The organism is Flavobacterium anseongense, assembly GCF_021608185.1.
Taxonomy (GTDB): Bacteria; Bacteroidota; Bacteroidia; order Flavobacteriales; family Flavobacteriaceae; genus Flavobacterium; species Flavobacterium anseongense.
Map to the genome: position 1 here is coordinate 344,323 of NZ_JAKIHN010000003.1, position 57,671 is coordinate 401,993.

At 36.6% G+C, this 57,671-nt stretch carries 49 protein-coding genes (1 of these 49 running past the window's edge); 28 read left to right on the forward strand and 21 right to left on the reverse strand.

Going from position 1 to position 57,671, the window contains the following annotated elements:
• Positions 1–832 carry the beginning of a RemA C-terminal-like gliding motility protein gene (locus tag L1S35_RS06635; protein ID WP_236398192.1) on the reverse strand. 4,541 nt of this gene lie to the left of the window's left edge, so only the first 832 of its 5,373 coding nucleotides appear in the window; the start codon lies at positions 830–832; its stop codon lies beyond the left edge, outside the window.
• A gap of 91 nt (positions 833–923) precedes the next feature.
• On the reverse strand, positions 924–5,774 hold the full coding sequence (locus tag L1S35_RS06640) for a RemA C-terminal-like gliding motility protein (protein WP_236398195.1): 4,851 nt from the start codon (positions 5,772–5,774) through the stop codon (positions 924–926).
• Between the two features lie 332 nt (positions 5,775–6,106).
• Between L1S35_RS06640 and L1S35_RS06645 the strand changes: the two genes are divergently transcribed.
• Positions 6,107–6,574 (forward strand): regulatory protein RecX, encoded by a 468-nt coding sequence (locus L1S35_RS06645; RefSeq protein WP_236398198.1) that lies wholly within the window; start codon positions 6,107–6,109, stop codon positions 6,572–6,574.
• Positions 6,575–6,663: 89 nt separating this feature from the next.
• Here L1S35_RS06645 and L1S35_RS06650 read toward each other — a convergent pair whose 3' ends face one another.
• The 13 genes from L1S35_RS06650 to L1S35_RS06710 all read right to left on the reverse strand — a co-directional run bounded on the left by L1S35_RS06650 (position 6,664) and on the right by L1S35_RS06710 (position 23,551).
• Positions 6,664–7,818 carry a beta-ketoacyl synthase N-terminal-like domain-containing protein gene (locus L1S35_RS06650; RefSeq protein ID WP_236398202.1) on the reverse strand — a complete coding sequence of 385 codons (1,155 nt, stop codon included), beginning with the start codon at positions 7,816–7,818 and terminating at the stop codon, positions 6,664–6,666.
• Positions 7,819–7,851: 33 nt separating this feature from the next.
• On the reverse strand, positions 7,852–9,123 hold the full coding sequence (gene bioA, locus L1S35_RS06655; protein WP_236398205.1) for an adenosylmethionine--8-amino-7-oxononanoate transaminase: 1,272 nt from the start codon (positions 9,121–9,123) through the stop codon (positions 7,852–7,854).
• Positions 9,124–9,128: 5 nt separating this feature from the next.
• Complete coding sequence (gene bioD / locus L1S35_RS06660; protein ID WP_236398208.1) at positions 9,129–9,746, reverse strand: dethiobiotin synthase; 618 nt, start codon at positions 9,744–9,746, stop codon at positions 9,129–9,131.
• Complete coding sequence (locus L1S35_RS06665; RefSeq protein WP_236398210.1) at positions 9,743–10,633, reverse strand: tetratricopeptide repeat protein; 891 nt, start codon at positions 10,631–10,633, stop codon at positions 9,743–9,745. The genes bioD and L1S35_RS06665 overlap by 4 nt, the downstream gene beginning before the upstream one ends.
• A gap of 14 nt (positions 10,634–10,647) precedes the next feature.
• A complete protein-coding gene (locus L1S35_RS06670; protein ID WP_236398213.1) occupies positions 10,648–11,052 on the reverse strand; it encodes a putative signal transducing protein in 405 nt (134 codons plus the stop codon).
• Between the two features lie 3 nt (positions 11,053–11,055).
• Positions 11,056–12,213, reverse strand: coding sequence for an aminotransferase class I/II-fold pyridoxal phosphate-dependent enzyme (locus L1S35_RS06675; protein WP_236398354.1), 1,158 nt, complete (start codon positions 12,211–12,213; stop codon positions 11,056–11,058).
• Between the two features lie 212 nt (positions 12,214–12,425).
• Positions 12,426–12,707 carry a F0F1 ATP synthase subunit delta/epsilon gene (locus L1S35_RS06680; RefSeq protein WP_236398216.1) on the reverse strand — a complete coding sequence of 94 codons (282 nt, stop codon included), beginning with the start codon at positions 12,705–12,707 and terminating at the stop codon, positions 12,426–12,428.
• A gap of 78 nt (positions 12,708–12,785) precedes the next feature.
• On the reverse strand, positions 12,786–14,297 hold the full coding sequence (gene atpD, locus L1S35_RS06685; protein ID WP_236398219.1) for a F0F1 ATP synthase subunit beta: 1,512 nt from the start codon (positions 14,295–14,297) through the stop codon (positions 12,786–12,788).
• A 190-nt stretch (positions 14,298–14,487) separates the two neighbouring features.
• On the reverse strand, positions 14,488–15,927 hold the full coding sequence (locus L1S35_RS06690; protein WP_236398222.1) for an SGNH/GDSL hydrolase family protein: 1,440 nt from the start codon (positions 15,925–15,927) through the stop codon (positions 14,488–14,490).
• 30 nt (positions 15,928–15,957) lie between these two features.
• Positions 15,958–18,768 carry a TonB-dependent receptor gene (locus L1S35_RS06695; protein ID WP_236398225.1) on the reverse strand — a complete coding sequence of 937 codons (2,811 nt, stop codon included), beginning with the start codon at positions 18,766–18,768 and terminating at the stop codon, positions 15,958–15,960.
• A gap of 278 nt (positions 18,769–19,046) precedes the next feature.
• Positions 19,047–20,897, reverse strand: a complete 1,851-nt coding sequence (glmS, locus tag L1S35_RS06700) for a glutamine--fructose-6-phosphate transaminase (isomerizing) (protein ID WP_236398228.1) — start codon at positions 20,895–20,897, stop codon at positions 19,047–19,049.
• An 11-nt stretch (positions 20,898–20,908) separates the two neighbouring features.
• Positions 20,909–22,726, reverse strand: coding sequence for a BamH family beta-barrel-assembly machinery protein (bamH, locus tag L1S35_RS06705; RefSeq protein ID WP_236398230.1), 1,818 nt, complete (start codon positions 22,724–22,726; stop codon positions 20,909–20,911).
• Between the two features lie 18 nt (positions 22,727–22,744).
• Positions 22,745–23,551: a glycogen/starch synthase gene (locus tag L1S35_RS06710; protein WP_236398233.1), complete on the reverse strand. Its 807-nt coding sequence runs from the start codon at positions 23,549–23,551 to the stop codon at positions 22,745–22,747.
• A gap of 106 nt (positions 23,552–23,657) precedes the next feature.
• On the opposite strand from L1S35_RS06710, the gene panC reads away from it, so the two are divergent.
• From panC to L1S35_RS06750, 8 genes are all read left to right on the forward strand, one after another.
• Positions 23,658–24,506, forward strand: a complete 849-nt coding sequence (gene panC / locus L1S35_RS06715) for a pantoate--beta-alanine ligase (protein ID WP_236398357.1) — start codon at positions 23,658–23,660, stop codon at positions 24,504–24,506.
• Positions 24,507–24,520: 14 nt separating this feature from the next.
• The gene (gene panD / locus L1S35_RS06720) at positions 24,521–24,871 is read left to right on the forward strand and encodes an aspartate 1-decarboxylase (protein WP_236398236.1); all 351 of its coding nucleotides are present in this window, start codon (positions 24,521–24,523) and stop codon (positions 24,869–24,871) included.
• 6 nt (positions 24,872–24,877) lie between these two features.
• A complete protein-coding gene (locus tag L1S35_RS06725; RefSeq protein ID WP_236398239.1) occupies positions 24,878–25,843 on the forward strand; it encodes a lysylphosphatidylglycerol synthase transmembrane domain-containing protein in 966 nt (321 codons plus the stop codon).
• 95 nt (positions 25,844–25,938) lie between these two features.
• Positions 25,939–27,231 carry an alpha/beta hydrolase gene (locus tag L1S35_RS06730; RefSeq protein ID WP_236398243.1) on the forward strand — a complete coding sequence of 431 codons (1,293 nt, stop codon included), beginning with the start codon at positions 25,939–25,941 and terminating at the stop codon, positions 27,229–27,231.
• Positions 27,231–28,592, forward strand: a complete 1,362-nt coding sequence (radA, locus tag L1S35_RS06735) for a DNA repair protein RadA (protein WP_236398246.1) — start codon at positions 27,231–27,233, stop codon at positions 28,590–28,592. Before L1S35_RS06730 ends, radA begins: the two co-directional genes overlap by 1 nt.
• A gap of 60 nt (positions 28,593–28,652) precedes the next feature.
• On the forward strand, positions 28,653–29,147 hold the full coding sequence (locus L1S35_RS06740) for a gliding motility lipoprotein GldH family protein (protein ID WP_236398249.1): 495 nt from the start codon (positions 28,653–28,655) through the stop codon (positions 29,145–29,147).
• On the forward strand, positions 29,144–31,093 hold the full coding sequence (locus L1S35_RS06745; protein ID WP_236398252.1) for a transglycosylase domain-containing protein: 1,950 nt from the start codon (positions 29,144–29,146) through the stop codon (positions 31,091–31,093). Before L1S35_RS06740 ends, L1S35_RS06745 begins: the two co-directional genes overlap by 4 nt.
• A gap of 108 nt (positions 31,094–31,201) precedes the next feature.
• The gene (locus L1S35_RS06750) at positions 31,202–32,593 is read left to right on the forward strand and encodes a PQQ-dependent sugar dehydrogenase (protein WP_236398255.1); all 1,392 of its coding nucleotides are present in this window, start codon (positions 31,202–31,204) and stop codon (positions 32,591–32,593) included.
• Here L1S35_RS06750 and L1S35_RS06755 read toward each other — a convergent pair whose 3' ends face one another.
• The 3 genes from L1S35_RS06755 to L1S35_RS06765 form a co-directional block, all read right to left on the reverse strand.
• Positions 32,594–33,628, reverse strand: coding sequence for an NADP(H)-dependent aldo-keto reductase (locus L1S35_RS06755; RefSeq protein WP_236398258.1), 1,035 nt, complete (start codon positions 33,626–33,628; stop codon positions 32,594–32,596).
• A 145-nt stretch (positions 33,629–33,773) separates the two neighbouring features.
• Positions 33,774–34,739, reverse strand: a complete 966-nt coding sequence (locus tag L1S35_RS06760; protein WP_236398261.1) for an OmpA family protein — start codon at positions 34,737–34,739, stop codon at positions 33,774–33,776.
• Between the two features lie 35 nt (positions 34,740–34,774).
• Positions 34,775–35,536 carry an exodeoxyribonuclease III gene (locus L1S35_RS06765; RefSeq protein ID WP_236398264.1) on the reverse strand — a complete coding sequence of 254 codons (762 nt, stop codon included), beginning with the start codon at positions 35,534–35,536 and terminating at the stop codon, positions 34,775–34,777.
• A gap of 180 nt (positions 35,537–35,716) precedes the next feature.
• Here L1S35_RS06765 and L1S35_RS06770 point away from each other — a divergent pair, with 180 nt between their 5' ends.
• Positions 35,717–37,528: a GNAT family N-acyltransferase gene (locus tag L1S35_RS06770; protein WP_236398267.1), complete on the forward strand. Its 1,812-nt coding sequence runs from the start codon at positions 35,717–35,719 to the stop codon at positions 37,526–37,528.
• 37 nt (positions 37,529–37,565) lie between these two features.
• On the opposite strand, the gene L1S35_RS06775 is transcribed toward L1S35_RS06770, so the two are convergent.
• Positions 37,566–38,558: a TlpA family protein disulfide reductase gene (locus L1S35_RS06775; protein WP_236398270.1), complete on the reverse strand. Its 993-nt coding sequence runs from the start codon at positions 38,556–38,558 to the stop codon at positions 37,566–37,568.
• A gap of 171 nt (positions 38,559–38,729) precedes the next feature.
• Here L1S35_RS06775 and aspS point away from each other — a divergent pair, with 171 nt between their 5' ends.
• The 16 genes from aspS to L1S35_RS06855 all read left to right on the forward strand — a co-directional run bounded on the left by aspS (position 38,730) and on the right by L1S35_RS06855 (position 53,993).
• On the forward strand, positions 38,730–40,478 hold the full coding sequence (aspS, locus tag L1S35_RS06780; protein ID WP_236398272.1) for an aspartate--tRNA ligase: 1,749 nt from the start codon (positions 38,730–38,732) through the stop codon (positions 40,476–40,478).
• Between the two features lie 223 nt (positions 40,479–40,701).
• Complete coding sequence (locus L1S35_RS06785) at positions 40,702–40,902, forward strand: cold-shock protein (protein ID WP_236398276.1); 201 nt, start codon at positions 40,702–40,704, stop codon at positions 40,900–40,902.
• 207 nt (positions 40,903–41,109) lie between these two features.
• Positions 41,110–41,475: an NADH-quinone oxidoreductase subunit A gene (locus L1S35_RS06790; RefSeq protein ID WP_236398279.1), complete on the forward strand. Its 366-nt coding sequence runs from the start codon at positions 41,110–41,112 to the stop codon at positions 41,473–41,475.
• A gap of 13 nt (positions 41,476–41,488) precedes the next feature.
• Positions 41,489–42,034: an NADH-quinone oxidoreductase subunit B gene (locus L1S35_RS06795; RefSeq protein ID WP_236398282.1), complete on the forward strand. Its 546-nt coding sequence runs from the start codon at positions 41,489–41,491 to the stop codon at positions 42,032–42,034.
• 1 nt (position 42,035) lies between these two features.
• Positions 42,036–42,554 (forward strand): NADH-quinone oxidoreductase subunit C, encoded by a 519-nt coding sequence (locus L1S35_RS06800; RefSeq protein WP_236398287.1) that lies wholly within the window; start codon positions 42,036–42,038, stop codon positions 42,552–42,554.
• A gap of 23 nt (positions 42,555–42,577) precedes the next feature.
• Positions 42,578–43,813, forward strand: a complete 1,236-nt coding sequence (locus tag L1S35_RS06805; protein ID WP_236398290.1) for an NADH-quinone oxidoreductase subunit D — start codon at positions 42,578–42,580, stop codon at positions 43,811–43,813.
• 5 nt (positions 43,814–43,818) lie between these two features.
• Positions 43,819–44,349 carry a complex I 24 kDa subunit family protein gene (locus L1S35_RS06810; RefSeq protein ID WP_136151248.1) on the forward strand — a complete coding sequence of 177 codons (531 nt, stop codon included), beginning with the start codon at positions 43,819–43,821 and terminating at the stop codon, positions 44,347–44,349.
• A gap of 4 nt (positions 44,350–44,353) precedes the next feature.
• Positions 44,354–45,721: an NADH-quinone oxidoreductase subunit NuoF gene (gene nuoF / locus L1S35_RS06815; protein ID WP_236398293.1), complete on the forward strand. Its 1,368-nt coding sequence runs from the start codon at positions 44,354–44,356 to the stop codon at positions 45,719–45,721.
• Between the two features lie 78 nt (positions 45,722–45,799).
• The gene (locus L1S35_RS06820; RefSeq protein ID WP_236398296.1) at positions 45,800–46,849 is read left to right on the forward strand and encodes an NADH-quinone oxidoreductase subunit G; all 1,050 of its coding nucleotides are present in this window, start codon (positions 45,800–45,802) and stop codon (positions 46,847–46,849) included.
• On the forward strand, positions 46,842–47,873 hold the full coding sequence (nuoH, locus tag L1S35_RS06825; RefSeq protein WP_236398298.1) for an NADH-quinone oxidoreductase subunit NuoH: 1,032 nt from the start codon (positions 46,842–46,844) through the stop codon (positions 47,871–47,873). The genes L1S35_RS06820 and nuoH overlap by 8 nt, the downstream gene beginning before the upstream one ends.
• A 10-nt stretch (positions 47,874–47,883) precedes the next feature.
• Entirely contained in the window at positions 47,884–48,435 is a 552-nt protein-coding gene (locus L1S35_RS06830) for a NuoI/complex I 23 kDa subunit family protein (RefSeq protein ID WP_236398301.1), read from the forward strand.
• Positions 48,435–48,947, forward strand: coding sequence for an NADH-quinone oxidoreductase subunit J family protein (locus L1S35_RS06835; RefSeq protein ID WP_236398304.1), 513 nt, complete (start codon positions 48,435–48,437; stop codon positions 48,945–48,947). The genes L1S35_RS06830 and L1S35_RS06835 overlap by 1 nt, the downstream gene beginning before the upstream one ends.
• Position 48,948: 1 nt before the next feature.
• Complete coding sequence (gene nuoK, locus L1S35_RS06840) at positions 48,949–49,269, forward strand: NADH-quinone oxidoreductase subunit NuoK (RefSeq protein ID WP_136151242.1); 321 nt, start codon at positions 48,949–48,951, stop codon at positions 49,267–49,269.
• 6 nt (positions 49,270–49,275) lie between these two features.
• Positions 49,276–51,153, forward strand: coding sequence for an NADH-quinone oxidoreductase subunit L (gene nuoL / locus L1S35_RS06845; RefSeq protein WP_236398307.1), 1,878 nt, complete (start codon positions 49,276–49,278; stop codon positions 51,151–51,153).
• 10 nt (positions 51,154–51,163) lie between these two features.
• Complete coding sequence (locus tag L1S35_RS06850) at positions 51,164–52,600, forward strand: complex I subunit 4 family protein (RefSeq protein WP_236398311.1); 1,437 nt, start codon at positions 51,164–51,166, stop codon at positions 52,598–52,600.
• Positions 52,601–52,610: 10 nt separating this feature from the next.
• Positions 52,611–53,993, forward strand: a complete 1,383-nt coding sequence (locus L1S35_RS06855; RefSeq protein ID WP_236398314.1) for an NADH-quinone oxidoreductase subunit N — start codon at positions 52,611–52,613, stop codon at positions 53,991–53,993.
• Positions 53,994–54,124: 131 nt separating this feature from the next.
• On the opposite strand, the gene L1S35_RS06860 is transcribed toward L1S35_RS06855, so the two are convergent.
• Together L1S35_RS06860 and L1S35_RS06865 are read right to left on the reverse strand one after the other, a co-directional pair.
• Positions 54,125–54,415, reverse strand: a complete 291-nt coding sequence (locus tag L1S35_RS06860) for a YtxH domain-containing protein (protein ID WP_236398317.1) — start codon at positions 54,413–54,415, stop codon at positions 54,125–54,127.
• 180 nt (positions 54,416–54,595) lie between these two features.
• Positions 54,596–55,144, reverse strand: coding sequence for a YciE/YciF ferroxidase family protein (locus L1S35_RS06865; RefSeq protein ID WP_236398320.1), 549 nt, complete (start codon positions 55,142–55,144; stop codon positions 54,596–54,598).
• A gap of 490 nt (positions 55,145–55,634) precedes the next feature.
• On the opposite strand from L1S35_RS06865, the gene L1S35_RS06870 reads away from it, so the two are divergent.
• Positions 55,635–56,909: a Y-family DNA polymerase gene (locus L1S35_RS06870; RefSeq protein ID WP_236398322.1), complete on the forward strand. Its 1,275-nt coding sequence runs from the start codon at positions 55,635–55,637 to the stop codon at positions 56,907–56,909.
• Positions 56,900–57,331, forward strand: coding sequence for a LexA family protein (locus L1S35_RS06875; protein ID WP_236398324.1), 432 nt, complete (start codon positions 56,900–56,902; stop codon positions 57,329–57,331). The genes L1S35_RS06870 and L1S35_RS06875 overlap by 10 nt, the downstream gene beginning before the upstream one ends.
• Positions 57,332–57,671: the final 340 nt, after the last annotated feature.

The window sequence follows — 57,671 nt, forward strand, 5'->3', positions numbered from 1 at the left end:
CCGGACTAAAACTCAATCCGTCATTTATTAAACTTACCTGCACTGTTTTGGCCGTTGATAAACAAGCCGCAAACTTATCTAATACCACATAAACTCGTAAGCCGCCTGCAGGAATGGCAATATTTAAAGCATCATGCCCGTATAAATTATTATTGGTTGGATTACTGTTATAGTCACCATAAATTGTGGCGTTGCTTTCGGTTCCGTTAAAAGTTTCAGAGCCTGTTGCCGGTTCGTAATAGATTTTAAAACCATCATTAGCAATCTCACTGTTTTCAGCTAATGTCCCTGTGTTTTGTATCCAAAATCGTTGCAATACTCTTGATGAAACGGAGCCAAAGTCTATCTTTACAGACATCACCACATTATAAGGAGATGTTATAGCTCCGGGATTTAACTGAATAACGCTCGATGTTACATCAGAAGGTCTGTCAGATATATCAAAAATATAGTGCTGTCTTTCATTGTATCCTGTTTGGTTGGGATTACCACCATAAGAATTACTTCCGCCACAATAATCAGCATGAACAGAAGTGTAAGCAATTAAACCTGCTATAGCATTGGCGCCAAAATTATAATTGTTGAGGTTTTGATCTAAATTTGTTGCAGCAGTACAGTCATTTAATGCAAATCCGTAGGTAAACAGATTGTTCCCGTTTAACCAAGTTCGGGCAAAAAGTTGGTAGATGTTGCTGTGTGTATTAGAATTGGGCAACATAGTTGTTGTAACATCTTTTTCAAGATACCCATATTGACCAATACCGCTGTTTGTTTTGAAGTATGGGTTTTGTGCAAAAGCAATACTGCCATTGACTAAAAATAGCAATGGCATTATTTTAAAAAGTGATAAACAATATTTATTCAATAGTTTCATTTTCACTCTGCTTTTAATCTATAGTTAACTAACTATAAACTGTTCTTTTCTAAAGAATAATTTTTCTTGAAATGGTCACTCCATTTTCCAATTTAATTTTGACAATCAATGTTTGATGACTCATTGAAATATTTGAAGTCGCAAAGCTTGTATTGTTTATTGCTTTTGCAAAATACAATTGTCTTCCTAACACATCATACACTGTTACTTCTTTTATGTTTTCAATATAAGACTTAATGCTCATTTCACCATGATTGGAAGCTACAATAACATTGTTATCAATAGTTCCAAAATCAGGATTGCCAAGCGCTGCGTTGGTGTATCGCAATACAAATCGATTATTGAAAGCTCCTGCATTAGCAGCAAAAGTATAAGGTGCTGCTCTTAAATCATGAATTATATTAAGTTCTCTGTCTTCTAAATAGATTGGTTGTCCTTCCTGAAACAATCCGTCAACAGCTGCAATGGCTATCTTGTAATTTCCTGCCGAAGAAACTTTTATTCCTAAAGTAACGGTATCCGAATCTACGAAAGGCATAGCTCTTCCCTGTATACAATATGCCTGAAGCAAATCATTATCGACGTATGAATAGATATCCAAACTATTTGGCTTGGTTACCGCATCATACAACCTATCTTTTTGATTCGTTGCTGATTCAACATAGGCAACTAATGTTCTTTTTACTGTATTTTGAGGCGATATAATATCTAACCAGATACGACTTTTCTCTTCTTCACCGACAACCGTATTTTCAACTGTTGCATTCTTGTAAAATTGTGTATTACTATAAGAAGCATTAGTAGACGTATTTCTTCTCATGCTATTGTTAAAGTTAACTACACTGCTTCCCGCTGCGCCATCTTTCATCAATACAAAAAATCCTTGTCCGGAAGCAATCTTACCATTAAATCCTGATGGACCACTGATAGTACCTGAACCATTGTAAACGATATAATCAGCAGTGGTATAATTACTGTAAAAATCATTATAAAACGGATCTATTGTAGCTGTACTTGGTGCTGTATTGTGTGACCATAGATAGACAAAACCCTCAATATCGGGATTGTTGGCCGCAGATAAAAACGTTAAGGAATTGATAGCTGAAGGATATGGATTCCCTACTAAATTCCAGTTATCATCCCAGCGCGTTACTGTAGCCGGCGTTGGTGTTGTTGGAACCGTATAGTCTAGTCCTGTCGTAATACCATCACCATAATAATTCCCTCTCGAAATTGGGATTGTTATAGCTCCATTATTTGGCTGACCGGTAAAAGAAAAAGAATTTGTAACCAAAGTACTCGAACCGTTAAAAGTTCGGGCTATATATCCTTTCCCGGCTGTCATATTTGTGGTAGAAGGCGTTCTCCATGTCCCGGTAGTTCCATTTAAATTACTGTAAACCGGATTCCATTCATATCGATATCCGTTTGGTATATTGGCAACGGCAAACAACTTGGTTGGTGCACTCCAATATACATAATCAATATCTCTGGCGGTGTAATTTCTTTTTACGGTAAACTTTGTCCCCGAATAATCACCATCATTGGTATCAGTATCATTCACCTGTATCAACTGTCCACCGTTTTCAATTGTAACATCTCCATTGCTGGTTAGTTTGTTATGAACTCTGATATAATCATCAGGATATGCAGCAGAACCTATCGTAACATATTTATTTACTTTAACTTCAAGGTTTCCTGTGGCAATAAGATTGTTGCTTATTGTAGTATTGAAATCATTATCTAAAATAACATTATAAAAATCTTCTGGATTGGTGTGCACGTTACTGTTAATAATTTGGGGTGAACTTCCAACAAAAGAAACGGTTCCGTTTCCTTCTAAAAAGCTAGCCGTTGTTAAACTGTTGGTGAAATTTTTATACAAATACAAATTACCATCAGCAGTACCGCTATTACTGTCATCCATATCAAGTACTCCGGTAGTGTTTATCAACAAATCTCCATAAACTTCGAGCTTGTTGCTGGCACTTGCTTCTAACTGTACTTTCCTTCCCGAAATGGTTAAGTTTTTACATTTGGCAACATCCGAAAATTGATCCGAATAAGCTGCAGTATAATCGATAACAGCATCTCTGGCCGCACTAGAAAATAATACTACATCGGTTAGTTCATCAGGAACGGTTAATTGTGCCCAATTGTTACAATCAAACCAATTGGTACTCAAAGCTCCTATCCATCTGTTAAAAGCATCTGAAGCATTGATAACAAAAGGAGAAGTTGCCGGACAAGAACCAAAACTGGAAATCCAGTTAGTACTATAGCTTAATATTTGTCCCAATAAATAGGGTTTAGTTCCTGTAGTATTCCCGGGTGTAACGGAAACATCGTAACTAACTTCATAAGAAGCCGGTGAAGAATTTGCCTGTATGGAAGCACACAATAAATCAGGATGCTTTCTGGATCTTCTTAAATTGTCCCCGGATACAGCCGACAAATCATCTGATAAATCATACCAAAGTCCACCATCCTGAACACCCGAAAGTACTGTTCCGACAAAAGTAGAACCTGCTGCATCATAAACAAAACTTCCTTGTAACAGGAACATCGAATCCGGTTGGGAAGTAGAAACATTAACAATACCATGGCCTAAACCTGTTGAGCCATCTGCACTTTTACAGACTATAGTAAAAGATGTATTAGGGAAAACAGTTCCCGAAGGAGATACTGCTGTTACCGTTGATGTTGTGCCAGTGCCCGAAACCGTTTCAATACAAAATGTTGATGCTGCCGGAATAACCGAAGAACCATTATAAGTAAATTCTAAATAAGGAATATTTCCTGTTGGTGATGGCGTTACACATTCGAACCATTTGTCTGTTCTAACATTACTTGCCGGTAATCCTCCTGTCTCATAAGTTCCATTCGTCCACAGGAACTTGGTTCCCGGATTAATATCAACAAAAGTCAACAGCCTGATAGCATCATTGGCGCTACCGTAAGCATTATCATAAGCAATCAAAATCAATTCTCCGGTCTTTAATACGGTTGGATTAACATTAGTCGGTGTTACCGATACTTCGACTCCACTGCTCCACTCGCTGCCATTTCTAACAAATATTTCTAAGTAATACGTTGTCCCATTGGTCAATCCTGTAATGCTTACTGTGTTACCACTTGAATAATAAACCGCTTGGTTAAAGGCGGCAAATACCGTATTGGCCGTATATGCAGTACCTGTACTTCCTGTTGGGGCAAAGGTAATTCCCGATGCTGCTGTTACTACTACCAACACCTGGTCAAAACATGCCGCTGTTGGATTAGCCCAAGTTAGCGATGCTGATGTATTTCCTGCTGTTGCTGTAGCACTGGTCACATTTGGAAGACCAATGGTTTGCGTTGTAGTAGTTGCCGTAGCCGAATACAAAGTAGAAGCTCCATTATTTTTATAAGCATACACGGCAAAAGTATAGGATAAACCAGCGGTAAGCCCTGTCACGGTTACACTAACTGTTGCAGCAGCGGTTGTTTTATATAAAACTCTCGATGTTGTTGCATTGTAAGTTGGCGCTAAGCTGTAATCTAAATTTGTAGTTTGCGACGGAACGTAAATGGTGGTAACCGCATTAGGCACTCCGCCTTGTCTGACTACTAATAGATAACCATCATAAGTACCCGTTGCCGGTGCAGACCAGTTTAAAACCTGAGTGGTATTCGTCGTACAACCCTTGGTTATGCTTCCCGGCACAGCTGGCGCGGTTAACGTAATGGTTTGTGTTCCTCCTGCCGTTGCGCTGCCCGATTTGGTACCCGAACTAAAGGTTAAATTTGTAGTAGCAATAGCATTCAGACTTATGGTTCTGCCTGTTGTTGCTGCAGCATCTATAGAAGCCGTTACCCAAAAATACCTAGTGCCGACAGTAACACTTTGAGACAATGACGAAAAAGTTATGGTTTCGCCGGTACCGGTTGCTGTTGCAGTAAAACCGGAACCTAGTTGTGTAGCGGTAGCAAAATCATTTGCCGTGTTGTACCATAGTTTTAAACCACTTGCCACAATATCTGACGCCTGATACGTGCCGCTTGTTGCAAATGATGCCGCAGTTAAGGTTGCATTTGAATTGGCAACTGTAGTTTGAAACGTTGAAAGAATATGATTAGTTGTCCCTTGAGCAACATTGGCCGCCGCTATTTGTGTACCGTTATCGGCTATCGTTACTGCGGGTGGAGTTGATGAATTTGCCGTTATGGAAACATTGTCAAAACCAAGAGCTTGCGCATTTGATGTGGTAGTTCCCGAAGTTACCGAATAACGCCAAGCAAAATAAAACTTATCATTTAAAGCAAGACTGGCTGCCGGTGTATAAGTTCCTGTAACTGCTGTTGTTGTCCCCGGAGCTGTTGTATAACCCGTATTATCAGCATCTGCAGCAATACTTGTTGTTAGTGTTCCTCCACAAACTGTCCAGGTTGTTCCATCAGTAGAATATAATAAATCGACTGTAAAACCTGCTGCGTTAGAACCCTTTCTATACTTTTCGACATCATACGATATTGTAAAACTGCTAATAGCTGTGGCGGCATTATTATTAAAATACGACATGAATGCAACTGTCTTACTTGCTGATGAAGATGACAATCCTCCAACGGCGCTTTCAGTTGTAACATTGTTTGCATTATATCTGTAAATTCCATTCCCTGCAGTTGTTGACATACTGTTTCCGCCTGCCAACTCAACCGCTGTAACTGCTGTTGAATACGTTAGTGCTGCATCTCGAACATTAGTTGTCTTTTGTGCTTTCCAATTCGTAGGCAATGTTGCCGTAGAACTGGCACCTAAACCATTGAAATTTTCTGTGAAAGTTCCTCCAGCCGCTAAGTTGGTTTGCCCCCAGGAAAAAGCACTAACAAAAAGCGCAATAAAAAGTATTTTTAGTTTCATTTAAAATGAATTATAGTATTAATTTCCAAAGTGATAGCGTCTCTTTTGTACACACAAAAAAGGGCTAAGTTTTAGCTAGTAGAAAATGGGACAACAAAACTACATCTAAATTACTAAAATACAAGCAGTTTGAGTTACTAAATTATCAATAAAATGCTATGTTTATGAACATTCTCTGTTAATTACTTAAAAAATAGTGTTTTTATGTGTGTTTTCAGGGGTAATTGGAGTTTTTCTCTGTCTGTTTTCGTGCGTTTAATCTTAAAGACTATTTTGGTTTGAAAGTATTCAGGTCAATTGCCTAACTTTGTTTTTGAAATTGGTATCCAAAAATGAACGAAGCACTGACGTTAAAAGAAGCACAACTCAAGTTAGAATATTATTGTTCTTACCAGGAGCGATGCCATCAGGAAGTGGTTCAGAAAGCCCATGATTTGGGAATGAAATCCCATGAAACGGATGCTATTGTTGTTCACTTAATCCAACATAATTTTCTAAACGAAGAACGCTTCGCCCGAAGTTTTGCCCGGGGGAAACACCGCATCAAAGGGTGGGGTAAAAACCGCATTGTCAACGAACTCAAACAGCGACAAATTTCGGCACCTAATATCAAATGCGCTTTAACCGAAATCACTGAAGAAGAATACATAGAAACACTCGACAAATTAGCTGAAAGACATTGGGAAACCATCAGAGAAACCAATGTTCAGAAAAAGAAAAAGAAGTTTTGCGATTACTTATTGCGCAAAGGCTGGGAAAGTAATTTGGTTTATGAGAAGTTGAAGGAGTTTGAGAAATAATTATGAGTTATAAGTTATGAATTATGAGTTAAAAGCCTTATAAAATCATATCTCCATTTATTAAGTTGTAGTTTTCGATAAAACCCAACTCATAACTTACTTAGCAAAATACTCACCGCATTACCTCCAAATCCAACTGCATTTATCAATACATTCCGAATCGCTTTTCGCGGATTTTGTTCGGTGACAAATGGCACTCCTATGAACTGTTGGTGTTGCATCATCAAAAGCGCCATTTCGAGATTAAGCATACCCGAAGCACCAAATGTGTGACCAACTTTCCATTTATTAGTCGTAAGCATTGGAAGGTTTTTGCCGAATACTTTTTGTATTGCTTTATATTCTGTTTTATCCCCTTTTATAGTTCCAGGCGCGTGCATTACAATCACATCGACTTCATCCAAAGACACATTTTGCAGGGCCATTTTCATCGATTTCTGGAAACATTCTGCTTCATCGGTGATGGAAATACTGTGTTGCAAATCGTCTGTGGCATAACCAAATCCGGTAACGTAACCCAAGGCATTTTTTTGCTTACCAATTTCCAGACACGCCATCGCTGCGCCTTCGCCTAATACCATTGAATTTTTGGTTTTATCTAAATCCAATGCGCGGCAAGGAAAGGCTTCATTCGATTTAGAATATATCTTCAATGCCTGCATTTGAGCAATCGTAAACGGTGTTAACGGTGCTTCACTTCCACCAACTAAAAACTTATCTGCCATGTCTGCTTGCAGCCAAGCTATTCCGTTTAACAAAGCATGAAGTGCTGTAGAGCACGTTATAGAATGTGACAATTCGGGGCCATTTGATTTTAAATCATGCGCCACCCAAGTAGAAATGTTTCCTAAAGTTGTTGTTGGTGACGCCAGAGTTGGTGTCTTTCCGGTCGCTAAAAATTCCTGATGATGCTTTTCAAAAAGTTGGGTAGCGCCACGCGAAGAACCGATGTTAACGCCAAATTTTGCGTCATACCATCCGGCATTTTTTATTGCCGCTCTTGATGCAAAAATTGCATAAAGCACTGAGTTATCAAGGGATTTATATTTCACATCCGAGTCACGCAATGCCTGGACTTCTTTAGCCAAAGCTTCGGATAATGGAGCAACCAAAGCAGTACTATTTCCAATCTGTTTTTCAACAATCAGCGATTTTGGATTCAGATATTCATTCCAAACCTCGGCTGTGGTTTTGCCTAAAGCTGAAAAGGAAGCTATGGAAGTTATGGCAATAGGCTTTTTCAAAAGAATAGTTGTAATGGAGTTAGTAGTGCAAAACTACACTATTTCGAGCGCTTTTTCGACAGTAGCATATACTTTTTCCAGTTGGGAATTGGTAATAATATAAGGCGGTAAAATGTATATGATATTGCCAACCGGACGCAATATGATTCCGTTTTCAATAAAGAAATTATAGAGTTTGTTGCGCATTGTGCCATAGTAACTTTCCTGGCTTTCGGTCTTAATTTCCAGAGCGAATATGACGCCTAACACTCGCGTTGTTTTTACTTTTGGATGTACTTTTATTTTAGATTCAAAAGCCAAATGCGATTGGTTTATTCGGGCGATATTTTCCTGCATTACTTCCGTCTGCAACAAATTGATACTTGCTAAAGCTGCCGAACAACCTGTTGGATTTGCCGTGAATGTATGTCCGTGAAAGAGTGCTTTATTCGTATCTTCATCATAAAACCCATCAAAAACTTCTTGGGTAAAAGTTGTTATCGCCATCGGGATTGTTCCGCCTGTTAATGCTTTTGACAAGCACATCATATCGGGTTTGTTGGCCAGATAATCGGTTGCAAATGTTTTGCCTGTTTTTCCAAAACCTGTCATTACTTCATCGGCAATGGTGAAGATATTATGCTGATTACAAATGGCAATCATTTGATCTAAAACTTTGGGCGAATACATTACCATTCCCGCCGCACCTTGTACTAAAGGTTCAAAAATAAACGCTGCATATTGATTGGTTACAGCCAAATCTTTCAATGCTTTTAAACTTTGTTCTTCGTTACTTTTTGTCGGCACCGGAATTCGGATTACTTCGAGTAACGAACCTTTGAATGCTTCGGTAAAAAAGGAAATGCCGCTACTTGCCATCGCACCAAAAGTATCGCCATGAAAGGCATCCTCGAAAGCAAGGATTTTTGTCTTTTTAATTCCCTTGTTATAATTGTACTGCAGCGCACATTTCAAAGCAACTTCAACAGCAGTCGAACCATTATCGGAATAGAAGATTTTCTTTTGATTTTTAGGCAAAATAGTCATCAGTTTTTCGGCTAATAAAACGGCTTTGTCATGAGTAAATCCACCAAACAAAACGTGCTCTAAAGTCGTCAACTGTTCGTAAATAGCATCGGCGATAATTTTATTGGAATGTCCGTATGGATTTACCCACCAGGAAGCAATCGCATCAACGTATTCCTTGCCGTTTTCATCCCAAAGCAAAGCGCCTTCGCCTTTGATAATAGCCGGAAAATCAGTCGCTGTTTTGTGCTGCGTATAAGGATGCCAGTTGTATAGTTTGTCTCTTTCGGAAAGGTTCATTTATTTTATAATTTCAAAAGATTATCACGAAATTTATCAGCATAATAGCTAATTACATTTGCATCAAAATAAGGTTCGTTGTCGATTCTGCCGATGCATTTTACTTCGGTTTTCTTTAGGATAATTTCTTCGGTTGCTTTGTTTTCATCGCCTGAAAAGATGATTCCGGCAACGTTGATTTTTCTGTTTTTCAGCCCTTCAATTGTTAGTAATGTATGATTGATACTTCCCAAATAATGACGCGAAACGACAATCACTTTATAGTCTTTTTTGATTAAATCAACCACACAATCGTTGTCGTTTAGTGGAACGAGAACGCCGCCTGCGCCTTCAATTACCAGATGATTATCGGTTATTGGCTCTGTTATTTTTTTTAAATCGATAGTGATTCCGTCAAGCTGTGCAGCTAAATGCGGACTTGCCGGAGTATTCAATGCGTAGGAATTTGGAAAAACTTTTCCCTTATCCCTAATCCCTAATCCCCTTACCTTATGACTATCTGAATTATCTAAATCTCCGGCTTGTATAGGTTTCCAATAATCGGCCTGCAAGGCTTCGACCACTATTGAGGAGGCAATGGTTTTACCGACATCGGTGCCGATTCCTGTGATGAATAGTTTCATTTTTTTAATTCTGAAATCTGATTTATGGCAAAAGTTTTAGTTTCTTCATCACCATATTGAATGGTTTTCTCGTAATATTCAATAGCCTTAGCTTTATTACCAGATAGTTTATAACCTTGTGCAATATTGGACAAAACAATATAATCTTTCGGGTTAAGTTTTTCTGCTTTAAAAAGCGCTTCAAGACCTTCATTATATTTTCCGGTTAGAAAATAGGTGACAGAAACATTGGACAAACTCTCAATACTATCAGGATAATATTTTAAAATTGCCGACGCAATTTCCCGCATGTTAGTCAATAGATTATCATTTTCGGTATCATAAAGCTGTACCTGATAACTCTGTAAAGATGCCAGAAAGAACTGTTTGCCATCCTCTTTTTTTTCATTATTTGTCCAAGTCCAGTTGTTGTTATTTTTCGCAGAATAATCAACCGCTTTTATAATTTCTGAAGTGAATTTTTCCCAATCCTGAATTTTTCCAAGAGCATAGATTTTTCCAAATCTCATGTCGAGCCGATCCGGATAAAGACTAATTCCCTTATCGATTTTAGTAAAGGCATTTTTTAAATCTGTGTCACCATAGTTTATAGTACTGCCCAAATAGCCTGCTGTTTGATTGAGACTATCTTTCAAAATCAAGGCTTCACCTTCGGGTTCATTCCTAGTTAAGCTTAGTATTTCCTTCTTTGATTTTTGAAAATAGTAATTGAAATAAGAAGTAAATAATTCAGCATCTGTTGGCTTGGCTTTTCCCCATGCTTCCAAGGTTTCTTTTTGTTTTATGGTGTCTTTTTCCCGGAAATATTTTCCAAATTCGGATTTATAATCCTGAGCAAATGAAATGCTGGAAATGGTTACGGCAATTACTATACAGATATTTTTCATTTTGATGATTTTCATTAATCAAATTCGAATTTACAGTTTTGACATTTGTATTTGTACTTTGAAAAGAACTGGGCGAACGCACCTAAAATAGCAACCTGAAAAAAAGATTTTACGCCATCAATTGAAGTCTCCATTTCAACTTGTTCAGCACCACATTCGGGACATTTTAAAGGTTGATTGTCATCATCAACAGAGTATAAACTCACTTCGCCAAGTATTTCATTTGCCTTCTCAAAATCTTCTGTTTTAACAAACATTTTTACACCACCAACGGCATTGCTGTATAACGGATTCGAGTCAACTATATTGTTATCCCGCATAAATACTTCGATGCCCTGACTTTCTAATTTGCCTTGATAGATAATAGCTTCGCTTGAGTATTGAAAGCGGCGGAGTAATGTAAATTTTTCTTCTTCCATAACTTAAAAAACAAAGGTAGCTAACAATTCCAACACATTGATAATTTCGGTTTCCGAATTAAAGCTGTGCAGGCAAAAACGCAGACGTTCCTGACCTTCGGGAACTGTTGGCGAAAGGATTGGTCGGACATCAAACCCATTTTGTTGCAGTTGGTTTGCAATCTTTTTTACATTTTCATTTCCGGGAATGATAGCGCATTGAATGGCTGATTTACTATAGACAAACATTGGTTTTAAGCCTAATCGCATTTTTTCCTGATTGAAGAAAATGATGTTGGATTTCAACTTTTCGATTAATTTCTTTTCTTTGGTTAAATGTTTATAGGATTGCAGAATTGTTGCGACGTTATGCGGAGAAAGTCCTGTTGTATAAACAAAACTACGGGTAAAGTTGATCAAATAACTCTTTAGTTCTTTGCTTCCAAGTACAGCTGCGCCATGACAGCCTAATCCTTTTCCGAAAGTCATGATTCGGGCAAAAAATTTGTCTTCTAATCCTAAACTTTGCACTAATCCTTCGCCGCTTTCGCCAAAAACTCCGAGTGCATGTGCTTCATCTACGACTAAATAAGCTTCATATTTTTTGGATAGAGTTGTCAGTTCTTCCAGATTTGGTGAATCGCCGTCCATAGAGAAAACACTTTCGGTGACGATGTAAATGGTTGTTGGTTGTCGGTTGTCGGTTGTCGGTTCGAACTTTGCGATTAGTTTTTCCAAATCTTCCAAATCATTATGCTGGAATTTATAGGCTTTGGCATAAGACAATCTGATGCCATCTCTTATTGATGCGTGACAGAATTCGTCGTATAAAATAATATCATTCCGTTGTGGAACTGAGCTAAAGAATCCTACGTTAGCATCGTAACCCGAATTGAAAATCAATGCAGCTTCCGCCTGATGGAATTGTGAAATAAATTCTTCGGCTTCATTATATAAAGTGTGATTGCCGGAAAGCAAACGTGAACCTGTTGCTCCGTTTATCTTTATATTTTTATCTAAAAGAAACTGATGTGATTCGTGGAAGATAGCTTCATTTTGGGCAAAGCCGATATAATCATTTGATGCAAAATCGATTAAACCATTGGCAACAGGCAATTGACGCAAGGCGTTCTTGGCTTTACGTTGCTCGAGTTTTTGTTGGAGTGATTTTGGAAGTTTCATCATTACAAATATAGGAAAGCTGAATCTTTTTTAGCCCCGATTACCTCACCGAGATAATATTTGTTTTGGTGTTCGGTGAATTTCATTTGGAACGGCATCCTTTTTATTATTTCTTGAAATAATAAAAAGATATAGTGGAAAGCGGGAAACTGCTCCCAATAAAAAAAAGCCCAACAATAATGTTGGGCTTTTCTCTTTTATTTACAATCATATTAGTCAGCTAATACAATTACTTTATTGTCCTGCATTTCGATAGTTCCTGAATTGATTTCAAGAAGGTAGTTTTGGTCGTTTACTTTGGTAAACTTGTCTTCTACTTGTTTATCAAATTTAAAACTTTTGGCTTCGATTTTTACAACGCCGTGTTTTAAAATAGAAACTATTGGTGCGTGGTTATCCAAAATTTGGAACGAACCACTAACGCCAGGTAAAGAAACCGAAGTAACTTCGCCTTTGAATAATGTAGCTTCGGGTGATACTATTTCTAAAATCATATTTATTTAGTTAATAGTTGATGGTTGATGGTTGATGGTTGAATTTCTATCAACCGACAACTGACAACCGACAACCAATTACGCTTCTGCTAACATTTTTTGTCCTGCTTCGATAGCATCTTCGATGGTTCCTTTAAGGTTGAAGGCTGCTTCCGGCAAGTGGTCTAATTCACCATCAATAATCATGTTGAATCCTTTGATGGTGTCTTTAATATCAACCAATACTCCAGGAATACCTGTAAATTGTTCCGCTACGTGGAATGGTTGAGACAAGAAACGTTGAACTCTACGTGCTCTTGATACGGCTAATTTATCTTCTTCTGATAGTTCTTCCATACCTAAGATGGCGATGATATCCTGAAGTTGTTTGTATTTTTGAAGAATCTCTTTTACTCTTTGAGCACAGTTATAGTGATCGTCACCTAAGATAGAAGCTGTCAAAATTCTTGAAGTTGAATCTAGTGGATCAACCGCAGGATAGATACCAAGCTCAGCAATTTTACGAGACAATACTGTTGTTGCATCTAAGTGAGCAAAGGTTGTTGCAGGAGCAGGGTCAGTTAAGTCATCCGCAGGAACGTAAACCGCTTGTACCGATGTAATAGAACCTTTGTTTGTTGAAGTAATACGCTCTTGCATCGCACCCATCTCAGTTGCCAATGTTGGTTGGTAACCTACCGCAGAAGGCATACGACCTAAAAGAGCCGAAACCTCAGAACCTGCCTGTGTAAAACGGAAGATGTTATCAACGAAGAAAAGTACGTCTTTACCTTGATCTGAACCAGCACCATCACGGAAATACTCAGCGATAGATAATCCTGAAAGGGCAACACGTGCTCTTGCTCCAGGTGGCTCATTCATTTGTCCGAAAACGAAAGTAGCTTTAGACTCTCTCATTCCGGGTTTATCCACTTTAGATAAATCCCATCCTCCATTTTCCATAGAGTGCATGAAATCTTCTCCATATTTTATAATTCCAGATTCCAACATCTCACGAAGTAAATCGTTTCCTTCACGAGTTCTTTCACCTACTCCTGCGAATACTGAAAGTCCACCGTGACCTTTAGCGATGTTGTTAATCAATTCCTGAATCAATACTGTTTTACCAACTCCGGCACCACCGAACAATCCAATTTTTCCTCCTTTTGCGTAAGGCTCGATCAAATCGATTACTTTGATACCTGTGAATAATACTTCTGTAGAAGTTGATAAATCTTCGAATTTTGGAGCTGGACGGTGAATAGAAATTCCGTTATCTCCTTCTTTTGGCAAATCTCCTAAACCATCGATAGCATCTCCAATTACGTTGAACAAACGTCCGTAAACATCTGCTCCGATTGGCATTTGAATTGGTGCACCTGTAGCGGTTACAGCTGTTCCTCTGCTTAAACCATCTGTGGCTTCCATAGAGATAGTACGAACTGTATTCTCACCGATGTGAGACTGTACTTCAAGGATTAATTTTGAACCATTTTTGTTAACGATTTCTAACGAGTCATAGATTTTTGGAAGTTCAACATCTTTAGTATCAAATACTACGTCTACTACCGGGCCAATGATTTGGGAAACTTTTCCTATTGCTTTTGACATTGTTTATGTATTTATTAAATAGCTATTTAGGTTTGAATAAAACATTCTTTTTTCAGAGCGCAAAGATAATTTTTATAAATCGAATAATCAATAATTATTTTATAAAAAAAGAAGATTTTTTTCTTCACTACTATAAACAAAAAACCACCCTAAATAATCAGGGTGGTTTTCGTATTTGAAATAAAATTTCTTATGGCAAAGTTGACGGATACAATATTTGATACTGACCCAAATTCACTCCTTTAAAATTAGATCCGAATTTTTCATTAATCGCTTCTAAAAATTTATTAGCGATTAATGCATAGCCTTTCGGACTTGGGTGAACACCGTCTAATGAAAAGGTGTTTCCGGTTACATAAGCTGAAGTCATAGTATAACCATTTTGAACAATACCCATACCGCTTAATAAAGTCATAACTGCTTTAGCATCCACAAAAGCTAAATCGTTTGCAGTTGCTGCATTTTGGATAGTTGTATTGTAAGCATCTGTTGCTGCTTTAACTTCGGCGATTTCGTTTTTAGACAAAACCCAATTGTCAGCCAATGGAACAGAAACGCCATTTACCTGTGTTGGATTTCCGCCTACGGTGGTTCCAATAAAGGTTCTTGCAGGCAAAATGATTAAATCTTCACTAGTTGCCTGACGGTAAGATGGGATTCCAAAACCTGTTAAATTGGTTAAATATTCGTCAACGATAACTACTCTGTTTGTAGCTGAGGCCGAGAATGATATTGTTCTTTGAGCTACTTCGGCTGCTGATAACAATCCGTTTGACTGAGCGAATAATAATCCGTTGTTATAGGCGGTAAAACCTGAATTCAATAAAGAAGCTGTTGCTGCGTCTAAAGGAACCGGGTTATAAGGAACTGTTGTAAAATAAGGTAATGTACTTACGTATGGTAAATTAGCTATAACTCCTTTTCTGCCTCCGGCAGTTAATTTTGCAATCAAACCGTTATAAGCCAGTTCAAAAGTAGCCGGTGGCGTAATTGGGCTGGTGCTTACACCTCCTGAGGTTGCATAACCCAGTACGTCATTTCCTCCAATCCATAAGGAAAAGAAAGTAGGATTTGTAGCTACGGCGTCATCTACTACAGTAGCTGTTGGAGAAGAAGCCATTCGGGCAAAGTATGGGTTCCCGGCTGAACTTCCATAACCTGCAAAATCTAAATGAATAGCTTTTGCTCCCGGAATTCCGAAATTATTAAATGGTCCAGTTAAATGGGTGGTAATATCGGTTGAAGAAGTTCCTGTAACCGGTGCCGGAGAACTGGTAGCCACATTAAAATAAAATCGCGGTCCAAATTGTGGAATTTGAGATCCTCCCATTGAAAAACCACCAACATTATCATTCATAAACGGAATTACAAATTCACCTCCGCCAACTAAAGCAAATTGTTGCGATAAGATATTAGGATACGAATTTTGCTGTCCGGCAATGAACAAAGCGTTATCGGAAAAACCTGCCGCAAACGAATCCCCTAAAGCAACATATTTAGAAAAATCTGCTGAACCGGCCGTAAGAGGTAAACCGTCAGATGAATTTGGATTAACAACCGTTTCATCATCACTGCTACATGCTACAAAGGTTAACGAAACCAATAATAGCCATTTGAAATTTTTTATCATAACTTTTAAATTATATATTGTTATTGATTATTATGGATTAATTGTTATAGAAGCAAACCATTGTTGCCCGATAGATCCTGCTCCGATTACCTGAATATAGTCTTCTCCGAATAGGTTGTTAGCTCCAACTTTTAACACTGATTTCAATTTTGGAATAGCATAATTAATTTGAGCATCAAAAACCACATTTTCAGGAACCATACCATCGGCAAAAGATGCCTGCCATAAATATTCTGTATTCCATCTTACGTTTGTATTGAATCCAAAGTTTTTGAATAATTTTTGATTTCCTAAAGATGCTTTTACCCTGTGTTTAGGTGTATTAAAACTTGGGATGAAACTTGGGTCATCTGCCTGATCAAAAGTATATTCAGCGTAGTTATAATTAGCACTTAACTCAAAATCTTTGTATACTTTTTTAGATAATCCAATTCCGAAACCTAATGAAGTAACTTCTGCTTTAGAGTTATTGTAAACCTGGTAAATTCTTCTGTCTCCGTTAGCAAGAGCTCCATAGGTTTGCTGTACAGCTAAATTTGAAGAATCAGTACCAACGGTTCCATAAAATGGAGTAACAACTCTTGATTGATTTAAGAAGTCATTATAAATGTTGTAATATCCGCTAATATCAACTGTTAGGTCGTTATTAACAACTGAACGATAACCAATATCGAATGCCTGAACTTTTTCCGGTTTTACCAAATCAATATCGGCAACCTGCAAGTCGGCTGTATTTCCTGTTGCGGCAAATGTTTGAAAAGAGGTTAAAGTATAAGAGTTATTGTACGCATCGTTACCATCTAATGTTCTGGTAGCATTACCTCCATTGATTAGTTGTCCAGCTGTACTCACATCAAATGTTTCTACAAATCTTGATAAGTTGTCAGGTGCAGATCCAATTAAAGCAAATGGCCCTAAATTCAAACCAATATACTGATCTTGTGTGGTTGGATTTCTAAATCCGGTTTGATATGATGCTCTGAAATTATGTTGTTTGTTCGCTCCGGCAGAATACACAAAAGAAAGTCTCGGAGAGAAAAAACCATCAAAGTTTTGTGATTTATCATATCGCACAGAACCTGTAAATTTCAAACGTCCATCTTTCATTAATTTCTTTTGTAATTGAGCATACGCACCATATTCGTCATATCTTAACGGACCATCATAATCTGTAAAAATAGTTCCTCCTGAATTCATCTCGTATTGTCTGTAAGAACCTCCTAATTGAATTTCAGCTACTTTGATTATGTCTTTAAAATTGTAATTCACATCGGCATGATACAATTTAGATTGGTCTTTAAATTTAGATCCGGTAACTAAATCCGGGTCTGCTGTTACAGAAGCTAATGCACTTGCATACTCAGGTGAGCCTGGTAAAAATCTTCCTGTATCTGCAGTTGATCTTGCAATGGCATGTGCCTGTTGTGGAGTTGCGCCACCTAAAGTAGATTGGATATATGCTCCTGCATATTGTCCAAACCAAGTTTGGTTGTCTTTCCATGCATTGTTAAGATTCCAAGCGGCAAAACGCATATCATACGAATCTCCAGCATTTTCATCCGTCATATAACCTCTAACAAAATAATTTTTCCCTTTAAATTCAAGTTTTGTTTGGTTGATAAAGAAGTTTTTCAACGCATATCTGTTAGCTCCCTGATAAATAGTATTTCCTAGACCTAACTTATGTTGGAAAATAATTTCATTATCATCATCCCATGGTTTGAAATGTAATGAGAAATCAGCTTTAACACTTTTAACTGTATTATCATTTAAATCTTTTTCCGCATATCCCGTTCTGGCTACATTATAGTTTGGCAATAAGTTAACTAATGATTGACTAGGTATTAATCCCAAATTAAATAAACTTTGTCCAACACTTTTAATATTAGTAGAAACTTCATCACCATATACGTTTAATCCATCATAATTTGGATTTGGATCTGAACCTACATTATTAACCGTTAAATCTTTTCTGTCATCAGCAATCCATTCGGTAGCTTTTAGGAAAGTGAAGTTGGCTTTTGCAGCAAAATGTTTGGTAAAAGCATGCGCTGCTCTAATTCCAAAATCCCAATAATCATTGGTTCCTGCTACTTCCTGTGTGGTTTGACCGTATTTAAAATAGAAACTCAATCCTTGGTTTGTAAACGGGCTTTTGCTATTCATAAACATAATTCCGTTGAAAGCATTTGCACCATATAATGCTGAAGATGCTCCGGGAAGAAGCTCTACATTGGCAACATCTAATTCAGAAACTCCTATCAAATTTCCTAGTACAAAGTTCAAGGCCGGTGATGAATTATCCATACCGTCAACCAATTGCAAAAATCTTGTATTAGCAACTGTTGCAAATCCTCTCGTGTTGATTGATTTAAATCCAAGACTACTCGTGTTGAAATGAACTTCTTTTAGATTTTCAAGGCCATCATAGTAAGTCGCTGCTGTAGTTGCTTTGATGTCTTTCAAACTCATTCTTTCGATAGTCACCGGAGATTCTAAAACTCTTTCCGGAGTTCTTGATGCTGAGACAACGATTTCATCTAATTTATTTTCTTCATCGCTTAAAGCAACACTAACATTTTGATTATTTGATGTGACGCTAACCTTTTTGGCTCCGTAGCCTACACTCGAAATTTCGACGTCAAAAGGAGGTTTTTTAGTGGTAGTTAACTTAAAATTTCCATCACTGTCTGTTACTGTTCCGGCACTTTCGCCAGCCACCTTAACATTAGCTCCGGGAACTGGTTGGTTCTTACTGTCTTTTACCGAACCCGATATTGAAGTTTGCGCATAGGTTATGCCGCAAAAAAACAATGAAACGATAAATAAATAGATCTTCATTTGGTTATAATTTTGTTGGTTTATAAAGCCAAAGTACAAATATTTTTTTTACATTATTAAAAAACACTGTGTATTTTTATCAATAATTTATTTTTTAGTTTTCTTAGTGATAATATGGCATTTGGGCGTTTTTTAAGTTTTTATTAAGGATTTGGCATTATTACTAAAAAAAATACTATGCGCACATACAAAATGAAACTTTTAATAAATTAATCATAAAATTTTGAGCAAAAAAAAGCGAGACAATGTCTCGCTTTCTAGTTGTTTTCTGTTGATAACTATTCTACTGTAACTGATTTTGCCAAGTTTCTTGGTTGATCTACATTACATCCTCTCATTACTGCAATATGATACGATAATAGTTGCAACGGAATTGTAGTGATTAGTGGTGATAGTGCATCCGAAGTTTCGGGTATTTCGATAACGTGATCGGCTAAACCTTTTACTTGCGTATCGCCTTTTGTGACTACAGCAATTATTTTACCACTTCTTGATTTTATCTCTTGTATATTACTTACCACTTTGTCATAATGCCCTTGTTTAGGTGCAATAACAATTACCGGCATTTGCTCATCAATTAAGGCAATAGGACCGTGTTTCATTTCGGCTGCAGGATACCCTTCGGCGTGAATGTATGATATCTCTTTGAGTTTCAAGGCACCTTCTAATGCAACCGGGAAATTGTAACCTCTGCCTAAATATAGGCAGTTACTGGCAGCTTTAAATTTAGTTGCTATTTCTTTTGCTTTTTCGTTAGTTGATGTTAATGCTTCAGCTACTTTTTCAGGGATAACTTCTAATTCCTGCAAATAACGATGGAAATCAGAATTTGAAAGTGTTCCTTTGGCTTTTGCCAAACGCAAAGCTATCATTGTCAACACTGTAATTTGTGTTGTAAAAGCTTTGGTTGATGCCACTCCGATTTCTGGTCCGGCATGAGTATAAGCGCCAGCATTAGTTTCTCTGGAAATAGAAGAACCAACAACATTACAAACTCCAAATACAAAAGCACCTTTTTCTTTGGCTAACTTAATAGCCGCTAAAGTATCGGCGGTTTCTCCGGATTGTGATATAGCAATCACAACATCATTTTTATTGATTATTGGATTTCTATACCTGAACTCCGAAGCATATTCGACCTCAACCGGTATTCTTGCGAATTCTTCAATTACATATTCGGCAACTAATCCGGCGTGCCATGAAGTCCCGCAGGCTACTATTAGAATTCTGTCGGCATGAAGAAATTTTTCTAAATTATCTTCTACACCAGCCATTTGAATAATGCCTTGATTTGCCAAAAGTCTTCCTCTGTAAGTATCCTTTATAACATTAGGTTGCTCGTAGATTTCTTTTAACATGAAATGGTCATAACCTCCTTTTTCAATTTGCTCCAAATTCATTTGAAGTTCTTGAATGTATGGGTCAACCAACGAGTCATCTTTGATTTTTCTAATCTTCAATGGCTTGTGCAATCTTACGATAGCCATTTCTTCATCCTCTAAATAAATGGCATTGGAAGTATATTCTATAAACGGAGAAGCATCAGAAGCAATAAAAAATTCATCTTCACCAACACCAATTGCAATCGGACTTCCCAATCTTGCCACGATAATTTCGTCTGGATTTTCTCTGTCAAAAACACAGATGGCATAAGCTCCGACAACTTGGTTTAAGGCAATTTGAACTGCTTTTCCGAGTTTAATTTTTTCTTTCTTTTTTACGTCTTCAATTAAGTTAACCAAAACCTCGGTATCAGTATCTGAAGTAAAAGTGTAGCCTCTTTTTAGTAATTCTTTTTTTAATGGCTCATAATTTTCGATGATTCCATTGTGAATGATTACTATGTTTCCTGAATTGGATACGTGCGGATGGGAATTAATATCATTCGGAACACCGTGAGTTGCCCAGCGGGTGTGTCCCATTCCAATGGTTGCTTTAGAAGAAGCAATGGTCTTCGACTTTTCTTCGAGATCGGAAACCTTTCCTTTGGTTTTAGCAATTTTAAGGTCACTGCCATCACATAACATGACTCCGGCGCTGTCATAACCTCTATATTCTAATCTTTTTAACCCTTTTATTACAATTGGGTAGGCTTCTCTAAATCCGATATAACCAACAATTCCACACATAACAACAACTATTAATTAGGTTTTGTATAATAAATTTTTAGCTTCAATTTTTTATCATCCGGAACTACAGGGCTTGTTCCGTATAAAACAGTTCCCAACTGACTCAACACCGACATCGATGGTGCGCTATCAAAGTTGGCATTTGGAGTTCTTAATTTAGAAAGACCAATGCTATTAATATTTTCGGTAACTGATAATCCCAAACGAACATTAGTAGAGTCATTTTTGATTAAATTTCTAACATAGTTCGTTATTCTTATTCTATATCTTTTGCCTCTTTCTCCTCTTCCGTCATTTACATCTTCGGTACTAATAATTCCGTCATGTATGAATTTACTAAATTTTGGAGTAACTCCATTGCTTGTATAATCATAAGAATAATCGACTAAGACATTTTTATTTGTTAGGTCATATAAGAAAATACGATTCGGTTCAACGGGTTGGTCTCCTGTAATAGGAAAGTTCGACATGGCTGATTTATCTACATAAAAAATTAGATTGGCTTCATTAATTAACCAACCGTTAAATTTAATATCATCTATTTCATCTGAAACGCCATTTGGTCCTGTGAGGATATACTTTTGATTGGTCGAACTAATCGGAAGGTTCTCGTTATAATTATCATTAAGCACATATCCTTTCAAATCGGTTGAACCAAATAAATCGATGACAGCCATTGCTCCTTGTCCACCTTTTAAATATATTCTTGATGCTTCCTGAGTACTATTGGCAGCATTCAAATAATCAATATTTTCATTAGAATTTTCTAATAAACTAATCGTATTTCCGCTGAGGTTTAAAGCGAAAGTTTTACTTAACCTTTCTTTTCTGTATTCATTTACATCTGTTGTGGTTACATTATCAGGAGTAATTTTGTCTTCTTTGTAATATATCGTGATTTTGCCGGCTTTGAAATTAATCATAGCCATGTTACCTGGATTAGCGTTTTCAGTTTTAAAATAAATACCTCTGAAATAATTTTTAAATAGCGTATTGTTAGCCAATTGTCCCGATGGAGCGTTTAAAATTTTATCATAAAAAACATCGGTTCTCAAATGCAATCGCATTGACGGTGCGTATCTTGTATATTTTTTAGTAACACCATCTGTTTCATAGGTTGTTAATTTGTGCTCTCTTTTATCGAAATAAAAGTTCTCGTTTTCACGACCATCGGCATTATGAGTACCTTCTGTTCCTGTAGGCGGATCAGTAAGCGGTGCATTATTCAACAAAACCGGAATTTTATTGTTGTCAATCAAACTATTTTGATCGGTATAAAACAACTGTTGTTCTGTTAAAGATTGAGCTGGATCTAAATCTCTTAAAAAATAATTAGACTGGTAAACGCTCAACTTAAACTTCGAATTCGCCGTTGCCGGAGTTTGATCATAAGGTTTCGCACCATAAATGGAATCTAACACATAATCATTTATGCCATTAGAATTAGCTTTTTCTAAAGTTTTGAAATAGGGAATATCCAAAATTACACTATCAATAACCGGAAGATCTTCATAAAGTGTTGTATCGGTATTGTTAAAAACAGGATTAATAGATGATAGTTCTACCTGCGTTACAAAGTTGGCTTGTGTAGTTCCAAAAGCAGGATTCGAATAAAACCCAAGTGGATTTATAGGTAAATTATTTGAGGCAATTGCACCCAGTTTCTGATTGTATGCTTTAACGGTCAAAGTACTATCAACTTCAAAACCGAAGTGGTTATCTCCTACAATGTCTGTTCCTAATTCATTAAAATCTTTATCGCAGGATGCGAAAATTATAGTTATTAATCCAACAATTAAAATTGGGCGTAGAAATGATTTTTTGTACATAAAAATTATCTGTTTTTTTTAAGGAAGCATTGTCTTATAAAAGTTTGTGTATGCTTCTGCAAATTTATCTTTTGAGGCGAAAGGTAAAAAAGGTTTCCCTGAAGATTCTATAAATTTTGTTAAACTTGCCGATACGTTTTCAGAGGCAATTACCACACCATCCGAATGCGTAACCGCCACTTTGATAAGGTTTTCATAATTAGGTAATTCTAATTCCTGAATAGCATCTTGAGGTACGCCGTCAAACTTTATTTTGTTTATCATTTCGGTGTCTAAACTACCATCAAAAGACTGGCTGTAAACCGAAGTCACAATCTTTGTTTCAGAAAATAACGCTTCGTCTTTATAATAATGCTTCATGTAAATGGGCAACAAACTCGCCATCCAACCGTGAACGTGAATAATATCCGGAACCCAATTTAATTTTTTAACCGTTTCTACAACACCTTTGGCAAAGAAAATGGCTCTTTCATCGTTATCAGGATACAGCACACCATCTTCATCACTAAAAGTGGCTTTTCTCTTGAAATACTCATCATTATCTATAAAATAAACCTGAATTCTTTCTTTTGGTATGGATGCTACTTTGATTATCAAAGGCATGTCCAAATCGTTAACCACTAAATTCATTCCCGACAAACGAATTACCTCGTGTAATTGATGCCTTCTTTCATTAATATTGCCATATCTCGGCATAAAAATTCTAATCTGTCCTCCTTGATCATTTATCATTTTGGGAACATCATAAGACAGTAAAGAAACCTCATTTTCAGCCAAATACGGCACCACTTCAGATGATACATACAATATCCTCTTATCTTCCATAATCTAATCTACTTTATTTATTGGCAATAAAAAACAGGCAAAAGTACAAAATTTTATGCAGTTATTTATGAAAATGGTAAGTTTGCAACTCATTTACCGAAAGCCAATGCTCCTTTTTAACACTCAAAACGAATTAATATCACATCTTAATTCTGTTTCAAACAAAGAAACTTCAATTGGCTTTGTCCCTACAATGGGCGCGCTTCACGAAGGACATCTTTCATTATTGTCCGAAGCTCTTCAACATAACTCACTGGTTGTTGTAAGTATTTTTGTCAATCCAACACAGTTTAACAATGCCGAAGATTTGGAAAAATACCCAAAAACATTGAACAAAGACATCGAAAAAATAAAATCGGTTTCCGATGATGTTATCATATTTGCCCCAAGCGTCGATGATATTTATAAAGGAAAAACGGTTTCACAACATTTTGACTTTGACGGATTAGAAAATCAGATGGAAGGTAAGTTTCGTCCCGGACATTTTGACGGTGTTGGAACTGTCGTAAAACGCCTTTTCGAAATCGTAAAACCGACCAGTGCTTACTTTGGCGAAAAAGATTTTCAGCAATTGCAGATTGTAAAAAAAATGGTTGAAAAAGCCAAGCTGAACGTCCATGTTATTGGTTGCCCAATTCATAGAGAGTCCAATGGATTAGCCATGAGTTCGCGCAACGAAAGATTATCAGATACTGAACGTAAAGAAGCAGCCATCATTTATAAAACTATTTCGCAAGCCAAAAATTTATTCAAAACAAAATCGGCTTCAGCAGTAACCGAATATGTCATAAAAACATTCGGGAAGCAAAGTCGTTTCGAATTAGAATATTTTCAAATTGCCGACGAAGCAACCTTACTGCCTTGTATCCGAAAAAGTAAATCCAAAAAATATCGTGCTTTCATCGCAGTTTTTGTTAACAAAATCAGATTGATTGATACGATTTCATTAAATTAATTTATTTTTGCGCCATGCAAATTGAAGTAGTAAAATCTAAAATTCACAGGGTAAAAGTGACTGGTGCCGATTTAAATTATATTGGCAGCATCACCATTGACGAAACCTTAATGGATGCCGCAAATTTGATTGAAGGCGAAAAAGTTTCCATTGTAAATGTCAACAACGGAGAGCGTTTTGATACTTATGTCATCAAAGGCACAAAAAATTCGGGCGATATTACACTTAACGGACCGGCTGCAAGAAAAGTTCACAAAGGCGACATCATCATCATTATGTCATATGCTTTAATGGATTTTGAAGAAGCAAAAGAATTTAAACCTTGGTTGGTCTTTCCAAACGAAACTAATAATTCCCTGACCTAAAATCTCTTGAAAAATCAAATCGGTAAATGGTTGACAATTCTCATTCCTCTTTTAATAGGAATCGGAATTATATACTATCAATATACCACTCTGACTTCCGATGAAATTCAGAAAATAAAAATCAGTTTTGAAAAAGCGAATTACTACTATATTTTATTATCGTTAGTAATCGCCTGTGTGGGTTATTGGTCAAGAGCTTACCGCTGGAAATTTGCCTTAAATCATTTGGGGTATCATACGAAATTCTCTAACAATTTCTTTACCGTTTGTGTTTCTTATTTGGTTAATTTGACAGTTCCGAGGTCTGGAGAAATTTCTCGGGCTGCCTTATTAAAAAAATACGAAGAAGTCCCTTTTGACAAGGCATTCGGAACCATAGTAGCCGAAAGAATAGTCGATTTGCTAATCTTTTTTCTTTTTGTTTTTATTGGATTTGTTTCTCAGTTTGATGAAATTTATGCTTTCCTTAAAAGTGAAAATGTATCATTTCAATCACTGATTATAACGGCAGTTGTTGGACTAATCTTATTTGTTGTTTTTATTTTGATTTGGATATACGCCGAATGGAAAATAATCTTAAAACTAAAGAAAAAATTATCCGGATTGGTCGAAGGCATTACTACAGTCTATAAAATGAAAGACAAATGGAAATACCTTTTTCATTCATTTTTTATATGGTTCTCCTATTTAATGATGTTTTATGTCGCCATCTTTGCACTACCGGAAACCTCAGAAATCAGTTTCGATATCGTAATCATGGGCTTCATTTTTGGCAGTCTGGCTGTAGGTTTTTCAAACGGCGGATTAGGCGCTTATCCTTTTTCTATTGCATTAATTTTTTCCCTTTACGGAATTACAAAAGATGTCGGTACCGCTTTTGGTTGGTTGGTTTGGACCTCACAAACTGTTTTGGCAATTCTTCTCGGATTGATTTCCTATGTTTTGCTCCCTGTTTTAAATAGAAATAAATAATTTTGTTATATTGCTAATCAATTTAACAAACTGCTATTAACTCGAGGCGTTGCCGAATTGCATGGAGCGCAGCGTAATAAAAACATCCTACTATCATGAAAAAATACATCCTGTTTTTATTTTTCATTTGTTCCAATGTTGCTTTTTCCCAAAAAATCACCGATACGATTTCGTCTAAAAGACTAAACGAAGACCGTGAAATTACGATTGGTTTACCACCATCATACGAAAGACATCAAAACCAAAAATATCCTGTTTTAATATTATTGGATGGTGATTTTCTTTTTGATGCTTTTCAGGGCGCATTGAGTTATGGAAACTATTGGGACGATTTGCCTGAAGTTATCATCGTTGGGATTTCTCAAAATAAAAATAACGAACGTGAAGCAGATTGTGCAGTGGATGCTGAAAATGGCCTGCCAACTGAAAAAGGAGAAGCTTTTTTTGAGTTTATCGGATTGGAGTTATTGCCTTATATACAAAAACAGTATAGAACCGCACCGTTTAAAATGATTGCAGGATTAGACACAACGGCTGGCTTTTTGAACTGCTATCTGTACAAAGACATTCCTCTTTTTGATGCCTATATTTCAATGAGCCCGGAACTTCCAACCGGAATGGAAGAACAAATTCCCGAAAGATTGGCTCTCATTGAAAAACCTATTTTTTACTATCATTCCTCAGGGGATGGCGACATGAAAAAAATGCGCAACCGAATTATAGCCTTAGATGAAGTCGCCAAAAAAATAAACAAACCAACACTCAATTATAGATTTGACGATTTCAAAGGAGCATCACATTATTCGTTGGTTCTGAATTCTATCCCAAGTGCTTTGTATCAGATATTTTCAGTTTACCAACCTATTTCAACCACAGAATTTAATGAAAAAATAGCTGTACTTCCATCAGGATATGTAGATTATCTATCTCAAAAATACGATGTGATTGAAAAGTCTTTGGCTCTAAAATTACCGATTCGTTTGAATGATTTTAAAGCAATAGAAGCTGCAATTCTTAAAAACAAAGCTTATCCTGAATTTGAAAAATTGGCGCAATTAGCCAAAAAGAATTATCCAAAATCAATGCTTGCCGATTATCAAATGGGGCAGATGTATGAAAAAACAGGAGAAAACGCCAAAGCGGTTAAATCCTATATGACAGCGTTTCAACGAGAAGAAATTGGCGATTTGACAAAAGACATGATGATTGAAAGAGCTGATGAATTAAAAAAATCATTGCCTAAAAAAGGAAAACCCGGAAAGAAAGAAGCTGCTGTAGAAGAACCTGTTGTAGAAGAAACGCCTCCAACCGATGCGCCAACAGAAGCAGCTCCAACGGATACACCTCCAACTGATGCACCGGCAACCGAAGAGAAAAAGAAAGAATAATGTCTAAAGTAAAAACTACTTTTTTTTGTCAAAATTGCGGCGCACAATATGCCAGATGGCAAGGCCAATGTAATTCATGCAAAGAATGGAATACTATAGCCGAAGAGATTATTCAAAAAGAAGAAAAAACAAGTTGGAAACCTTCGAGTACCGATTCTAAAAGAGTTTCTAAACCACTCCGAATAAAAGAAATTGATTCCACTCAGGAAGTTCGAATGGACAGTACTGATGGCGAATTAAACCGAGTGCTTGGCGGTGGCATTGTTCCGGGTTCACTAATCCTATTAGGCGGAGAACCAGGTATTGGAAAAAGCACCTTGCTGTTACAGATTTCTTTAAAATTGCCTTATAAAACCTTATATGTTTCGGGCGAAGAAAGTCAGAAGCAAATAAAAATGCGCGCCGAAAGGATTAATCCGAATAGTGACAACTGCTACATTTTGACCGAAACCAAAACCCAAAATATCTTTCGGCATATTGTAGAAACCGAACCCGATATCGTCATCATCGATTCGATACAAACACTACATACCGATTACATCGAATCCACAGCCGGAAGCATTTCTCAGATTAGGGAAACGACAGCCGAGCTGATAAAATTCGCCAAAGAAACCAATATTCCGGTTATACTTATTGGCCATATCACCAAAGACGGAAACATTGCCGGACCAAAAATTTTGGAGCACATGGTTGATACGGTTTTGCAATTTGAAGGCGACAGGAATCATGTATATCGAATTCTGCGCTCGTTAAAAAATCGTTTTGGTTCTACTGCCGAATTGGGAATTTATGAAATGCAAGGCTCAGGTTTGCGTGAAGTTTCCAATCCTTCCGAAATCTTAATTTCACATCGCGAAGAAGAACTTTCGGGAACTGCTATTGCATCAACGCTTGAAGGAATGCGACCTTTGATGATAGAAATTCAGGCTTTGGTTTCAACAGCAGTTTATGGAACGCCGCAGCGAAGCACCACAGGTTACAACGCCAAACGATTGAATATGATTTTGGCGGTATTAGAAAAGCGCGCCGGTTTCCGTTTGGGAACAAAAGATGTTTTCTTAAATGTAACTGGTGGAATTTCCGTTGATGATCCGGCGATTGACTTGGCCGTTGTTGCCGCAATTTTGTCTTCTAATGAAGATATCGCTGTTGGCAAAGATGTTTGCTTTGCCGGCGAAGTTGGACTTTCGGGTGAAATTCGTCCGATAAACAGAGTTGAGCAGCGCATTCAGGAAGCTGAAAAATTAGGATTTTCAACCATTTTCGTTTCTAAATATAATAAGATTGCCACCAAGTTTCCCGGAATAAAAATCGTTTTGGTTTCTAAAATTGAAGAAGTGGTTGAGCAGTTGTTTGGCTAATCTCTATCCATACAATAAAAGCCAAAAAAAATCGTTTTATATAGATTAAACCATTCTATTATGAAAACAAAAATATTACTCTTATTATCTTTATTTACGATTTTAATTTCTTGTTCCAAACATAATGAATATAGCGAATTTGTTGATTTTGGAAGAGAAAACCGTTGGCAAAAAGCAGATGCAAAAACCTTTGAATTTGACATCTCAGATGCAAAAGTCTTCAACGTTGATGTAACCGATGACAATCAATTATATACTATGACACTCCTGTTTAGTCATGTTTATGATTATCAGTTTGCCTCAATTCCCATAAATTTCAGCATCGAAAATCCATCTGGTGAAACCGAAAAATTTTCTGTTGATTTAGCCATTAAAGACAGTAATGGCAAAGAATTAGGGGAATGTGCCGGCGATATTTGCGATTTAAATTATATCATTAAAGAAAAAACAAAACTTCAAAAAGGAATATATAAAGTCACTATTTCGCATAGTTTTGAAGGACCATATCTACCCAATGTACTCGGAGTCGGATTGAGTGTTGAAGCAGTAAAATGAAAAGGACAAGACAAAAAGTAATTCTTTCTCTCAAAATAATTGGCATTTTTTTGCTGTTGGGTTTGGTGTTGCTTTTTGCTTTTCGGAATACGATTTTAGACAAGGTCATTCATCGCATTGATGCCAAATTGGAACGCGAATACCAATGCAATTTTACCATCCAAAAAGCCGAATTTCATGGCTTGACTAATTTGGAATTTCATCATATTACTTTGGTTCCGAAAGAAAAGGACACTTTGTTAAGCATAGACGAATTGAAAACCAGCGTTAGTTTCTGGAAACTATTAGTAGGCGATATTCAGTTGGGAAAACTCGAAATCAACAAAGGGTTTATCCAATTGGTAAAAACCAAAAACGGCAGTAATTTTGATGCTTTTCTGCGTTCTAAAAAAGAAAAAGATGAAAAAGCAGAAGTGAATTATGCCAAGCTTCTAAACCGGATTTCCTCCAAATTATTGGATTTGGTTCCGACTGATATGCAGGTTAAAGGCTTTGCATTCAAAATTGATGACAAAGGCAACAAAGTGGTTTTTGATTTTAATCAATTGGCTTTGGCCGATAAAAAACTGGCTACTATAATTCAGGTAACATCTGATAAATTTTCACAACAGTGGAGCATCAACGGTTTTGCCGATCCAAGAGACAGAAAGGCTGATTTGACGTTTGCCAATACTAAAAATGACACCATCAGAATTCCATATATTGATAAAAAATTCAACCTAAAAACCGGCTTTAAATCCATTCATTTCAACTTAGAAAATTTGGCTATGAATAGTGGTGAATTGCACATTGATGGCTATTCTTCGATTCAGGATTTGGTTGTAAACAATCCAAAAATTGCCAGTAAAGATGTGGTAATAAGAAATGCGCGTTTTGATTATCGATGGATTGTTGGTGAACATTTTATTGCTTTAGACAGTACTTCGACAATTCAATTGAATGCCATTAAATGCAAGCCATATCTTTCCTACACCAACGAAAAAGATAAAGTTTATGCGCTAAAACTGAAGATTCCAAAAATGAAAGCGCAGGATTTTATTTCGTCTTTGCCAAAAGGATTATTCCGCCATTTTGAAGGTATGGAAGCTCAGGGAAATTTTAGTTATGCGTTGAATTTTGAATACAACAATCACAAACCAAAGGATGTTATTTTCGAAAGTAAACTCAAACCCGAAGGCATAAAAATCACAAAATATGGCGAAGCCGATCTGAACAAAATCAATGGCGATTTTGTCTATCGTGCTATTGACAACGGTGTCTTACAGCGCCCAATTATAGTTGGTTCTGGAAACGGAAACTATACGCCTTTAGCTATGATGTCTCCTTATCTGAAAAAATGTGTGCTGACCAGCGAAGACCCCTCTTTCATGACGCATCGCGGGTTTATTAATGAGGCTTTTAGAGAATCGATTACCAAAAATATCCGAACCAAAAAATTCTCGCGTGGCGCCAGTACAATAAGCATGCAGTTGGTGAAAAATGTTTTTCTGACACGCGAAAAAACATTGTCGAGAAAACTGGAAGAAATTCTGCTGGTATATATTTTGGAAAACAACCGTATCAGTACCAAAGACAGAATGCTCGAAGTGTATTTCAATATTATAGAATGGGGACCAAACGTATACGGAATTGCCGAAGCTTCACAATTTTATTTTCAAAAAAGGCCGTATGATTTAAACGTAAACCAATGTTTGTTTTTAGCAACCATAATTCCGAGTCCAAAAAGGTTTATGGCCAAGTTTGATGCTAACAACAAATTAAAACCGGCAGCAAAGCAAACCGAAAAATTCCTTACTAACCTCATGTTCAAACGCAATATACTGACGGCTAATGATACGATTGGAAATTTTCCTTTGGAAATTTCAGGTCCGGCCAAATTTTTTCTGAAACAAAAACTTCCAACTGTTGAAACCGACAGCACTTCGATAGAAGAATTTGAATTTTAGATAAAATCGAAATTAAGAAACGCAATCCTAACCGATTGCGTTTTTTATATAACACTGTGAATAGTAATTTTTTATTTCTATTTTTACGCAACCTAAAAAAATAATGCTATGAAAAAGTTGCTACTATTAATCTCCTTTTTTACATTTTCTGCAAACGCCCAAACTATTGCTTTGCAAAGTTTTGCCACCGGTTTTTCTTCTCCTGTTGATATTGCACATCCGGCTAATGATTCTCGTCTTTTTGTTGTTCAAAAAGGTGGACTCATCAGAATTCTTAATTCAAACGGAACCATAAATGCAACTCCATTTTTAACTGTAAACGGATTAAGTGGAGGAAGTGAGCAAGGTTTATTGGGGTTGGCTTTTCACCCAAATTATGCAAGTAATGGAACATTTTTTATCAACTACACTAATACAGCAGGCGACACTGTTATTGCTAAATATACCGTTTCTGCCAACCCAAATATAGCTAATACAACTGCTACTATTTTAATGACAATTGACCAACCTTATTCTAATCATAATGGTGGTTGTCTGAGATTTGGTCCTGATGGGTATTTGTATATTGGTATGGGTGATGGTGGAAGTGGTGGTGATCCTAATAATTATGCTCAAAATCTTACGGTAGATAATGCCAATCCAACTCGTGTGTTTTTAGGTAAAATGTTGCGAATAGATGTTGACACCACTGATGGTTCTTTGAATTATGGTATTCCTCCTAGTAATCCGTATGCCACAACTGCTGGTATTAGAGAAATTTGGGCTTATGGTTTGCGTAATCCGTGGAAGTTTTCATTCAATAGATTAAATGGTGATTTATGGATTGGTGATGTTGGACAAGTTAATATTGAAGAAGTAAATAAAGTAGTCGCCCCTTTGCCAACAGGTTTAAATTTTGGATGGCGTTGTTATGAAGGAAATTCAGTCTATAATACTGCAGGTTGCCCGGCAATGTCTACTATGGTTTTTCCTGTAGCTCAGTATAATCATGCAACAGGATGTTCAATAACCGGTGGTTATTTTTATACCGGAAGTATGTATCCGAATTTTGCAGATAAGTACTTTTACTCCGATTATTGCGATAACAAAATCCGAACCGTAAACTCCTCAAATGTAGTTACGACTACCGCTTCATTCACAGGAGGATTTACCACATTTGGTGAAGATATCAACGGAGAATTATATGTTGCAGGTATTTCGAATGGTATCGTTTATAAAATCATAGATTCTTCACTTGGCTTAAATAACTTTACTAAAAACGGATTAAGCTTATATCCAAATCCGGCGAAGACCCAAATTTTTATTAAAAACAGTTCTGAAACAGCACTTTCAAATGTGAAAGTATTTGATTTAACAGGGAAATTAGTTCTGACCAAAACCGTTGAGAATAACGAAACAACGCCTGCTGTAAATATTGCTACATTATCTAGTGGATTGTATATGGTTGCTGTTGAAGATTTGACCGGAAATCTATATCAGTCTAAGTTAATAGTCGAATAATTAAGGCGCTGGATTCGGAATTGATTCCTGAATTTTATTGATTTCATTTATAACTTCCGGACTTAAAACTGTTTCAAAAGCCGCGATGTTTTCCTGAAGTTGTTCCATACTTGTCGCACCAATAATCGTTGATGTCACAAAATCCTGTTGGTTAACAAAAGCCAAAGCCATTTGGGTTAATGATAGTCCGTTTGATTCGGCTAGCTCTTTGTATAATTTTGTGGCTCTGATACAATTGGCATTCGAATAGCGGGAAAACTGCGGAAACAATCCTAAGCGTGATGTTGGTAAAATTCCATTGAGGTGTTTGCCTGTCAAAAAGCTGAATCCCAACGGAGAATAAGCCAATAAACCAACGTTTTCGCGCATTCCAATTTCGGATAGTCCAACTTCATACAAACGGTTCAACAACGAATACGGATTTTGAATTGTAACGATTCTGGGTAAATTATGTTTTTCGCTTTCGCTGATAAATTTCATTACACCATACGGGTTTTCATTAGAAACACCAATATGTTTTATTTTCCCTTCTTTGATTAAACCGTCAAAAACGCTCAACACTTCAAAGAAATTTTCCTGCCATTGAGTATCGATTTTAGAAATGCCTCGTTGCCCAAACATATTCATTACTCTTTCCGGCCAGTGCATTTGATACAAATCGATATAATCGGTCTGAAGGTTTTTTAAACTCAAATGAACTGCTTCGTGAATACTTTTCTTTGAAAAATCTAATGGATTTCTAATATAACCCATGCCTCGGTTTGGCCCGGAAATTTTTGTAGCAACAACCAAACTTTCTCTTTTCCCCGATTTCTTTAACCAGGTTCCAATATATTTTTCGGTAAGTCCAAGAGTGGCTTCGCGGGCAGCAATCGGATACATTTCGGCAGTATCAATAAAATTAATGCCTTTTTCAACAGCATAATCCAATTGGGAATGTGCATCGCTTTCAGAATTTTGTTCGCCAAAAGTCATCGTGCCAAGGCAAACTTTGCTGACTTTTATATTGGTATTGGGTAAGATTGTGTAGTTCATTTTGATTGCATTTTCGCTGCACAAAAGTAAAATATTAGAATCGTTTATTTTGTCCGATTAACAGATTATTTGGAAACGTTTACGATAAAAAAAGGTTCCAAGAAATCTCAGAACCTTAGTATCTAAGCACCTTAGTGCCTATCTTTTAAAACTCATTCAGCATTTTAGAAATCTCGTCTAATTTTGGCGTCAGGATAACTTCAATCCTACGGTTTTTAGCTTTGCCTTCGTTAGTGTCATTACTCATTATTGGAGCAAATTCGCCACGGCCGGCAGCCGTTAAGTTTTGTTTTCTGATGCCGCTGTTTTCAGATAAAATATTCACAATAGCTGTGGCTCTTTTGGTTGACAAATCCCAGTTGTTTTCTATTCCGCCACCAATATTTCCTAAAATTTTATCGTTATCCGTATGACCTTCAATCAAGACCGTAATATCCGGATTTTGAGCCAATACTTTTCCAACTTCAACTACGGCGCTTCTTCCTTCAGAACCAACCGCCCAACTTCCGGTTTGGAAAAGCAATTTGTTTTCCATAGAAACATATACTTTTCCGTTTTTCATTTGAACCGTCAAGCCCCTTCCTTCAAAGGCATTCAGCGCTTTTGACAAAGTATCTTTTAGTTTTTTCATCGCTGCATCTTTCGCTGCAATCATGCTTTCTAATTCGTTTAATCGTTTGGTATTTGATGCTAATTCACTGCTTAATTTATTCAATCGGTCTTGCTCTGCAGCCAATGTTTTTTCTTTAGCGTCAAGCTGTGCTAACAAATCTCGGTTTTTTGCCATATTGGTTTCCAAAGCATCGTTGCTGTTTTTTTCTAATGCTGCGTAAGAATCCTGTAAGGCTTTCAGGTTGTTACTTGCTGCCGTATAATCTGCCTGCAGTTTATCTCTGTCGGCTTTAAGTTGGTCACGTTCTGCTGTCAATGCTCTGTTCACCGAATCAAATTCGGCATTAGCTTTGTGAAGTTCATCATTTTCATCCGAAATAAATCGGTTTTCTTTTTTCAAATCGGTGTATTTGTTTTCCAAATCATTATAGATTTTTTTGGAAACACACGAACTCATCAAACTCAATGTTACTATTGCTAAAGTGATTTTTTTTATCATTTTTATTGAAATTGTTATTTTTATTGAAATTGATTTTAATCTATCTCTACTAAAATCGGGCAATGATCAGAATGTTTAGCTTCGGGTAAAATTACGGCTCTGCTCATTCTGTCTTTTAAATTTTCACTAACCAAATTATAATCAATACGCCAACCTTTATTATTGCCTCGTGCTCCGGCGCGATAACTCCACCAACTGTAATTGTGAGGTTCTTTATTAAAATGACGGAAGCTATCAATGAAACCGCTTTTCATAAATTTATCCAACCACGCTCTTTCTTCGGGCAAAAATCCGGATACAGTCTGGTTTCGAATTGGGTCGTGAATGTCAATTGCCTCGTGGCAAATATTATAATCACCACAAATAATTAAATTTGGAATTTGCTTTTTCAAAGCATCAATATAATTCTGAAAATCATCCATGTATTTAAACTTGTGCTCCAAACGGTCTAAGTTAGTGCCTGAAGGCAAATACAAACTCATTACCGAAATATCATCAAAATCAGCTCTGAGATTTCTTCCTTCAAAATCCATGTGAGTCACTTCGGTTCCATGAACCACTCTGTTGGGTTTTATCTTGGATAAAATAGCTACGCCGCTATATCCTTTTTTTTGTGCCGAAAAATAATATTGATACGGATAACCTGAAGCAGTAATAGCTTCTGTTGGAATTTGATCTTCGGTAGCTTTTATTTCCTGAAGACAAATCACATCAGGATTGGCATGTTGCAACCAATCCAAAAATCCTTTGGTGATGGCTGCTCGAATGCCATTAACGTTATAAGAAATAATTCTCATCAAATGTTGTTAAGAGTTTTCCCAAAAGTAAATAAAATTGATTTGTGATTTAAGATTAACGATATAAGATTTTTTCCTCTTCAAAAATCACAAATCGTTAATCAACAATCTTCAATTTCATTCTCCTATTTCAGTAGAATTGTTATCTTTGTTTTTCACTCAAAAAAATCAAAACTATACATGGGTTTAGTTACCGCCAAAGAGGTTGCAAAAGCAATAAAAGCAGATAAGTACGGAGTTTTCGGAACTTTTTGCGGTTGGTTATTGATGAAAGCTTTAAAAATTTCGACCTTAAATAAAATCTACGATCGAAATAAACACTTAAGCGAAGTAGAATTCCTGAATGCTATTTTAGATGAATTCCAAATCAAGTTTGAAATTCCGGAAGAAGATTTTAAACGTTTACCAAAAGAAGGAGCATATATTACCATTTCCAATCATCCTCTTGGCGGAATTGATGGCATTTTGTTATTAAAACTAATGCTAGAAAGAGAACCTGATTTTAGGATTATAGCCAACTTCCTTTTGCATCGTATTGAGCCAATGAAACAATATATCATGCCGGTAAATCCTTTTGAAAACCACAAGGATGCTAAGTCGAGCGTAATTGGAATTAAGGAAACTTTGCGTCATTTGAGCGATGGAAAACCTTTGGGAATGTTTCCTGCCGGTGAAGTTTCTACCTATAAAGACGGACAATTAGTAGTTGATAAAGTATGGGAAGAAGGCGCCATAAAAGTAATTCGAAAAGCGCAGGTCCCGGTAGTTCCTATTTATTTTCATGCTAAAAACAGCCGCTTTTTCTATTTGTTATCCAAAATAAATCCAACACTCAGAACCGCAAAATTACCTTCTGAACTATTAACACAAAAAGACCGGGTGATTAAAGTTCGTATTGGTAAAGCCATTTCGGTTGCCGAACAAAACGAACATAAAAGTATCGAAGAATACTCGGAATTCCTTAGAAGAAAGACCTATATGCTGTCTAATTCCTTCAATAAGGAAAATAATATTTTTGACCCGCGTAATATTGATCTGAATTTAAAAACGCCTAAAAGTCCGAAACAGATTGTAAAACCTGCGAATCACGATAAAATCCTGGAAGAAATTGCAGCGTTGCGTGACAGTGATTATCGTTTGCTGCAAAGCAAAAACTATATGGTTTTTTTAGTTCCGGCTGATCATATTCCGAATATTTTACATGAAATTGGCCGCTTACGCGAAATCACTTTTAGGTCAGTTGGGGAAGGAACCAATGAGCCTATCGATTTAGATCGTTTCGATTCTTATTACCAACACATGTTTTTGTGGGATGATGATGCACAGCTCATTGCCGGTGCTTACCGAATGGGATTTGGCTCAGAGATTTTTCCTAAATACGGTATCGAAGGTTTTTATCTTCAGGATTTATTCCGATTTGAGCCCGAATTATATGGCATGATGGAACAATCTATCGAAATGGGAAGGGCATTTATTATCAATGAATACCAACAAAAACCAATGCCATTATTCCTGCTTTGGAAAGGTATTGTACACACAACTTTGCGTTATCCGGAACATAAATTCCTGATTGGTGGTGTGAGTATCAGCAATCAATTTACCGAATTCTCAAAATCACTGATGATTGAGTTTATGAAGTCGCATTATTATGATCCTTATGTGGCACAGTATATCCATCCGAAAAAAGAATTCAAAGTAAAACTAAAAGATGCAGACAAAGATTTTGTCTTTAGCGAAACGGAAGCCGATTTAAATAAATTTGATAAAATTATTGATGAAGTCGAACCTGGCAGCTTGCGTTTACCTGTTTTAATTAAAAAATACATAAAGCAAAACGCTCGTGTTGTGGCTTTCAATGTTGACCCCTTGTTTAACAACGCAGTTGACGGCTTAATGTATATTCGAATTGCTGATTTACCCGAAAGCACTGTAAAACCTGTAATGGAAGAATTTCAGGCGGAACTTGAACGAAAAGAGAAGAATTATAAATAAAAAAAGCCTCGAGATTCGAGGCTTTTTTTATTTAGTTTTATTGAAGTAAACCCGCTAACTGTTCTTTTAGTTTTGGGTCTGATGGTCTTGCCGCATCGGCATCTACAACAGTTCCTGTTGGATCAATCAAAATAAACCTTGGGATTGTATTTACATTAAATGCTTTGATAAAATCCATATTCGCTCTGTCTGCATACAATTGAATTCCGGTAAGCTCTTTTTCTTTTACAAATGTTCTCCATTTTTCGTGGTCTTTTTCAGAATCCGTAGAGATACTTACGAAAGCGATGTTTTTATCATGCAGACTTTTTTCCAATTCTTTCAAAAACGGAATTTCAGCACGACATGGTCCGCACCAGGTTGCCCAAAGATCAATGTAAACATATTTCCCTTTTAAACTTTCTAATGTAGTTTTCCCACCGGCGTGATTTTCATAATCAAAGTTTGGCGCTTTTGAATTGTTCATTTTTTTGCCAGCAAGCTTTTGATTGTAATATTGTCTCAAGCCAAACAATTCCTCATCAATATTTTGTTTTTGCAAAGCAACAAAGTTTGAATCCAATTTGGCTGAATCTAATTTTTGGAAATCTGAATTCCTTTTAGCATCAATCATTTTATTGAAACTGGCCTCATCCGCAGCAAGCAATTCATTATAATTAAAGGTGCTTTCTTCAATTGTTGATTGGGCTAAAAAATTGTTTTCCGCTTCACCTTTACCAGTATATTTGATAGATGCATCAAAGTTTTTAGCATCCATTTTTAACTTCAAATTATATCCGTTTTTCAAAAACAACTGAGTATATTCTACACCGTCAAACATCAAATACAATCCTTCTTTAACTTCAAAAGTAGCTTTGAAAAGATTGTCTTTATCAATTTTTATCTCCTGAATAGTGTTTTTATTTTCTTTAATATAAATAACATCACCATTTCTATTGGCAATATCAGCCTGAAAAGTCATTGTGTTTTTTTGAGCAAAACCAATGCTTGAGAACACAAACGCAACTAAAATGAAATACAATTTTTTCATAAAATAAATTTTAATTTTAAGTGAAGTCAAATATAGTTTTTTCTGAAATATACGCCTAATGCTTTAACAAAACATGTTTCAAAGTTTACCATAGCTAATTGATATTTGTTTTTTACTTTTGCAGACTCAAGACCGTTAGGTCGAATAGTTACGAAGTAAAAATTTATTGTAATGTACAGAAGTCATAATAATGGTGAATTAAACGCCACACATATTAACAAAGAAGTAACGCTTGCCGGTTGGGTTCAAAAATCTCGTGATAAAGGATTCATGATTTGGGTTGATTTGCGCGACCGTTACGGAATTACACAATTAATTTTTGATGAACAAAGAACAGACAAAGCCGTTTTTGAAAAAGCAAAATCGCTCGGAAGAGAATTTGTAATTCAGGTAAAAGGAACTGTAATTGAGCGTGAGTCAAAAAATGCTACTATGGCAACCGGCGATGTTGAAATTCTGGTTTCTGAATTAAATATTTTAAACTCAGCGATAACTCCGCCTTTCACCATTGAAGACGAAACTGATGGCGGCGAAGATATCCGAATGAAATACCGTTACTTGGATATTCGTAGAAATCCGGTTAAAAATTCACTGCTTTTCCGTCACAAAGTGGCTATGGAAGTTCGAAAATATTTATCCGATTTGGATTTTTGTGAAGTAGAAACACCGTATTTAATCAAATCTACTCCGGAAGGCGCAAGAGATTTTGTGGTGCCAAGCCGAATGAATGAAGGCCAATTTTATGCTTTACCACAATCGCCACAAACATTCAAACAATTATTGATGGTTGGCGGAATGGATAAGTATTTCCAAATTGTGAAATGTTTCCGTGATGAAGATTTGCGTGCCGACAGGCAACCTGAATTCACCCAAATCGATTGCGAAATGGCATTTGTAGAACAAGAAGATATTTTAAATGTTTTCGAAGGATTGACACGTCATTTGCTAAAAGAATTAAAAGGCATTGAAGTAGATAAATTCCCGAGAATCACCTACGATTATGCCATGAAAACCTACGGAAATGACAAGCCGGATATTCGTTTTGACATGAAGTTTGGCGAGTTAAATTCGGTAGCCCAACATAAAGATTTTGGTGTTTTCAATTCGGCTGAATTAGTAGTTGGAATTGCCGCTCCAAATTGCGCATCCTTTACAAGAAAAGAAATTGACGCTTTGATTGACTGGGTAAAACGTCCTCAGGTTGGCGCATCCGGAATGGTATATGTAAAATGTGAAGAAGACGGAACTTTTAAATCATCTGTAGATAAGTTCTACGATCAGGGCGATTTGAAAAAATGGGCAGAAGCAACCAATGCCAAAGCCGGCGACATGATTTTTGTGCTTTCCGGTCCGGCTGATAAAACACGCGGGCAACTTTCGGCACTTCGTATGGAATTGGCAACACGTTTGGGATTAAGAAATCCTGAAGTTTTTGCTCCGCTTTGGGTTGTTGATTTTCCTTTGTTAGAATTCGATGAAGAAAGCGGCCGTTATCATGCGATGCATCATCCGTTTACGTCTCCAAAACCTGAAGATATGAAACTGATTGAAACCGAACCTGGAAAAGTTCGCGCCAATGCTTATGATATGGTTTTGAACGGAAATGAAATCGGTGGTGGTTCCATCAGAATCCATGATAAAGACTTGCAAAGCAGAATGTTCTCACTTTTAGGATTCACTCCGGAACAAGCTGAAGAACAATTTGGTTTCCTAATGAATGCGTTCCAATTTGGCGCGCCACCACATGGTGGATTAGCTTTTGGATTGGACAGATTGGTAGCCATTTTGGGCGGACAGGAAACAATTCGGGACTTTATTGCTTTCCCAAAAAACAATTCGGGAAGAGATGTTATGATTGATGCGCCAGCTGCAATTGATGATACTCAGTTAAAAGAATTATGCATAAAACTTGATTTGTAGTAATTTATATCAAATTCACAGAATTTTAAGAAGCAACTGTTCAAATAATTAAAAACAGTTGCTTTTTTTATACTTTAATTTAAAATGTCTCAAGTATTTCTCTATCAAGTTTTTAAATAAAGAATGAAATTTTAACAAATTTTTAATTATTTAACATTGAAATGCTTGTTATGTCGCAATAAAAATTATCTTTGAGCATTATTAATTATTTTTACAATACAAAATGCGCACAGGAACAGTAAAATTTTTCAACGAATCAAAAGGTTACGGTTTTATCACTGACGATGAAACTGGAAAAGACATTTTCGTACATGCTACCGGAGTTAAATCTGAAGGTTTAAACGAAGGAGATAAAGTATCTTACGAAGAAGAGGAAGGTAGAAAAGGTAAAGTAGCGGCTCAAGTAGTAACTATCGAAGAGTAATATATAGTATTTTTTGATTACCTAGATTTAAATGACGTCCCGAGTAATTCGGGACGTTTTTTTTATGTTTTAAAACCCGTTATTTAAAATGAATTTAAATAGTGTTTTTTAAGACGTAAAAACCAAACGTTTAACGCTTGATTTTTGCGAATTAAATAATGCGATGTATATTTGTGCCTATTTAATTTACTTCAAATTTTACCCATTATGCAATCTAATCAATTAGATTATTTACCAATCCTTATGCAGGCAGGTTTAGCAATAGGATTTGTGGTTATGACCATCATCGGTTCTGGCTATTTAGGGCCAAAAAGACACTCTAAAAACAAAGACAAAAACTTCGAATGCGGAATAGAATCTGTTGGTAATGCAAGGATTCCTTTTTCTGTAAAATATTTCCTCGTGGCGATTTTATTTGTTTTGTTTGATGTCGAAGTGATTTTCTTATATCCATGGGCAATCAATTTCAAAGCATTGGGAATTGAAGGTATGATTAAAATGGTAATTTTTATGATGTTACTTCTGGTTGGGTTCTTCTATATCATTAAGAAGAAAGCGCTAGAATGGGAATAATAAAATAATTGCAATGAGCGATACAAAAACAAATATGGTTGCTCCGCCCGAAGGAGTTGTTGGCGAAGGTTTCTTTGCTACAAAACTAAACGATGTTGTTGGTTTGGCACGTGCCAATTCACTTTGGCCTTTGCCTTTCGCTACTTCTTGTTGCGGAATCGAATTTATGGCAACAATGGCTTCTCATTATGACTTAGCGCGTTTTGGTTCGGAAAGAGTTAGTTTTTCTCCCCGTCAAGCGGATATGCTAATGGTAATGGGAACAATTTCCAAAAAAATGGCACCAATATTACGTCAGGTTTACGAACAAATGTCAGAACCTCGTTGGGTAATTGCCGTTGGAGCATGTGCTTCATCAGGTGGTGTTTTTGATACTTATTCAGTACTTCAAGGAATTGACAAAGTAATTCCGGTAGACGTTTACGTTCCGGGTTGTCCTCCAAGACCTGAACAAATTGTGGACGGCGTAATGCAATTACAGGAATTAGTCAAAAATGAATCTGTCCGCAGAAGAAATTCACCTGAATATAAAGAATTATTAGCTTCTTATAACCTATAATATGGCTTTAGAAACTGCATACATACAAGAAAATCTATCTAAAAAATTTGGCAACAATGTGCTGAATTTTGAAATGAAAAGAGATATTTTTTCCTTCGAAGCTACTTCAGAAACTATTCATGAAGTAATTCAAACACTGAAAGAAGACGAAAGCTTAAACTTCCATTTTTTAACCGATTTGACCGGAATTCATTTTCCTGACAATGATGAAAATCATCAGTTTGCCGTGGTGTATCAATTGCACAATTGGGTTGAAAATGTTAGAATCCGCGTTAAAACATTTTTGCCTGATCCGGCAGAAGTAGATACAATTACTGATTTGTTCTTATGCGCCAATTGGATGGAAAGAGAAGCCTGGGATTTCTTCGGAATCAATTTCAAAGGTCATCCTCAATTGAAACGAATTTTAAATATGGATGAAATGATTTCTCATCCAATGCGCAAAGAATTCCCAATGGAAGACAGCGGAAGAACAGATAAAGACGATAGATTTTTTGGAAGAACAGTTTCAAATAATTAAAAATAAATAACTCAACATTATAAATGTCAGATTTATTATTACCACCAGAGCATCGCTATGCTAAAATCATAGAACAAAGCCGAAATGAAGACGGAAGTGAATTTTCTATCTTAAATCTTGGCCCAACGCATCCGGCTACTCACGGGATTTTTCAGAATATTTTATTAATGGATGGTGAGCGTATTTTAGATGCTGAGCCAACCGTTGGCTACATTCACAGAGCATTTGAAAAAATTGCCGAAAACCGTCCGTTTTACCAAATCAATGTATTGACAGACCGTATGAACTATTGTTCATCGCCAATCAATAACATGGCCTGGTGGATGACTGTTGAAAAATTGTTGAATATTGAAGTGCCGAAACGCGCGCAATATTTGAGAGTTATCGTAATGGAATTAGCCCGAATTACAGACCATTTAATCTGTAATTCCATCCTTGGAGTTGATACCGGAGCTTACACCGGTTTCCTTTACGTATTCCAATTCAGAGAAAAAGTATATGAAATCTACGAGGAAATTTGTGGTGCGCGTTTAACAACCAATATGGGAAGAATAGGCGGTTTCGAAAGAGAATGGTCACCAAAAGCTTTTGAATTGCTAAACACTTTTCTTGTAGAATTTCCGGTTGCCTGGAAAGAATTCGAAAATCTTTTTGAAAGAAACAGAATCTTTATAGACAGAACCGTTAACGTTGGTCCGATTACAGCCGAAAAAGCAATGCAATACGGATTAACCGGTCCAAATTTACGTGCGGCCGGAATTGATTATGATGTCCGTGTTGCCCAGCCTTATTCTTCTTATGAAGATTTTGAATTCACCGTTCCGGTCGGAAAATCAGGTGATACTTATGACCGTTTCTGCGTTCGTAATGCCGAAGTTTGGGAAAGTTTGAGCATCATCAGACAAGCCTTGGCTAAATTACCGGAAGGCCCAATCCACGCTGATGTTCCCGATTATTATTTGCCTCCAAAAGAAGATGTTTACACCAATATGGAAGCGTTAATCTATCACTTCAAAATTGTGATGGGTGAAGTTCCGGTTCCTGTAGATGAAATTTATCATGCTGTGGAAGGCGGAAACGGAGAATTAGGATTTTATCTAATAACAGACGGAAGCAGAACGCCATACCGATTGAAATTCAGAAGACCTTGTTATATCTATTATCAAGCCTATACTGAAATGATTAAAGGCGGAATGTTATCCGATGCTATCGTAATATTATCAAGTTTAAATGTAATTGCCGGCGAATTAGACGCTTAATTATTATGGAAAGATCACACATTAAACAAGAAATAAATATCACTGACACTTTGATGAACCGCATCAATGAGTTAATCAGTCATTATCCTGCAGACAAAAAGAAATCGGCTTTATTGCCGGTTTTGCACGAAGTTCAGGATGCTCACGACAATTGGTTAAGCATTGAATTGCAAAACAAAGTTGCCGAGATTTTAGAAATACAACCAATTGAAGTCTATGAAGTCGTGACATTTTACACGATGTACAATCAAAGACCAATTGGAAAATATATGTTTGAATTCTGCCAAACTTCTGCCTGTTGTTTAAATGGCGTGGAAAATTTGATGGATTACACCTGTAACAAATTAGGTGTTGGCGTAGGCGAACCAACAGCGGACGGCCTTTTCGAAGTACGTGGCGTTGAATGTCTTGGTGCTTGTGGTTATGCGCCAATGATGCAGTTGGGTGATTTCTTTCAGGAACATTTGACAGAAGCAAAAATCGATCAGCTTATTGCTGATTGCAAAGACGGAAAAATCACTTTACACGATAAATAATATCATGGGAAGAAAAATATTATTAGACAAAATAAACGTTCCGGGAATCAGAACCTATGAAGTATACCGTAAAGAAGGCGGTTATGCTTCGGTGGAAAAAGCCCTGAAAAAAATGACTCCGGATGAAGTGGTGGAAGAAGTAAAAACTTCAGGCCTTCGTGGACGTGGTGGTGCAGGTTTCCCTGCCGGAATGAAATGGAGTTTTATCGATAAAAAATCAGGTAAACCAAGACATTTGGTTTGCAATGCTGACGAATCTGAACCGGGAACTTTCAAGGACAGATATTTGATGGAATTTATTCCTCATTTATTGATTGAAGGAATGATAACCTCGAGTTACGCATTGGGTGCCAACCTATCCTACATCTACATTCGTGGAGAATACATGTGGGTTTACAAAATTTTAGAAAACGCTATCGCCGAAGCAAAAGCTGCCGGTTGGTTAGGAAAAAATATATTAGGTTCGGGTTATGATTTGGATTTATATGTTCAAATTGGTGCCGGAGCTTACATCTGTGGAGAAGAAACAGCGTTGATTGAAAGCCTTGAAGGGAAACGTGGAAATCCTAGAATTAAACCACCATTCCCGGCAGTTATGGGACTTTGGCAAAATCCAACCGTAGTAAATAACGTTGAAACCATTGCAGCTGTGCCTTGGATTGTAAATAATTCAGGTGCTGATTATGCTGCGATTGGAATTGGTCGTTCTACAGGGACCAAATTAATTTCGGCTTCCGGAAATATAAAAAATCAAGGCGTTTTCGAAATAGATTTAGGATTGTCAGTATACGAATTCATCAATTCGGATGAATATTGTGGCGGAATGCAAACCGACAGACCATTGAAAGCATTGGTTCCCGGAGGAAGTTCAGTTCCTGTTTTACCAGCTCATTTAATCTATAAAACTGCTGCAGGTGAAGATCGTTTGATGACTTACGAAAGTTTGGCTGATGGTGGATTTGCATCGGGTTCGATGTTAGGTTCAGGTGGATTCATAGTGTATGATGACCGAGCTTGTATCGTTCGTAATACTTGGAATTTCTCAAGATTTTACCACCACGAAAGTTGCGGTCAATGTACACCATGCCGTGAAGGAACAGGTTGGATGGAAAAAGTATTATGGAGAATCGAAAACGGACAAGGACGCGAAGAAGACATCGAATTGTTATGGAGCATTCAGGCAAAAATTGAAGGAAATACCATTTGCCCATTAGGTGATGCTGCTGCATGGCCAGTTGCCGCAGCCATTCGCCATTTTAAAGATGAATTTGAATACCATATCCGTTTCCCGGAAAAAATAAAAAACAGAGATCACTTTGTGGCTGAACCTTTTGAAAAAGTAAAGCATTTAATCGCAAAGCAAGAAGTATAAAGTTGATGGTTGATAGTTGATAGTTTATGGAATATCCAACGACTGACAACCGACAACCAACAACCAACAACTAATATTATGAAAGTAACTATAGACGGTCACGAAATTGAAGTAGCTCCGGGAACAACCATCCTGCAGGCAGCTCGTATGATTGGTGGAGAAGTTGTTCCGCCAGCCATGTGTTATTATTCTAAACTAAAAGGAACCGGAGGAAAATGCCGTTGTTGTTTGGTGGATGTTACCAAAGGAAGTGATGCCGACCCAAGACCAATGCCAAAATTAATGGCATCCTGCGTAACTGGTTGTCAGGACGGAATGGAAGTAGCCAGCAAATCTTCGGACAGAGTTAAAGAAGCAAGAAATGCCGTAACCGAATTCCTTTTAATCAATCACCCTTTAGATTGTCCGGTTTGTGACCAGGCAGGCGAATGTGATTTGCAGAATTTAAGCTTCGAACACGGAAAATTACAACAACGTTTCGTTGAAGAGAAAAGAACTTTTGAGCCTGAAAATATTGGTGATAAAATTCAATTACACATGAACCGTTGCATAGTTTGCCAACGTTGTGTTGAAGTGGCTGACCAATTGACAGACGGAAGAGTTCACGGTGTTTTAAATCGTGGCGATCATTCACAAATTTCAACTTGCGTTTCGGCAGCGATTGACAATGAATTTTCAGGAAATATGATTGATGTTTGTCCGGTAGGTGCTCTGACCGATAAGACATTCCGATTCAAATCGAGAGTTTGGTTCAACAAACCTTTTAATGCACACAGAGATTGCGATAAATGCTGCGGTAAAACGACTGTTTGGATGTTTGGTAATGAAATTCAAAGAGTAACTGCCCGTAAAGATGAATTCCATGAAGTAGAAGAATTTATTTGTAATACGTGTCGTTTCGACAAAAAAGATGTTGCTGATTGGGTAATTGAAGGACCACGTAAATTCGAAAAAGATTCGGTTATCAATCAAAATAATTACACACGAAAATTAGAAAAAGTAGTTATCGAAACTGAAAAAGGAATTTTACAAGGTAGAGATATCGACCGTAAAAAAATCAGTATGGCCGAGATTGATTACAACGAAAAAATAGATGGTAACCCAGTAAATTCAAAGAAAAATGGATAGTGCCTTTATTATAGAAAAAAGCGTTCTGATTGTAGTAGTGTTTGCGATAACTATGGTTATGGCAATGTATTCTACTTGGGCTGAACGTAAAGTGGCTGCTTTTCTTCAAGACCGAGTTGGTCCAAATCGTGCCGGTTGGGGCGGATTATTGCAACCGCTTGCCGATGGAATGAAATTGTTTGCCAAAGAAGAATTTGAACCAGATACCAAAAACAGATTCTTATTCTTTGTTGGACCGGCAATCGCGATGAGCACCGCTTTGATGACCAGTGCCGTAATTCCGTGGGGCGATAAACTGCACATTTTTGGACGTGATGTTGTTTTACAGGCAACCGATATTGACGGTTCATTACTATACATTTTTGCCATAGTTTCTATTGGCGTTTACGGAATTATGATTGGTGGCTGGGCATCGAACAATAAGTTTTCCTTAATGGGTGCTGTTCGTGCAGCTTCTCAAATGGTTTCTTATGAAGTGGCGATGGGATTATCTGTTATCGCTTTAATCATGATGACCGGAACCTTGAGCTTAAAAGAAATTTCAATACAACAATCCGGAATGAACTGGAATGTTTTCTATCAACCGGTTGGATTTTTAATCTTCCTAATCTGTGCTTTCGCAGAAACAAACAGAACGCCTTTCGACTTAGCCGAATGTGAATCAGAATTAATTGGTGGATATCACACCGAATACTCATCCATGAAAATGGGATTCTATTTGTTTGCCGAATATGCGAATATGTTTATCTCATCAACCATCTTGGCTGTCCTTTATTTTGGAGGTTACAATTACCCGGGAATGCAATGGATGGTGGACAATGTAGGCGTTAACACCGCTAACATTTTAGGAATCGGAGTTTTATTTATTAAAATATGCTTCTTCATTTTCTTCTACATGTGGGTTCGTTGGACAATACCACGTTTTAGATACGATCAATTGATGAATCTAGGCTGGAAGATTTTAATTCCGCTTTCTATCATCAATATAGTAATAACAGGAATTTGCATTCTAGCTTTTAAATAAGAAAAGAATTATGTCAGCATCAATACAAAGTATATCGCTTTCCGGCAGAAAAAAACAAGTTTCCAACAAGGAAATGACTTTTTGGGAAAGTCTATATCTAATAGCCATCGTCAAAGGATTGCTTATTACCATCAAACACTTTTTTAGAAAAAAAGCAACCATTCATTATCCGGAACAAACGCGTGAATTCAGTCCGGTTTATCGTGGACAACATATGTTGAAACGCGATGAACTTGGCAGAGAAAACTGCACCGCTTGTGGTTTGTGTGCTTTATCCTGTCCGGCTGAAGCCATCACTATGAAAGCCGAAGAAAGAAAACCGGGAGAAGAACATTTGTACCGCGAAGAAAAATACGCTTCGATTTATGAAATCAATATGCTGCGTTGTATTTTCTGCGGTTTATGTGAAGAAGCCTGTCCAAAAGACGCTATTTATTTGACAATTTCAAAAGAGTTAGTTCCTGCCAATTACGACAGAGAAGATTTCATTTTTGGAAAAGACAAATTGGTAATGCCTTTGGAAATGGCAATGAAAAATGCTCAACTTAAAAACGCTAACTAATGTCGCCTATATTAATTACATTCTACTTTTTATCAGCCATTACGTTGGCTTCGGCGTTTTTAACGATTTATAGTAAAAACCCAATTCACAGTGCTATTTATCTGGTGATTTGCTTTTTCACCATTGCGGGTCATTATTTATTATTTAATTCTCAGTTCTTAGCGATAGTACACATTATTGTTTACTCCGGTGCCATTATGGTCCTCTTCCTATTTACCATCATGTTAATGAATTTAAATAAAGAAGACGAAGTACACAAACCCCGAATTACAAGACTTGGTGCCATTACTATCTGTATTTTGATGAGTGTGGTTTTGGTAACTATTTTCATTAACTCGAATCCTATTGTGGGTGATGAATTACCTTCAACTGAAGATTATCAATCCATAAAAAAATTGGGAACCTTATTGTTAAACGAATATATGGTGCCTTTTGAATTTGCTTCTATCCTATTGTTAGTAGCTATGATTGGTGTGGTTTTATTGTCTAAAAAAGAAAAAACAGAGAAGTAAGATGAATAATGTTATAAATGAAATAGGTATCGAAAACTACATTTTCCTTGCGTCATTGCTATTTTGTATTGGAGTTTTTGGAGTGTTGTACAGAAGAAATGCTATTATCGTATTCATGTCGATTGAAATTATGCTGAATGCTGTAAACTTATTGTTTGTCGCTTTTTCAACTTTTCGCCAGGATGCCGAAGGACAAGTATTTGTATTCTTCTCGATGGCGGTTGCCGCTGCCGAAGTTGCCGTTGGTTTGGCAATTTTAGTTTCGGTTTATAGAAATGTTGGCTCGATTGATATCGCTAATTTAAAGAACTTAAAAGGATAATCTAAAATGGACAAAACTTTAGCTTTAGTATTACTCTTATCTCCATTCGCTGGATTTCTTTTCAATGTTTTCTTTGGAAAAAAAGTAAGCAAAGGAATTTCAGGTGCCATCGGAACGATTACTGTTTTGGTTTCCTTCTTATTGAGCATTTGCTTTTTTGCACAGTTAAATCAAAACGGAAAACCATTTGAAATTTCATTATTTGATTGGATTTCGGTTCATAATTTCAAATTAGATTTCGGATTGCTGTTAGACCAATTGTCTTTGCTTTGGTTGTTGTTCGTTACCGGAATTGGTTCATTAATTCACTTGTATTCCATCAGCTATATGCACGATGACGAGAACATGCACAAGTTTTTTGCCTACTTGAATCTGTTCGTTTTCTTCATGATTACACTTGTAATCGGAAGCAACTTATTGGTAATGTTTATCGGTTGGGAAGGCGTTGGATTGTGCTCGTATTTACTAATCGGATTTTGGTATAAAAATCAATCGTATAATGATGCTGCGAAGAAAGCATTCATCATGAACAGAATTGGTGATTTAGGTTTCTTAATTGGAATTTTTATTTTAGGAATGATGTTTTCGACATTAAATTTTGTCGAAATGAAACAAGCATTAAGCGCCGGAAATGAAAACACCTTGATATTAGGCGCAGCTGCTTTAGCCTTATTCATTGGAGCTTGTGGAAAATCAGCACAGCTGCCATTATATACTTGGTTACCTGATGCGATGGCTGGTCCAACTCCGGTTTCTGCCTTAATCCACGCGGCAACCATGGTAACGGCTGGTATCTTTATGGTTACCCGAATGAACTTCTTGTTTGATTTGACTCCGTATATTCAAAATATAATTGCCATTGTTGGTGCTGCAACCGCTTTAGTTGCTGCTTCAATTGGTTTACTGCAAAACGATATCAAAAAAGTATTGGCATATTCTACGGTTTCTCAATTGGGATTAATGTTTCTGGCTTTAGGTTTGGGAGCTTATAATGTTGCCGTATTCCACGTAATTACACATGCTTTCTTCAAGGCGTGTTTGTTCCTAGGTTCTGGTTCGGTAATTCACGGATTACACGGCGAACAAGACATGCGTAAAATGGGTGGTTTACGCAAAGCGATGCCAATCACGTTTTGGACAATGATGATTTCCACATTAGCGATTGCCGGAATATTTCCATTTGCAGGTTTCTGGTCAAAAGACGAAATCTTAATGGTAGCTTTTGAACACAATAAAGTATTGTGGGTTGTCGCTTCTATAGCTTCTATCATGACCGCTTTCTATATGTTTAGATTGATGTATTTGACGTTCTTCAAAGACTTCAGAGGCACAGAAGAACAAAAACATCATTTACACGAAAGTCCGAGTTTAATAACAATTCCGTTAGTGATATTAGCTGTTTTGGCCGCTATTGGTGGAGCAATTAACTTACCTGGAAACACTTGGTTAAACTATTTTCTGGAACCGGTTTTAGTTACAAAACATGAAGAACACACTTTAGGTGCACACGAATATATGTTGATGGGAATTGCTTTAGCTGGTGCTGTTTTTGGAATCCTTTGGGCTTATTCAAAATACATTAAACAAGCTTTTGTTCCGAAAGAAGATGCCGAAATTGTTGGCTTTTCTAAAACAATTTACAACAAATATTATGTTGACGAATTCTATACTTTCCTAATTGTAAGACCTTTGAACAGTTTGTCTAATTTCTTTAGAACGACTTTAGAACCTGCTTTAGGAAAAGTGGTTTTCAGTTTTGGAACGGTTGCCAATGGCATTGGAACACAAGGTAAAAAATTACAAACCGGTAGTGTCGGATTGTATTTATTCGCCTTTGTGATTGGTATTGGAGCCATCATAACTTATTTATTTATAGCAAAATAATTTTTACATAATGGATGTAACTACTATATTATTATTACTGTTGGTTGGTGCTTTAGTCACCTATTTTTCCGGAGATAAATTAGCTTCCAAAGTGGCGCTGGTTTTTAGCTTGGGAACAATGGCTGTTACTTTGTATTTATTAAACTCTAGTGCACAATTAAGTGATTTAAGTTTCTATGCCAATTGGATTGATGCTCCAAAAGTAGCCTTAGCTTTCAAAGCAGACGGACTTTCTTTGGCAATGGTTTTATTGACAACTGCTTTAACACCATTGATTATTTTTTCATCATTTGGAAACAGCTTTAATAACAGTAAAAATTTCTACGCTTTAGTTTTATTCATGGCATTTGCTATGACCGGAACTTTCTTGGCAGCTGATGGTTTACTATACTATATCTTCTGGGAATTGGCATTGATTCCGATTTACTTTATTGCTTTAATTTGGGGTAATGGTGATGCCGAAGATCGTAAAAAAGCAGTAGTGAAATTCTTCATCTACACACTTGCCGGTTCATTATTCATGTTAATTGGTTTTGCTTATTTATATACTAAAGCTGATAGCTTCCTTTTAGAAGATTTATACAAATTAAATTTATCGGCTACAGAGCAGTGTTATATTTTCTTTGCTTTCTTCTTAGCCTATGCTATCAAAATTCCGATTATTCCTTTCCATACATGGCAGGCAAAAGTATATCAAAAAGCACCAACTGTTGGAACAATGCTTTTATCAGGTATCATGCTGAAAATGGGATTGTACAGCGTTATTCGTTGGCAGTTACCAATTGCACCTTTAGCAGCAAAAACGTATATGCCGGTGCTTATCGGATTAAGCATTGCCGGAGTAATTTATGGTTCAATCGTAGCCTTACGTCAAAAAGATTTGAAAAAATTATTGGCTTATTCGTCGTTAGCACACGTTGGCTTAATCGCTGCAGGTTGTTACACATTAACAATTGACGGATTACGCGGAGCGGTATTGCAAATGATTGCCCACGGTTTTGTTATCGTTGGTTTGTTCTTCGCAGCTGAAATCATCTACAGAAGATACGAAACCAGAACTATTGCTGAAATGGGCGGAATCAGAGCTCAAACACCAAGATTCACTTCAATGTTTATGATTTTGGTTTTAGCATCAGTAGCATTGCCGGGAACATTCAACTTTGTTGGAGAGTTTACCGTTTTATACAGTTTAATCCAAATTAATATTTGGTTTGTAATCTTAGGTGGAACGACCATTATTTTGGGTGGTTACTATATGCTGAAGATGTTCCAAAATACGATGTTGGGCGAAACCAATACCAAAGTTTTTGCAGACGTTACTACCAATGAAGCGATAACATTAGTCGTTATCATTGGCTTTTTATTATTCTTCGGATTGTATCCAAAACCGATAGTGGATTTGGTAACGCCGAGTTTACATCAAATTTTAGAAACTATAAATAGATAAAAGTCCAAAAATGAATACATTAATTGCCATATCAGGTTTAGGTGTTTTTTGCCTTATCGCTGAAATCTTCAATTTAAGAAAGCTGCTGGTCCCTGTTACCATTCTTGGGCTTTTAGTTATTCTTGGACTTACCATATCTGAGTTTAATACGCCTGAGCTTTTCAACAATCCAATGTATAACAACATGATTGTAGTTAGCAAATTTTCAGTTGCGTTTTCAAGTCTGTTTATTATATTGACAATATTCCTAGTCGCTTTAAGTGGCGATTTTTATAAAGAGCATCTAACCAAGATTTCAGATTTTATTGCTATCAAGATTTTCCTTTTAGCAGGTGCTGTTGCCATGATTTCATTTGGAAACTTATCTATGTTCTTCTTAGGAATCGAAGTGCTTTCTATATCCTTATATATTTTGGCCGGAAGCAAACGATTAGATTTAAAAAGTAATGAAGCCGGAATGAAATATTTCCTAATGGGTTCCTTCGCATCAGGAATTATCCTGTTTGGAATTTGTTTGATTTATGGCGCCATGACTAGTTTTGATGTTGAGTATATTAAAAGCCTTTCACGCTCTGCCGAATTGCCTATCTGGTATACTATCGGAGTAATATTGTTACTTATTGGTATGCTTTTCAAAATTGCTGCAGTACCATTTCATTTTTGGGCACCGGATGTTTATGAAGGATCTCCATCAATGACAACAGCGACAATGAGTACGTTGGCTAAAGTAGTTGCGATGGCTACTTTATTCAAATTATTGGATGTATTAAACGCTGATATTGACTATAAATTTCAAATCGTTTTGGCAATAGTTTCTGTTCTTTCTATGACGGTCGGAAACATTATGGCCTTGCGTCAGAATAATGTAAAACGTATGTTGGCATTTTCGGGTATTTCACATGCCGGTTTTATGCTTATGGCTTTGCTTAGCATGGCAACAGCTGCTTCTACTTTATTGTATTATACTGCAGCTTATGCTTTAGCCGGTATCGCTTCGTTTGCCGTAATTATTTATGTGACCAGAGACAAAGAAAACGAAGACATCGTCAATTTCAATGGTTTAGGAAAAACGAATCCATTAATGGCCGCTATACTAACCGCATCGCTTTTATCCATGGCCGGAATTCCTATTTTTTCAGGGTTCTTTGCCAAATTCATATTATTTACCCAAACCATAACAACTGGCTATTTAGTTGTAGTGATTGCGGCTGTAATAAACTCTATCATAAGTGTGGGTTATTACTTCAAACTGATTTTGGCGATGTACACCAAAGAAGCTGCCGAAGATAAAAAAGCTGTTCCTTTTGTATATCATGCCGTAGCTGTTGTTGCTATTTTACTAAACATAGTAATAGGAATTTATCCGTCATTAGTAATGAATTTGCTAAACTAAAGAATCTTTAATAGCTACTTTACTATAGATATAATTAAAAAAGGCACACTAAATAGTGTGCCTTTTTGTAACTGCTGGCATGAGTTGTTGATGCACTAACAGTGTTGAATTGTCAGCTAAACCAGCCTCAGTTATGATTTATAACTAGAAATTGCATTATTAGTGTCTTTTTTAACTTCATCATATTTAGCTTTCCCATTCTCAGCTAATTCTTGTACGTCTTCTTTAACGCTTTGAAACTTTTCCGATATAGAATCTGCAAATTCATGATACTTTGATTTTAATTCATCTGCATAATCATTTCCTTTATCCATGATTTTCTTGCGGGTTACCGAACCCTTTTCCGGAGCAAACAAAATTCCCAAAACTGCACCAACGGCAAGACCTGCCATTGTTCCTAATACTACTTTCCCTGTACTCATAATCTTTTTATTTAATTGTTATTATTATATTTTGAACTGTACTTCTTATTCTACAAAGTTGAGCCTATTTATATATTCATTTGTTATATTAATTTTAGATAAACTTATGGTATTCACATATTTTAGTCATCTTCTTAAAAGAACGCTAATGAAGCTAAACTTTATTTGAGCTTTGAAGTTTTAAATAGCTTCCGAAGCGGCTTCAATATTCACTGCCCCTATAGCTACACTGGATAATTTTTCGTCAGCCGCCTTTTCTTCTTGAAGCGTTGCCGCTAATAGCAGAACCGCATCTGTTAAATTTAAGGTTTCACTAAACTGACGCAGCGTTCCATAGGTTGCCATTTCGTAATGCTCTACTTTTTGTGCGGCCGAAATTATCCCGGCATCCCGCATCGGCCCCTCTTCACATGATTTCATTATTTCACTGGCTTCGGCTATTAAACCCTGCATAGCTTTGCATGGCTTTGCTTCGGGTTTTTTACCCAGGAGTTCAAAGACTTTTTTCAGTCTTTCTACATGCCCATGTGTCTCATCGAGATGGAGAGTTAAAGCGTTAATTAATTCTAATGAGGATGCATTTTCAATCATTTCAGGAATGGCTTTTGTCAACGCGTTTTCTGCCCAATAAATATCCTTTAATTCATCTATAAACAATTTCATTAGTTGTGATGATTTCATTGGAGGATGAGTTTTTTTCTCTTTTGTGGTGTTTGAAGTATCTTTCATTTTGTCTATTATTTAATTATTATTGATTTATTAGGGGAAAGAAAACCAAAACTTTTATAAAGCTTTGGTTGACTTTTCACTCACCGATTCATTTACTTAATGTTTTGCGGTTACAGTTTTCTTTTTGTCCCCGGATTTGTCATTTTAAGCTTCACTTTTTTTGGTGTTGTTTGAATCTGTGTTTGTTGTTCCTTTTGACTTGCTATCACTTTTTGGATGAGCAGTGCTTTTTTGATCTTTTTCCATACTAATTTGAGTTTGTTTACAACTTAATTGTTGTCATACAAAATTGAACATTGTAGAAATGAAAGCGTTGTGAAATTATATTTTAAAATTTCAATATTCACATATTGAGCCTCTATGTTCCACAAACACTAATAAAAAAACCAGTTGTGGTTTTTCCCTTTTAATCATCTGCCCGCATCCTTTATTTTGACTTTTAGTTATCAACAGCGACAAAAAATAGTCGGCTATTGTGTAAATTTACATTATGTATGCTTTAGTCGATTGCAATAACTTTTACGCTTCCTGCGAACGTGTTTTCCAGCCACAGCTCAACGGAAAACCGATTGTTATTTTATCCAATAACGACGGTTGCATTATTTCGCGCAGTGATGAAGCCAAAGCCTTCGGCATTCCGATGGGCGCACCCGAATTTAAAGTGCGGCAGGAATTAAAAGAAAAAAACATTCTTGTCTTTTCCTCCAATTATCCTTTGTATGGCGACTTGAGTAACCGCGTGATGAAAATATTGGAAGGATTCACACCTCATGTAGAACCATACAGTATTGATGAAGCGTTCCTGAACTTTGACGGTTTTAAAAGTGATTTTGACTTTACTGATTATGGGCTTCAAATGAAAAGCCGCATTCTGAAATGGCTCAGCATTCCGGTTTCTATCGGTTTTGCCGAAACCAAAGCCTTATCCAAAGTCGCCAATAAAATCGCCCGAAAGTTTCCAAATCAAACCAAAGGTGTCTATGTTATTGATACCGAAGAAAAACGAATCAAAGCGCTTAAATGGACAAAGATTGAAGACGTTTGGGGCATTGGTTTCCGATTAAAAAAGAAAATGATAGCCAAAGGTATTAACACGGCTTACGATTTCACTTTACCACAGTATGAAAGTTTTATAAAAACCGTAATGGGTGTAACCGGACTTCGATTAAAAAGCGAATTGGAAGGTAAATCGGTACTCACACTCGACGATCCAACCGAAGACAAAAAGAGCATTGCCATTACCAGAATGTTCAAAACCAAACTTACCGATTTTGATGAAATCAAAGAACGCGTTTCTACATTTGCCGCGGTCTGCGCCGAAAAACTACGGAAGCAACATTCCTGCTGTCACAGTATCATTGTGATGCTTGTAAAAGACAGACATCATAAAAACGATGGAAGCCGAATTTATTTCAGCCAGATGGAAACTTTGCCTTTTTCCAGCAATTCAAGTTTGACTATAAGTAGCACTGCCATTTCTATTTTGAAAAAAGTTTATCAAGAAGGCGAACGCTATTCAAAAGCAGGTGTCATCGTTACCGGAATCATTCCCGAAAATCAAAAGCAGTTTCATCTTTTCGAAGAAGAAAATCCAAAACATTTAAAATTGATGAAAGTGATTGATGAATTTCATGCAAAAACCGGAGAGCGAAAAATACGTTTAGGCAGTCAGGATTTACAGCATACCTGGAAAATGAAGCAGGAACATCTGTCACCAAAATACACAACCGATTTTAAAGAAATACTAAAAGTCAAATGCAAGTAAAAAATAAAATTTCCTTTTTCGTTCCCGACTCGGAAAATGCAATAGAGCTTCCTTTTGTTGGTGGTATTAAAGCAGGTTTTCCTTCACCTGCAGCCGATTTTGAAGGCGATACTATAAGTTTGGACAAAGTTTTGGTAAAAAATCATTTGGCCACTTTTTATGCCAAAGCAAATGGCACTTCTATGATTGGTGCCGGTATTGATGATGGCGACATTATGGTTATTGACAGAAGTTTGGAACCTACAGACAACAAAATTGCCGTATGCTATATTGATGGTGAGTTTACCGTAAAGCGCATCAAAAAAGAAAAGGATTGTGTTTATCTAATGCCCGAAAACGACGCTTTTCAACCTATAAAAATCACCGAAGAAAATGAACTCATAGTTTGGGGAATTGTTACTTATATTATAAAAAGTGTTTGAGATAAAAAGTTTTATAAATAAACCTCAGTCTCAACAACGTTTTCTCACCTCCTTTCTATAAAAACACAATTGAAGTTAGAGGAACTGCTTACCTTTCTCCTATACATTTCACTCGAGAAAATTTACTTTAAGAAGCTATGTGGCGAATTTCAGTGCGACAATCCGAAAAATTCGCAACAGAAAAGTTTTAAATAACTTAACATTACTACAACAAAGGCCATAAAAATAAGAAACCGCTGCGTATTCTTTAAAACAATAGCATTCAATAGCACCGTAGTTCAGATTGAAAATTAAGAATTGTATAGTTTTAATATCATAAAATTTAGATATGTGTAAAAAA

Bases quoted from the DNA above. Each gene is read 5' to 3' on its own strand.
- L1S35_RS06860 (WP_236398317.1), bottom strand. From the start codon at position 54,415: ATGAGTACAGGGAAAGTAGTATTAGGAACAATGGCAGGTCTTGCCGTT.
- L1S35_RS06820 (WP_236398296.1), top strand. From the start codon at position 45,800: ATGAAAGTAACTATAGACGGTCACGAAATTGAAGTAGCTCCGGGAACA.
- L1S35_RS06830 (WP_236398301.1), top strand. From the start codon at position 47,884: ATGTCAGCATCAATACAAAGTATATCGCTTTCCGGCAGAAAAAAACAA.
- L1S35_RS06730 (WP_236398243.1), top strand. From the start codon at position 25,939: ATGAAAAAATACATCCTGTTTTTATTTTTCATTTGTTCCAATGTTGCT.
- L1S35_RS06790 (WP_236398279.1), top strand. From the start codon at position 41,110: ATGCAATCTAATCAATTAGATTATTTACCAATCCTTATGCAGGCAGGT.
- L1S35_RS06855 (WP_236398314.1), top strand. From the start codon at position 52,611: ATGAATACATTAATTGCCATATCAGGTTTAGGTGTTTTTTGCCTTATC.
- panD (WP_236398236.1), top strand. From the start codon at position 24,521: ATGCAAATTGAAGTAGTAAAATCTAAAATTCACAGGGTAAAAGTGACT.
- L1S35_RS06665 (WP_236398210.1), bottom strand. From the start codon at position 10,633: ATGAAAAATATCTGTATAGTAATTGCCGTAACCATTTCCAGCATTTCA.
- L1S35_RS06670 (WP_236398213.1), bottom strand. From the start codon at position 11,052: ATGGAAGAAGAAAAATTTACATTACTCCGCCGCTTTCAATACTCAAGC.
- nuoF (WP_236398293.1), top strand. From the start codon at position 44,354: ATGGGAAGAAAAATATTATTAGACAAAATAAACGTTCCGGGAATCAGA.
- glmS (WP_236398228.1), bottom strand. From the start codon at position 20,897: ATGTGTGGAATTGTTGGTTATATCGGATTTAGAGAAGCCTACCCAATT.
- L1S35_RS06680 (WP_236398216.1), bottom strand. From the start codon at position 12,707: ATGATTTTAGAAATAGTATCACCCGAAGCTACATTATTCAAAGGCGAA.
- L1S35_RS06835 (WP_236398304.1), top strand. From the start codon at position 48,435: ATGTCGCCTATATTAATTACATTCTACTTTTTATCAGCCATTACGTTG.
- bioD (WP_236398208.1), bottom strand. From the start codon at position 9,746: ATGAAACTATTCATCACAGGAATCGGCACCGATGTCGGTAAAACCATT.
- L1S35_RS06750 (WP_236398255.1), top strand. From the start codon at position 31,202: ATGAAAAAGTTGCTACTATTAATCTCCTTTTTTACATTTTCTGCAAAC.
- L1S35_RS06805 (WP_236398290.1), top strand. From the start codon at position 42,578: ATGTCAGATTTATTATTACCACCAGAGCATCGCTATGCTAAAATCATA.
- L1S35_RS06775 (WP_236398270.1), bottom strand. From the start codon at position 38,558: ATGAAAAAATTGTATTTCATTTTAGTTGCGTTTGTGTTCTCAAGCATT.
- bamH (WP_236398230.1), bottom strand. From the start codon at position 22,726: ATGTACAAAAAATCATTTCTACGCCCAATTTTAATTGTTGGATTAATA.
- L1S35_RS06795 (WP_236398282.1), top strand. From the start codon at position 41,489: ATGAGCGATACAAAAACAAATATGGTTGCTCCGCCCGAAGGAGTTGTT.
- aspS (WP_236398272.1), top strand. From the start codon at position 38,730: ATGTACAGAAGTCATAATAATGGTGAATTAAACGCCACACATATTAAC.
- L1S35_RS06755 (WP_236398258.1), bottom strand. From the start codon at position 33,628: ATGAACTACACAATCTTACCCAATACCAATATAAAAGTCAGCAAAGTT.
- L1S35_RS06870 (WP_236398322.1), top strand. From the start codon at position 55,635: ATGTATGCTTTAGTCGATTGCAATAACTTTTACGCTTCCTGCGAACGT.
- L1S35_RS06865 (WP_236398320.1), bottom strand. From the start codon at position 55,144: ATGAAAGATACTTCAAACACCACAAAAGAGAAAAAAACTCATCCTCCA.
- L1S35_RS06745 (WP_236398252.1), top strand. From the start codon at position 29,144: ATGAAAAGGACAAGACAAAAAGTAATTCTTTCTCTCAAAATAATTGGC.
- L1S35_RS06800 (WP_236398287.1), top strand. From the start codon at position 42,036: ATGGCTTTAGAAACTGCATACATACAAGAAAATCTATCTAAAAAATTT.
- L1S35_RS06690 (WP_236398222.1), bottom strand. From the start codon at position 15,927: ATGATAAAAAATTTCAAATGGCTATTATTGGTTTCGTTAACCTTTGTA.
- L1S35_RS06770 (WP_236398267.1), top strand. From the start codon at position 35,717: ATGGGTTTAGTTACCGCCAAAGAGGTTGCAAAAGCAATAAAAGCAGAT.
- nuoK (WP_136151242.1), top strand. From the start codon at position 48,949: ATGAATAATGTTATAAATGAAATAGGTATCGAAAACTACATTTTCCTT.
- L1S35_RS06710 (WP_236398233.1), bottom strand. From the start codon at position 23,551: ATGGAAGATAAGAGGATATTGTATGTATCATCTGAAGTGGTGCCGTAT.
- L1S35_RS06760 (WP_236398261.1), bottom strand. From the start codon at position 34,739: ATGATAAAAAAAATCACTTTAGCAATAGTAACATTGAGTTTGATGAGT.
- atpD (WP_236398219.1), bottom strand. From the start codon at position 14,297: ATGTCAAAAGCAATAGGAAAAGTTTCCCAAATCATTGGCCCGGTAGTA.
- L1S35_RS06765 (WP_236398264.1), bottom strand. From the start codon at position 35,536: ATGAGAATTATTTCTTATAACGTTAATGGCATTCGAGCAGCCATCACC.
- L1S35_RS06675 (WP_236398354.1), bottom strand. From the start codon at position 12,213: ATGAAACTTCCAAAATCACTCCAACAAAAACTCGAGCAACGTAAAGCC.
- L1S35_RS06695 (WP_236398225.1), bottom strand. From the start codon at position 18,768: ATGAAGATCTATTTATTTATCGTTTCATTGTTTTTTTGCGGCATAACC.
- nuoH (WP_236398298.1), top strand. From the start codon at position 46,842: ATGGATAGTGCCTTTATTATAGAAAAAAGCGTTCTGATTGTAGTAGTG.
- L1S35_RS06785 (WP_236398276.1), top strand. From the start codon at position 40,702: ATGCGCACAGGAACAGTAAAATTTTTCAACGAATCAAAAGGTTACGGT.
- radA (WP_236398246.1), top strand. From the start codon at position 27,231: ATGTCTAAAGTAAAAACTACTTTTTTTTGTCAAAATTGCGGCGCACAA.
- panC (WP_236398357.1), top strand. From the start codon at position 23,658: ATGCTCCTTTTTAACACTCAAAACGAATTAATATCACATCTTAATTCT.
- bioA (WP_236398205.1), bottom strand. From the start codon at position 9,123: ATGAACCTTTCCGAAAGAGACAAACTATACAACTGGCATCCTTATACG.
- L1S35_RS06850 (WP_236398311.1), top strand. From the start codon at position 51,164: ATGGATGTAACTACTATATTATTATTACTGTTGGTTGGTGCTTTAGTC.
- L1S35_RS06875 (WP_236398324.1), top strand. From the start codon at position 56,900: ATGCAAGTAAAAAATAAAATTTCCTTTTTCGTTCCCGACTCGGAAAAT.
- L1S35_RS06740 (WP_236398249.1), top strand. From the start codon at position 28,653: ATGAAAACAAAAATATTACTCTTATTATCTTTATTTACGATTTTAATT.
- L1S35_RS06640 (WP_236398195.1), bottom strand. From the start codon at position 5,774: ATGAAACTAAAAATACTTTTTATTGCGCTTTTTGTTAGTGCTTTTTCC.
- L1S35_RS06645 (WP_236398198.1), top strand. From the start codon at position 6,107: ATGAACGAAGCACTGACGTTAAAAGAAGCACAACTCAAGTTAGAATAT.
- L1S35_RS06810 (WP_136151248.1), top strand. From the start codon at position 43,819: ATGGAAAGATCACACATTAAACAAGAAATAAATATCACTGACACTTTG.
- nuoL (WP_236398307.1), top strand. From the start codon at position 49,276: ATGGACAAAACTTTAGCTTTAGTATTACTCTTATCTCCATTCGCTGGA.